A 56305-nucleotide genomic window follows, 5' to 3' on the forward strand; every position below is an offset into this window, starting at 1 on the left:
CACGAGCGTCGCGACGGCAGCGTTCAGCGCGACGCCGCCGGCGCGGACCGGAACACCGAGCATGGGCCGACGATACGGGAGCCGCCGGCCGCCGTGACGAAATCGGGAGGCGCCGGGGCAGCGCATTCACCGAACATCGTATACCGTCGACAGTATGACAATGACGGCTGCGGTGGTCCTGGCCGGCGGTCGGTCCTCGCGGATGGGGACCCCGAAGGCGGGCCTGGAGTGGCACGGCTCGACCTTGCTCCGGCACGTTACCGGGGTTGCCGCCCGCGCGGTAGATGGTCCGGTGGTGGTCGTCCGGGCGCCGGGTCAGGAGCTGCCGGCGCTCGATCCGGCCGTGCTGGTTCTCGACGACCCCGAAGAGGGACGCGGGCCGCTGCAAGGTCTCGCGGTCGGCCTCGGCGCCCTGGCCGACCGTGCCGAGACCGCCTTCGTCTGCTCGACCGATCTGCCCTTCCTGCACGTGGCTTTCGTCCAGGCGGTACTGCGGCGGTTCGGCCTGGAGGGACCGGAGATCGTGCTGCCGTTCGTGCACGGCTATCGCCAGCCGATGACCGCCGGCTACCGCACCGACCTCGCGCCGCGAATCACCAAACTGCTCGACGCGGGCCAGCTGCGCCCGGCGCACTTGTTCAAGGAGTCCGACGTACGCCGCCTCGAAGAGGCCGAGCTGCTCGCCGACCCCCAGCTCGCACGAATCGATCCGCACCTGGAGTCCGTCGTCAACGTCAACGAGCCGTCCGAGTACCGCGAGGCGCGCGACCGGCCCGCTCCCGAGATCCTGGTCGAACGTTTCGGCGTACTCGCGAACCGGGGCGGCGGCGGGCGCGGCGCCCGGCGGGTCCGGGCCGCGAACCTCGGCGCCGCCGCCGAGCAGGTCGGACTCAGCTTCGACGGCCATGTCCTCGCGGCGATCAACGGCGACCAGATCCGCGGTGACGGCCTGGTGCCGTTGGTCGCCGGTGACACGGTTGCCTTCATCTCAGCGGATGCGGGCGGGTGATCCGAATGCCTCCAGGTGGCTACTTCGGCCAAGCGCTGGTCGTCGACGTGTCGGACGGCTCGACCACCGTCGTACCGCTGGCGGACGACGTACTGCGTCAGTACCTCGGCGGCGCGGGCCTCGGCGTCTGGCTGTTGAGCGAGCTCGGCGAAGCCGGTGTCGACCCGTTGGACCCGGCCGCGCCGCTGGCGTTCGTCTTCTCACCGCTGGTCGGTACGCCGCTGACCACCAGCGCCAAGTTCGCGGTGGTCGCCAAGTCGCCGCTGACCGGGCTGCTCACCGACGCGCTCGCGTCCAGCCACTTCGCGATCGCCGGCAAGTTCACCGGGTACGACGCGATCGTGCTGACCGGGCGATCGGCGTCGCCGTCGAACGTGTTCATCGACGAGTCGGGCGTCCAGCTGGTCGACGCGTCCGCGCAGTGGGGGATGTCGGCGGGAGACGCCGAGGAGTCCATCCGTGCGTCGTACGGGCGGACCTGGCGGGCGGCGAGCATCGGCCCGGCCGGTGAGGCGCTCGTGCGGTACGCGACGATCTCGCACGACGGGCGGCACGCCGGGCGTGGCGGGCTGGGTGCCGTGATGGGCTCGAAGAACGTCAAGGCGCTGGCGGTGAAGGGCCGCAAGCGGGTCTCGCTGCACGACAAGGACCGGGTGCTCGCGGCGGCCAAGGACCTGCGCGGCCGGTCGTTCGGTCCGGCCACCGAGAAGTACCGCGAGCTCGGCACGCTGGCGAACCTGCTGGCCTTCAACGCGATCAGCACGCTGCCGACCCGCAACTTCCAGGCGGCCACGTTCGAGGGCGCTTCGATGCTGTCGGCCGAGGACCTCGCCTCGAAGCGGTCGGTGGCCAAGACCAGTTGCGCGTCCTGCACGATCGGCTGCGAGCACATCTACGCGACCAAGGGCGGCGGCAAGGTCCGGGTCGAGTACGAGAACATGTTCGCGCTCGGGCCGATGTGCGGGGTGTCCGACCCGGATCTGGTGCTGGCGGCAAGCTCTCGCTGCGACGAGCTCGGGCTGGACACGATCTCGGCCGGCGGCACGATCGCCTGGGCGATGGAATGCGTCGACCGCGGCCTGCTCGACGTGCCCTGGCTGCGCTTCGGTGACGGCAACGCGTTGCTGCGGGCCCTCGACGAGATCAGTGCGCGCACCGGAGTCGGCGACCTGCTGTCGGAGGGCACCCGCCGGGCAGCCGCCGTCGTGGGCCAGGGATCGCTGGCGTTCGCCGCGCAGGTCAAAGGGCTGGAGATGCCCGGCTACGAGCCGCGCACGATGCAGGCGATGGCGCTCGGGCTGGCGGTCAACGCCCGCGGCGCCGACCACAACCGGTCCGGCGCCTACGAGGCCGATCTCAAGGGCGGCCTCGATCGCGTGCACGGCACCGACGAGCACGTTCGCGCGGCGATCGAGACCGAGGACCGGGCCGCGATCATGGACTCGCTGATCCTGTGCAAGTTCCTCCGCGGCGTCTTCGCCGAGCCCTTCGGCGAGTGGGCCGCGCTGCTGGCCGGCGTCACCGGCTGGGACGTGGACGGCGCCGAACTGCGCGAGACCGCGCGCCGGATCGTGCACGCCAAACGGGCCTACAACCTGCGCGAGGGCTGGACCCCGGCCGACGACTGGCTGCCGGACCGGTTCCTGGACACCTCGCTCGAACTGGCCTCCGGCCGGACCGCGACGCTGCCGGCCGAACGGTTGCGATCGATGATCGCCCACTACTACGCCGAGCGTGGCCTGGACGCCGAAGGCCGCCCCACTGTTGTCACCATCGCTACCGGAACGGAGCCGACACCATGACCATCACGCGCCCTGCAGCGCCGGAGGTCGAGCAGCGCACGGTCTCGCTCACCATCGACGGGCAGCCGCTGACCGTCGCCGAAGGCACCACCATCTGGACCGCGGCGAAGGACGCCGGTATCGACATCCCGGTGCTGTGCCACGACGAACGCTACGACCCCGTCGGCGTCTGCCGGATGTGCGTCGTCGACACCGGTGGCCGGGCCTACGCCGCGGCCTGTATCCGGCCGTGCGAACCGGGCATGGAGGTGGCGACCTCGACGCCCGAGGTGCAGCGCAGCCGCGAGGTGCTGGCCGAGCTGCTGCTGGTGGACCAGCCGCCGCGGGAGGAGGACCCGAAGCAGACCACCACCGCGGACAACGAACTGCTCGCGGTCGCGGACGACTTCTTCATCACCGACATCCAGGACCTGTGGCCCGGTCCCTCTCGCGGGGTGGACGTGTCCAACCCGGTGATCGAGGTCAACCACGACTCCTGCATCCTGTGCGACCGCTGCGTGCGCGCCTGCGACGACATCCAGGGCAACGACGTGATCGGCCGCAGCGGCAAGGGCTACTCGACCCGGATCGCGTTCGACCTGGACGACCCGATGGGCCAGTCGTCCTGCGTCACCTGCGGCGAGTGCGTCTCGGCCTGCCCGACCGGCGCGCTGACCAACAAGGCGATCAACAACATCCCGATCCAGCCGCGCGAGACGCTCGAGGCCGTCGACACGGTCTGCCCGTACTGCGGAGTCGGCTGCGCGCTGACGTACTACGTCGATCGTGAGCGCGGCGGGATCTCGTTCGCCGAGGGCCGCGACCAGCCGGGCAACCAGGGCCGGTTGTGCGTCAAGGGCCGGTACGGCTGGGACTACGCGTCGTCGCCGCAGCGCCTGACCAAGCCGCTGATCCGGATCGACGCGTCGTACCCGAAGGGGCCGCTGTCGGCGGCGACGCAGGAGAACAGCACGCAGGACCTGGACGGACCGGGCCGCAAGCGCGGAGCCGGCAAGGGCCGCAAGCCCGGCGGTCTGGTCCCGTACGAGGAAGTGATGCCGCACTTCCGCGAGGCGAGCTGGGAGGAGGCACTCGACCTGGTCGCCCGCAAGCTCGGCGGGATCTACGCCGAGAGCGGCTCCGACGGGATCGCGGGCTTCGGGTCGGCGAAGTGCTCCAACGAGGAGGCCTACCTGTTCCAGAAGCTGATTCGGACGGCGTTCCACAGCAACAACGTGGACCACTGCACCCGGCTGTGCCACGCCTCCAGCGTCGCCGCCCTGTTCGAGGGTGTCGGCTCCGGCGCGGTCTCCACGACGTACGGCGACATCGAGAACGCCGACGTCGCGATCATCACCGGCAGCAACGCGACCGCGAACCACCCGGTCGCCTCGTCGTTCTTCAAGCAGGCCAGGCGCAACGGCACCAAGATCGTCTACATCGACCCGCGGGCCGGCACGGTCGCGGACCACGCCGATCTGTTCCTGCAGCTGAAGCCCGGCACGGACGTTGCCCTCTACAACGGGATCATGCACGAGGTGATCCGGCTCGGGCTGATCGACCGCGAGTTCCTGACCAGCCGAACGTCGAACTACGACGAGCTGGCCCGGACCGTGGCGGAGTACCCGCCGGAGCTCGCGGCCCGGATCACCGGCGTCGACGTCGAGCTGATCCGCGAGGTCGCCCGGGTCTGGGGCGAGGCGAAGGCCGGCGTCATCTACTGGGGGATGGGAATCTCCCAGCACACCACCGGCACCGACAACGCCCGCTGCCTGATCGCGATGTGCTGCATCACCGGCAACGTCGGCCGGCCCGGTACCGGGCTGCACCCGCTGCGCGGGCAGAACAACGTGCAGGGCGCGTCCGACGCCGGACTGATCCCGATGTTCTACCCGAACTACCAGCGGGCCAACGAAGCCAAGACGCGGGTGCTGTTCGAGAACGCCTGGGGCACCGACCTGAACCCCGAGAACGGCCTGACCGTGACCGAGGTGATCAAGTCGATCCTCGACGGCGGCGTCCGCGGCATGTACATGCTCGGCGAGAACCCGTTCCTGTCCGACCCGAACATCAACAAGGTGCGCAAGGCGCTGTCCCAGCTGGACTTCCTGGTCGTGCAGGACATCTTCCTGACCGAGACGGCCGAGTTCGCCGACGTGGTGCTGCCGGCCACGTCGTACCTGGAGAAGGACGGGACGTACACCAACACCGACCGGCGCGTGCAGCTCGGCCGTAAGGTGTTCGACCCGCCGGGTGAGGCGCGGGCCGACTGGGAGATCGTGCAGGACATCGCCCAGCGGCTCGGACTGGACTGGAACTACTCGTCACCGCGCGAGGTGTTCGAGGAGATGGTCCCGTTGATGCCCGACTACGCGAACCTGACCTACGACAACCTGGGTTCGTCCGGGAAGCTCTACCCGGTCGCGGATCCCGAGCACAGCGACGGCACGGTGGTGTTGTTCGACGAGCGCTTCAACACCGCCGACGAGCTGGCCCACCTGGTCCCGGCGGAGTGGTTGCCGGCCAAGGAGCTGCCGAACGAGGAGTACCCGTTCGTGCTCAACACCGGGCGGCTGCTGCAGCACTGGCACACCGGCTCGATGACCCGGCGGTCGTTCGCGCTGGACACGATCGCGCCCCGGGCCGAGGTGTCGATCCACCCGGCCGACGCCGCCGAGCTCGGCCTGGTCGACGGCGAGTTCGCGCGGGTGTCGTCGCGGCGCGGCGAGATCGTGCTGAACGTGAAGATCTCGCACCGCGAGGCGCGCGGCAACGTGTTCATCCCGTTCCACTTCCGGGAGGCGGCGGCGAACCTGCTGACGATCGACGAGATCGACCCCACCGGCAAGATCCCGGAGTTCAAGTTCTGCGCCGTCGCGATCGCCCCGGCCGGCGACCGCGGCAGCGTCCGAGTCGGAGGTGCACCCCAGTGACGGTCACGGCGAACAAGGTCCCCGGTGTCGAGGCCCGGGCCGGCAAGTTCCGCGGTCCGAGCCTGATCCCGCTGCTGAACGCGATCCAGGCCCGCCGCGGCTGGCTGCCACGCGAGGAGCTGGAGGCGTTGTCGCGGCAGCAGAAGCGGCCGCTGTACGAGATCGAGGGCCTGGTCTCGTTCTACCCGCACTTCCTCACCGCGCCGCCGAAGGACGTCACGGTCCGCGTCTGCCGCGACCTGGCCTGCTGGCTCAAGGGCGCCGAAGGCCCGGCCGCCGACCTCAAGGCCCGGTACGCCGGCGCCGACGACGTCGACGTTCTCGAGATCTCCTGTCCCGGTCGTTGCGACATGGCGCCGGCGGCCACGGTCAACGAGAAGCCGGTCCGGCTCGAGGACGTCCCGGCCACGATCGAGTTGGCCTCGGGCGGAGACCACGATCTCGGCGCGACCGTCGCCTACGTCCCCGAGGGCGGCTGGCCCAACGACCCGTACGCGTCGGGCGAGCACCACTACCGGTCACTGCGGGCGCTGCTGAGCGGGCAGATCTCCCCGGAGCAGGTGATCACCGCGCTGCAGGACGCCGGCCTGCGCGGGATGGGCGGCGCGGGCTTCCCGACCGGCAAGAAGTGGGAGCTGGTCCGGGCCGCCGAGGGCCAGGTCAAGTACGCGATCTGCAACGCCGACGAGTCCGAGCCGGGCACCTTCAAGGACCGTCAGCTGCTCGCCGAGCAGCCGCATCTGGTGCTGGAAGGCCTGCTGATGGGCATGGTCGTCACCGGCGCGGATGAAGGCTGGGTCTTCATCCGGCACGAGTACGGTCCGGAGGAGGCCGTGCTGCACACCGAGATCGGGCGGCTGCGCGAGCAGGGCCTGATCGGTTCCGACGTGCTCGGCACCGGGCGCCGGCTGATGCTCGACATCTTCACCTCGCCGGGCGGCTACATCCTCGGCGAGGAGACCGCGCTGATCGAGTGCATGGAGGGCCACCGGGGCGAACCCCGCAACAAGCCGCCCTTCCCCGGCAACTACGGCCTGTGGGGCAAGCCGACGCTGATGAACTCGGTCGAGACCTTCGCCGACGTCCCCGCGATTGTTGCCAAGGGCGCCGACTGGTGGAACGCCCAGGGCGTCAACGGCGCCACCGGGCTGAAGTTCTTCGCAGTCTCCGGCCACGTCGAACGGCCGGGCGTGTACTGCGTGCCGATGGGGACGACGATTCGCGAGCTGATCGACGTCGCCGGGGGTGTCGCCGGGGGTGCGGAGCTGGAAGCCGTCCAGCCCGGTGGCGCGTCGTCGAACTTCCTGGGACCAGAGCATCTCGACGTACCGCTGGACTTCGGCACGCTGGCCGAGGCCGGGTCGATGCTGGGATCGGGCGCGATGGTGGTGATGGCCGCCGGGACCGACGCCCTGGCCGCCGCGACCAACGTGCTGCGGTTCTTCCGCAACGAGTCCTGCGGCAAGTGTGTGCCGTGCCGAGTCGGCTCGACCAAGGCCCACGACCTGTTGACCGACACCCTGAAGTCCGGCGGCGAGCTGGACGAGGCGCGCAAGGCCCGGCTGCTGGAACTCGAGCTGGTGCTGCGGAAGTCGTCGATCTGTGGCCTCGGGCAAGTAGCGCTCGGACCGGTCGTCAGCGTGCTCGGTCGCCAGCGCGGCGGTACGACGGCCCGGCCGCAGCCGCGGGACTGAGGAGGCACCGTGCCCGGGAAGGAGTTCTTCCAGACCCAGTCGGTCGCGCAGGCCCTGGCGGGATTCCGCCCCCGGCGCCGGACCGGCACGGAGACCGTACGCCGTGAGGACGCGCTCGGCCGGGTTCCGGCCCGGCCGGTCCTGTCCGGGGCGGAGCTGCCCGGCTTCGCCCGCTCGACGGTGGACGGCTACGCGGTGCGTGCCGCCGACACGTACGGCGCCGGCGACGGGCTCCCGGCGTACCTGGACGTGGTCGGGGCGTTGCGGATGGGCCGGGCCGCGGATGTCGAGGTGCGGTCGGGCGGTGCCGTGCAGATCCCGACCGGGGCGGCCGTCCCGGCCAGCGCCGACGCGGTCGTGATGGTGGAGCACACGCAGGTCACCATGCCGGGCGTGATCGAGGTGACGCGGCCGGTGGCAGTCGGCGACGGTGTGGTGCGGGCTGACGAAGACGTTGCCATTGGCAAGCAGCTTGCCCCCGCCGGGCGGCCGTTGCGGGCCCAGGATCTCGGCTTGCTGGCGGCCGCCGGCGTGACGCAGCTGGAGGTGTGCCGACGGCCGCGGGTGGCGATCATCTCGACTGGTGACGAGGTGGTTCCGCCGGACACCGCTGAATTGAGTCCTGGGCAGGTACGCGATGCGACTGCCTCGGCGCTGGCCGCGCTGGTGACGCAAGCGGGCGGCGAGCCAGCGTCGTACGGGATCGTGGCCGACGACGTGGACCTGCTGACCAAGACGCTGGCCTCGGCGGTCGCCGAGTGCGACCTGGTCGTCGTGTCGGCCGGTTCGTCGGTCGGTGCGCGCGACGAGACCACGGCCGCGGTCGAGTCCCTCGGCGCGCCCGGGGTGTACTGCCACGGGCTCGCGATCAAGCCGGGCAAACCGACGTTGCTGGCCGAGTGCTCGGACGTACCGGTGATCGGCCTGCCGGGCAATCCGCTGTCGGCGCTCGTGGTGTTCCGTATGGTCGGTCTACCGGTCCTGCGACTGGTCGGCGGCATCACCTCCGCGCCGCCGGAGCCGTCCACTCGCGCGACGATGGCCCGGCCGGTGGCCTCGGCGGCGGGGCGTCTCGACGTCGTTCAGGTGTCCGTGTGCGACGGTGTCGCCACGCCGCTGTTCGGGCACTCGGCTCTGCTGTCGTTGCTGACCAGCGCGGACGGTTACGTGGTGATCCCCGAGCCGGCGACCGGGCTGGACGCCGGAGCTCAGGTCACCGTGACGATGTACGGATAGGTGAGGACTCGTGCACAGCAGCCCCTTCATCAGTGACGTGCCCGTGGCGGACGCCCTGCAGGCCTGGTACGACGCCTGCGCCGCCGCGGGGTGTCCCGACCGCGTGGCCGCCGACCTCGTCCCGGTGTCCGACGCCGCGGGACGCGTGACGGCCGAGCCGGTCTGGGCGACCCGGTCGTCGCCGGTCAGCGACGTGGCCGCGATGGACGGCATCGCCGTACTGGCTCAGGACACCCATGGCGCGGGGCCGACCAGCCCGCTGCTGCTCGGCCCCGCGTCGTACGTCGTGGTGGACACGGGTGATCCGATGCCGGACGGGTGCGACGCGGTCGTCATGCGGGAGCAGGTGCACTACGTCGAGGGCGAGGCCGAGATCAGGTCCGCCGTCCCGCCGTACCAGCACGTGCGGTCGATCGGTGAGGACATCAGCGCGGGCGAACTGCTGCTGCCCGAGGGCCATCGGCTGCGGCCGGTCGACCTGGCCGCCGCCGCGGCCGCCGGAGCCACCCGTCTGCTGGTACGCCGCCGCCCGCGGGTGGCCGTGATTCCGACCGGCGACGAGATCGTGCCGGTCGGCTCACCGGTCCGCCGCGGGGAGATCCTCGACACCAACTCGCTGATGCTGGTCGCGCAGGCGCAAGAGGCCGGATGCGAGGCGTGGGCGACCGAGATCCAGCCGGACGACGTCGACCGGATCGGTACGGCGCTGCGCGCGGCGGCGGAGTCGGCGGACCTGGTGATCGTGATCGCGGGCTCGAGCGCCGGCCGAGACGACTACACCGCCCGGATCGTGCGGGAGCTGGGAACACTGGCCGTGCACGGCGTCGCCGTCCGGCCCGGCCATCCCGTCGTACTCGGCGCTGTGGACGCGACCCCGGTGGTCGGCGTACCGGGGTATCCGGTGTCGGCGGCGCTGACCTTCGACATCTTCGTTGCGCCTCTGCTGGCGGCGCTGGAAGGAGCGGCCGCTGCGCAGCGGCCGGAGGTGACCGCGAAGCTGGCGCGCAAGCTGCCGTCCGTGGTCGGGATGGACGACTGGGTGCGGGTCCGGCTCGGTTCCGTCGGTGGGCAGGTCGTGGCGTCACCGCTGCCGCGCGGCGCCGGGGTGCTCACGTCGCTGGTCCGGGCGGATGGGCTGCTGCTGGTGCCGGCCGGTGTCGAAGGGCATCACGCGGGTGAAGAGGTCGGCGTTCGGCTGTTGCGCCGGTTGCCGGAGATCGAGCGCACGATCGTCGCGATCGGTTCGCACGACCTGGTCGTCGACGTCGCGGCGACGATGCTGCGCGGCGCCGACCCGACGCTCACGCTCGCGTCGTCGAACGTCGGATCGCTCGGCGGTCTGGTCGCGCTGCGGGACGGGTTGTGCCATCTGGCCGGTTCGCATTTGTTGCATCCGGCAACGGGTGAGTACACGCTGCCCTACCTGGACGAACTGATGCCCGGTCGCGAGCTCGCCGTCATTCGCCTGGTGCACCGCGACCAGGGCCTGATCGTTGCGCCTGGCAACCCGCTGGGCATCACCGGTCTGGCGGACCTGCCCGAGCACTCGTACGTCAACCGCCAGCGCGGCGCGGGGACCCGGATGCTGCTCGACCAGGAACTGCGCCGGCTGGAGATCGACCCGGCGGCGGTACGGGGTTACGCCCGCGAGGAACCGACGCACCTGGCCGTCGCGGCCGCCGTCGCCGCGGGCCGGGCCGACTGCGGTCTCGGCATCCTCGCCGCGGCGCGGGCGTTCGGGCTGGACTTCGTGCCGGTGGCCGAGGAGCCGTACGACCTGGTCGTGGAAGCGTCGAGTCTCGACGACCCGCTGCTCGCGCCGTTGTGGGAGTTGCTGCAGTCGGCGGACTTCCACGGCGCGATCGCGAAGCTGGGCGGCTACAACACCACCGAGACAGGCAGGCGGTTGCGATGACGTTCAAGACCTTGGCGGCGGTGCTGGCCGTCGTACTGGTTGCCGGATGCTCCAACAGTACGGCGGCCACGAGCGACTCCGGGCCCTCGGGCACGATGGTGCTGGCGACAACGACCAGCACGCAGGACTCCGGCCTGCTCGACGTACTGCTGCCGGCCTTCGACGAGGGCAGCGACTGCTCGGTCAAGACGGTGGCGGTGGGCTCCGGGCAGGCGATGAAGATGGGTGAGAAGGGCGACGCCGACGTCCTGCTGGTGCACTCGCCCGCTGCCGAGGAGAAGTTCATGGCGGCCGGTCACGGCAGCAGCCGCGAACCGGTGATGCACAACGACTTCGTGGTCGTCGGACCGCCTGCGGACCCGGTCGGCCTGGCCGGCGCGGCCACCGCCTCGGCGGCTCTGAAGCGGATCGCCGATCGGCAGGCGCCGTTCGCGTCCCGCGCCGACGACTCCGGCACCAACGCCAAGGAGCTGGCGCTGTGGAAGGCGGCCGGCGTACGCCCGACCGGCCGGTGGTACGTCGCGACCGGCCAGGGGATGGGCGCCACTCTGACGATCGCCAGCCAGAAGCAGGCCTACACCCTGGCGGATCGCGGTACCTTCCTGGCCACCAAGGGGCTGCAGTTGAAGGTGCTGTTCGAGGACTCCGCCGACCTGCGCAACGACTACCACGTGATCGTGGTCGACCACGAAGGCGTGAACACCGCCTGCGCGACGGCGTTCGCCGACTGGGTCCGGGACCGGCCCGCGCAGGAACTGATCGCGAAGTACGGCATCGAGAAGTACGGCGAGGCGTTGTTCTTCGCCGACGCGAAGCGATGACCGCCGAACCGGTCTACGAGGTCCTGGCGCGCTCGGCGACGGTGTCGCTGACGGCCACCGTCATCGCCTCGCTGCTCGGGATCTCGCTCGGCACCGCCCTCGCCCTGGCGGGGCTGCCCGGCCGACGGCTGCTCACCGCGGTCGTGAACACCGGGATGGCCGTGCCCACCGTCGTCGTCGGCCTGATCGTCGCGTTGCTGCTGTGGCGCAGCGGACCACTCGGCGACCTGAACCTGATCTACACCGTGCGCGGCATGATCATCGCGCAGGTCGCGATCGCGACCCCACTCATCACCGGCATCACGATGGCCGCCCTGCAACTGCTGCCGCCCGAACTGCCCGAGCAGCTGCGATCGCTCGGAGCGAACCGCCGGCAACTGGTGCTGCGGCTGTGGATCGAGGCGCGGCTGCCGCTGCTCGCCGCGGCGATGGCCGGCTTCGGTCACGCGATCTCCGAAGTCGGCTCCGCGACGCTGGTCGGCGGCAACATCCACGGCCAGACCCAGGTGATGACGACCGCGATCGTCGAGAACGTCAGCCGCGGCGAGTTCGGCACCGCGATCGTGTACGGCGTGATCCTGCTGGTGCTCGCGTTCGTGGTGAACAGCCTGCTCGCCTCGATCCAGCAGCGGGGAGCCGTGTGGGCGCGGAACTGAGCCTGCGCGCGGTCCGGCACCGCCGCGGCGGGCGGGACGTGCTGTCGATCGACCGGCTCGACGTCACCGCGGGCGAACGCCTGGCGGTTCTCGGCCCGAACGGCGCGGGCAAGACGACCTTGCTGCGCCTGCTCGCCGCGGTCGAACCGCCGACGGCCGGGCGCATCACGGTCGACGCCCTGGACACGGCGAGCGGGGGAGTGGACCTGCTCAGGCGGACGGCGTACGTCACGCAGCGGGCGGGTCTGCTCAGTACGAGCGCCTTGCGCAATGTCGAGCTTCCGTTGCAGTGGCGCAAGGTACCCCGCCGGCAGCGGCGGCAACTGGCGATGGACGCGCTCGACCGGCTGCGCGTCGCGCATCTCGCCGATCGTCCGGCCCGGGCGCTGTCCGGGGGCGAACAGCAGCGGGTCAGCCTGGCCCGCGCACTCGCGCTGGATCCCGAGGTCCTCCTGCTGGACGAACCCGCGGCCGGCCTCGATGCCCAGTCCCGGACGGTCTTCTTCGCCGATCTCGACCGGGCGCTCGGCGATCGAGCGATCACCGTGGTCCAGGTGTCGCACCGAGCCGACGAGGCGCTGCACTTCGCGGACCGCGTGATCGTGCTGCTCGACGGCCGGATCCACCAGCTCGGAACACCGGACGAGCTGAACCGCCGGCCCGTCGACACCGACGTGGCGGCACTGGTCGGCTACGAGAACCTCATCGACGCCGAAGTCGGGCCCGACGGAACAGTTCTGGTGGGCGAGGCGCCGACCGGCCTGACCACCGATCACCCGCCGGGCCCGGTCACCGTCGCCGCCTTCGCGAGTGGCGTCCGGCTGCTGCCCGCGGACTGGCCCGGGCTTCCCGTCCAGGTCACTCGGGTCAGTCCTGGGCCGGGGCACCGCACGGTCGCGGTCGCCGGAGTCGTGTCCTTGCTGGCCCACGTCCCGCTCGGTGCGGGCACGTTGCGCGCCGGCCTCGCCGTCCGCGCGACCTTCGATCCGGCGCTGAGCACCATCCTGCCGCGCCCCTGAATCCAGCAAGGGCTTTCCGAAATCGCTGGTAGGCAAGGCCTATCGAGTGATCGGAAATGTGACGTTGGTCATGCCTTGACCGCCTACAGGAGCCAGCCTACTGTATGCCGTATACCGAGCCCCTCCGAAAGGCGGGACCATGTTGACTGCTGTGCCCACGTTCGCCGTGAACTGCTCGCTGTTGTTCACCGAACTGCCCCTGCTGCAAAGACCTGCGGCCGCCCGCTCGGCCGGCTTCGACGCGGTCGAGTTCTGGTGGCCCTTCGACTCGGCGCTTCCCGGTGATGCCGAGGTGACCGCGTTCGAGCAGGCGATCCTGGACGCCGGCGTCCAGCTGACCGGACTGAACTTCGCCGCCGGCGACATGCCCGGCGGCGACCGCGGACTGGTGTCGTGGCCGCAACGCTCACTGGAGTTCCGCGACAACATCGCGGTCACGCTGGGCATCGGCGAACGCCTCGGCTGCCGTGCGTTCAACGCGCTGTACGGCAACCGGGTCGAAGGATCCACCCCGGCTGCGCAGGACGAACTGGCCGCGGAGAACCTCGCTCTGGCCGCCACCGCCGCCGGTTCGTTCGGTGCGACCGTGCTGGTCGAACCCGTCAGCGGCGCCGAGCGCTACCCGCTGCTGACCGCGGCCGACGCCGTCGCGGTGATCGACCGGGTGGTCCGCGAGTCCGGTGTCACGAGCATCGGGCTGCTGGCCGACCTGTACCACCTGACCGTCAACGGGGACGACGTGAGCAAGGCGATCACGACGTACGCCGACCGGATCGCGCACGTGCAGATCGCGGACGCGCCTGGGCGCCACGAGCCCGGCACCGGAACGATCCCGATCGCCCAGCACCTCGGCGAGCTCGCCGACGCCGGCTACGACGGCTGGATCGGGCTGGAGTACAAACCCTCCGGACCGACCACCGACAGCTTCGGCTGGCTGACCGACCTGGCCGCGCCGGACCGTTCCGGTTCTGACCGATAAGGAGCAGGTATGCCACGAATGACTGCCGCCCGTGCGGCGGTGGAGATCCTTCGCCGCGAAGGTGTCTCCCACCTGTTCGGACTTCCCGGCGCCGCGATCAACCCGTTCTACGCCGCGGTGCGCGCACAGGGCGAGCTGAAGCACGTGCTCGCCCGGCACGTCGAGGGCGCCTCGCACATGGCCGAGGGCTACACCCGCGCCGCCGCCGGAAACATCGGTGTCTGCGTGGGGACGTCCGGTCCGGCCGGGACCGACATGATCACCGGCCTGTACGCGGCCTCGGCCGACTCGATCCCGATCCTGTGCATCACCGGTCAGGCGCCGGTGGCCAAGCTGCACAAGGAGGACTTCCAGGCGATCGACGTCCCGGCGATCGCCGGACCGGTGACCAAGATGGCGGTCACCGTGATGGAGGCCGCGCAGGTCCCGGGCACCTTCCAGAAGGCGTTCCAGGTGATGCGCAGCGGGCGTCCCGGCCCGGTGCTGATCGACCTGCCGCTGGACGTTCAGCTGACCGAGATCGACTTCGATCCCGAGCTGTACGTGCCGTTGCCGATCGCGACGCCGCGGGCCAGCGTCGCGCAGGCGGAGAAGGTGCTCGACCTGCTGGCGGCGGCCGAGCATCCGCTGATCGTCGCCGGTGGCGGCGTCGTGAACGCCGACGCGGCGGACCTCCTGGTCGAGTTCGCCGAGCTGAACGGCGTCCCGGTGGTGCCGACCCTGATGGGCTGGGGCACGATCCCGGACGACCACCGGCTGATGGCCGGCATGGTCGGCCTGCAGACCTCGCACCGGTACGGCAACCAGACGTTGCTCGCCTCCGACCTGGTGATCGGGATCGGCAACCGCTGGGCCAACCGGCACACCGGCGGGCTGGACGTCTACCGCGGCGAACGCAAGTTCGTGCACATCGACGTCGAGCCGACCCAGATCGGCCGGGTCTTCGCGCCCGATCTCGGCATCGTGTCGGACGCGAGGGCGGCGCTGGAGACCCTGATCCACGTCACCCGCACCCGGATGGCCGAAGGGCCGTTGCCGGACCGGTCCGAGTGGGCCGCGTTGTGCCGCGAACGCAAGCGCACGCTGCAACGGCGTACCGACTTCGACGCGGTGCCGGTCAAGCCGCAGCGGGTCTACCAGGAGATGAACAATGCCTTCGGACCCGACGTCCGCTACGTCTCCACGATCGGGCTGTCGCAGATCCAGGCCGCCCAGATGCTGCACGTCTACCGGCCACGGCACTGGATCAACGCCGGCCAGGCGGGACCGCTCGGCTGGACCGGTCCGGCCGCGCTCGGCGTCGCGGTCGCCGATCCGGACGCGACGGTCGTGGCGCTGTCGGGCGACTACGACTTCCAGTTCCTGATCGAGGAGCTCGCGGTCGGCGCCCAGTTCAAGATCCCCTACATCCACGTGGTGGTGAACAACGCCTACCTCGGGCTGATCCGGCAGGCCCAGCGCGGGCTGGACATGGACTTCTGCGTCCAGCTGTCGTTCGACAACATCAACACCCCCGAGCTCGGCGGGTACGGCGTCGACCACGTCAAGGTGGCCGAAGGCCTGGGCTGCAAGGCGTTGCGGGTGTTCGAGCCCGACGGCATCCTGCCCGCCCTCGAAGAGGCCAAGAAGCTGATGGTCGAGCACGAGGTGCCGATCGTGGTCGAGGTGATCCTGGAACGCGTCACGAACGTTGCCATGGGCACCGAGATCGACAACGTGGTCGAGTTCGACGAGCTGGACGGCGTCGTGAACCCGATCCCCACCGCCTCCGGGCTACGGGACTGAGGAGGTCTGATGAGAGTCGCAGTTCTCGGCGCCGGAGCGATCGGTGCGTACGTCGGTGCCGCCCTGCACCGGGGCGGCACGGAGGTCCACCTGGTGGCGCGCGGCGCCCACCTCGACGCGATCCGCACCCACGGGGTCCAGGTCTACAGCCCGCGCGGCGACTGGCTGGCCAGGACGCCGGCCACCGACGACCCGCACGAGATCGGCCCGGTCGACTTCGTCTTCCTCGGGCTGAAGGCGAACTCGTACGCGACCTGCGGCCCGCTGCTGGAGCCGTTGCTGCACGAGAACACCGCGGTGATCGCGGCGCAGAACGGCATCCCGTGGTGGTACTTCCACGGGCTGCCGGGACCGTACGAGGGACACCGGATCGAGTCGGTGGACCCCGACGGCGCGGTGACCCGGGTCATTCCGCTCGAACGGGCGATCGGCTGCGTCGTGTACTGCTCGACCGAGCTGGAGGGGCCGGGCGTCGTACGGCATCTGGAGGGGACGCGGTTCTCGATCGGGGAGCCGGTCGGCGGGCAGAGCGAGCGCTGCCGGCAGTTCAGCGAGGCGATGATCGCCGGCGGGCTGAAGTGCCCGGTCGAGGACGACGTTCGCAACGACATCTGGATCAAGCTGCTCGGCAACGCGGCGTTCAACCCGATCAGCGCGCTGGCCCGGGCCACGATGGTCGAGATCGCCACCCATCAGGGCACCCGCGCGATGGTCCGGCTGATGATGGAGGAGACGCTGGAGATCGCTCGCGCGGTCGGCTCCGAGCCCGACATCTCGGTCGACAAGCGGATCGACGGCGCCGAACGCGTCGGCGAGCACAAGACGTCCATGCTGCAGGACCTGGAGAAGGACAAGCCGCTCGAGCTCGACGTGATCCTCGCGGCGGTGGTCGAGCTGGCCGACCTGACCGGCACCAAGGCGCCGACGCTGCGCGCCGTGCACGCGGTCGCGGACCTGCTGTCCAGCAAGGTCGGTACGTCGACCGAGAAGGTCGCCCACGCGCCGACGTCGGCCCGTGCCCCCGGCTCGATGGCACCGGCCGCCGTAGCCCCACCGGCGGCAGCCGCCACCCCCTGACCAGGAGGGTCCGGAGCCGAGCCCTGCCGACAGCCCGCTGCGTTCACTCCGGATCCCCCTGTTCCACCCGCTGCGCCCCGAACGACACCGCGAGGTCGTTCGGGGCGCAGTGCTGTTCAATTCGGTTGCCCGGCGCCACGGCTGGTGCTTACGGTGCCGGTAAGTCCTGCGAGGAGATGAGACATGCCCGGTCGTTCCCGCACGCGCTGACTCACCCGTCACCGCGTGCTGCCCGGTTCGGTGGCACAGCGATCCTTCGCGTCTCGAGGACTTCTCCGTGCCCTGGAACGACCGTGAATTCGTCAAGCTCTGGATCGGCCAGACCGTCTCCCAGCTTGGTGCCCAGACCACCCAACTCACTCTGCCGCTGGTTGCGCTCACCGCCCTGGGCGGTGGCGCGGGGCAACTCGGCGTACTGCGAGCTGCGCAACAGGTGCCCGTCCTGCTGTGTTCCCTCGCCGTAGGCGTGCTCGTCGACCGCCTCCGAACCCGCAACCTGATGATGTACGCCGACCTCGGGCGGGCCGTCGTGCTCGGCGTGGTGCCGGTCGCCTGGCTGCTCGGTGCGCTCGGGCTGCCGCTGCTCTACTGCGTCGCCTTCCCGCTGGGCGTGCTCACCGTCTTCTTCGACGTCGCCTACCAGGCCTGTCTACCGCGCCTGGTCCGGCGCGACCAACTTGCTCAAGGCAACAGTGTGCTGGAGAGCAGCCGGTCCGTCACCCAGATCTCCGGGCCCGCCCTCGGTGGTGGCCTGGTGTCGTTGCTCTCGGCTCCGGTGGCGGTGGTCGCCCCCATCGGCTTCTACCTGTTGTCGTTCCTCTCGATCCAGCGGATCCGCCGGCCCGAGCGTCAGGAGCCGGCCAGCGGCCGCAACGCAGGGGGACTGCGGCTGGTCTTCACCGACACCTCGCTGCGGGCGATCGCGATCGCCTCTGCGTCCCACCACTTCTTCTTCGCCGGGCTGATGACCGCCTACCTGGTCCATCTCGGCACCAGCTTCCCGGCCGGCGTCGTCGGGCTGGTCCTGGCGGCGCTCGGGCCGGGCGCGCTGATCGGTGCGATCTTCTCCGCGGCACTCTGCCGGCGCTTCGGCTACGGGCGGGTGATGGTGCTGGCCGCACTCGGTGCGGACCTCGCCTTGCTCGCCGTCCCCGCCCTCACTCCGGGCGCTGTTGCCTTGATCGCCGTCAACGTGGCGTTCGGAGCGCTCAGCCAGGTCATCGACGTCGCCACTACCTCCATCCGCCAGGCGATCACCCCGCTCCACTCCCAGGGGCGGGTGGTCGCGGCGATGAACTTCCTCGGCCTCGGGCTGGCGCCTGTCGGCTCGCTGCTCGCAGGGGCTGCCGCGTCCGCGTTCGGCGTCCGGGAAGCGCTGTTCGCCTGCGTGCTCGGAATGCTGCTCTCTCCGCTCGCACTGGCGCTGTCACCGCTCCGGCGTCTATCATCGCTGGATGGCGATGAAAGAGCTGGTCATCGATGAGTCGGCCGGGCTGGCCGTGGCGGCGTGTCTGTTCCACGGCTTCAGTGACGCCTCGCGGCTGGCGATCGTGCGGCACCTGGCGCTGGGACCGCATCGGGTCGTCGACCTGACCGAGCATCTGGGGCTGGCGCAGTCGACGGTGTCCAAGCATCTCGCCTGCCTGCGCGACTGTGGACTTGTCGACTCACGGCCGCAGGGGCGGGCCTCGATGTTCACCCTGTCGCACCCGGAGGCGACGCTCGACCTGCTGTCGGCGGCCGAGCGCCTGCTGGGACTCACCGGCGACGCCGTCGCGCTCTGCCCCGTGTACGGCGTGGAGGCCAACTCGTGAGCGAGCCCCTGCAGCTCAGCCCGTTGAGCACCTGGACCGCCGACCCGGAGCAGCGTCGCCGGCTCGGACGCCGCGCGCAGCTGCTGGCCGCGGCCTCGGTCACCTACAACGTCGTCGAAGCGATCATCGCGATCGGTGCGGGCATCGTCGCGGGATCGGTCGCGCTGGTCGGTTTCGGTCTGGACTCGGTCGTCGAGGTCTCCAGCGGGCTGATCATTCTGTGGCAGTTCCGCCATCGCCTGCCCGAGACCCGCGAGCGTCAGGCGCTTCGGATGCTCGCGTTCTCGTTCTTCGCCCTCGCCGCGTACGTCGGCTTCGAGTCCGTCCGGGCGCTGCTCACCGGCGCGAACCCCGACGCCTCACCGGTCGGCATCGGCCTGGCGATCGCGTCACTGATCGTGATGCCGTTCCTGTCCTGGGCGCAGCGTCGTACCGGGAAGGCGCTCGGCTCCAACGCGGTCGTTGCCGACAGCACCCAAACGCTGCTGTGCACGTACCTGTCCGCCGTACTGCTGGTCGGCCTGGTGCTCAACGCGACGCTCGGCTGGAGCTGGGCCGACCCGATCGCCGGGCTGGTCATCGCCGGCGTCGCGGTTCGCGAAGGTCTGGAAGCCTGGCAGGGCAAGGGCTGCTGCGCGCCGATCGCCGGAACAGCGGACACCGCCGGCTGCACCTGCGCGGAAGGCAAGTGCACCGACGGCTGCTGCTAGGACGACCGCCGGCGGGGGAGCTGGCCACCCCCACCGGCGGCCGATGTCAGGTGTTCCGTCCTGACAGTTCCTCGACCACCTTCAGCAAAGCCGAGTGGTCGAGAGATCCGTGACCCATGGCGCGGGCCGCGGAGACCAGTTGGGCGACCAGTCCGGTCACCGGGAGGGCGACACCGGCCGCACGGGCGGCGGACAGCGCGATGCCCATGTCCTTGTGGTGCAGGTCGATCCGGAACCCGGGCTCGAACTCCCGACCGAGCATGGTCGCCGCCTTGAGGTCCAGGATGCGGTTGCCCGCCAGGCCTCCGGCGAGCACCTCCAGCCCGCGCTCGCCGTCGACGCCGGACGCCTCCAGCAGCACGATCGCCTCGCTGACCAGCGAGATGATGCCGGCCACCATCAGCTGGTTGGCGGCCTTCACGGTCTGACCGGCGCCGTGGCCGCCGACGTGCACGATCGTCCGGCCGAGGTCCTCGAACAGCGGCTTCGCCTCGGTGAACACCTCCTCGTCCCCGCCGACCATGATCGACAGCGACGCCTTGATCGCACCCTGCTCGCCGCCGCTCACCGGCGCGTCCAGCACCCGTACGCCGAGCTCCGCGCCGGCCTTCGCGACCTCCAGCGAGGTCTCCGGCGCGATCGACGACATGTCGATCAGCAGCAACCCGGCCCGCGCCGACTCCAGTACGCCGCCCGGACCGAGCACCACCTCCGCGACCTGCGGGGAGTCCGGCAGCATGGTGATCACCACCTCCGCACCGGTGACCGCCTCGGCGATCGTCGGCGCGGGCTTGCCGCCGGCCTGGAGCAGCTTGTCGACCGACGCCGGCACCACGTCGTACCCGGTGACGTCGTGCCCGGCCCGGACCAGGTTGGCCGCCATGTGCGAGCCCATGATGCCCAGGCCGATGAATCCGATCTTCCGTGTCATCGCAAGTCCCTTCTCAGACCGGGTCGAGGATCTGCTCGAGCGCGGCGCGCATCAGCTGCGCGGTCTCGGACGGCGTCTTGCCGACCTTCACGCCGACGGCTTCCAGCGCCTCCTGCTTGGCAGCCGCCGTACCGGACGAGCCGGACACGATCGCGCCCGCATGGCCCATCGTCTTGCCCTCCGGGGCGGTGAATCCGGCCACGTAACCGACCACCGGCTTGGTGACGTACTCGGCGATGAACGCCGCGGCCCGCTCCTCGGCGTCGCCGCCGATCTCGCCGATCATCACGATCGCCTCGGTGTCCGGGTCGTCCTGGAAGGCGCGCAGCGCGTCGATGTGGGTGGTGCCGATGATCGGGTCGCCACCGATGCCGATCGCGGTGGTGAAGCCGTACTCGCGCAGCTCGTACATCATCTGGTAGGTCAGCGTGCCGGACTTCGACACCAGGCCGATCCGGCCGGGCCCGGCGATGTCGGCCGGGATGATGCCGGCGTTGGCGCGGCCGGGGCTGATCAGGCCGGGGGAGTTCGGCCCGATGATCCGGGTGCCGGCGGCCTCGGCGTGCGCGAAGAACGCGGCGGTGTCGTGCACCGGTACACCCTCGGTGATCACCACGACCAGCCCCAGGCCGGCGTCGATCGCCTCGATCACCGCGCCCTTGACGAAGCGCGGCGGCACGAACACCACCGACACGTCCGCGCCGGTCGCCTTCACCGCCTCGGCGCAGGACCCGTGCACCGGGATCGACCGCTTGGCGAAGTCGACCGACTGGCCGCCCTTGCCCGGCGTCACGCCGCCGACGATGTTGGTGCCGGCAGCAAGCATCCGGGAGGTGTGCTTCTGTCCCTCGGCGCCGGTCATGCCCTGCACGATGACCTTGCTGTTCTCGGTCAGGAAGATCGCCATCTGTCCAGCTCCTCTCAGGCCTGCGCGGCCAGTTCGGCGGCGCGGTCGGCGGCGCCGTCCATGGTGTCGACCACCGTGACCAGCGGGTGGTTCGCCTGGGCGAGGATCTTGCGGCCCTCGACCACGTTGTTGCCGTCCAGGCGGACCACCAGCGGCTTGTTCGCCTGGTCGCCGAGCAGTTCGAGCGCCTGCACGATGCCGTTGGAGACCGCGTCGCAGGCGGTGATGCCGCCGAACACGTTCACGAACACGCTCTTCACCTGCGCGTCGCCGAGAATGATCCCGAGCCCGTTGGCCATCACCTCCGCCGAGGCGCCACCGCCGATGTCGAGGAAGTTGGCCGGCTTCACGCCACCGTGCGCCTCACCGGCGTACGCGACGACGTCGAGGGTCGACATCACCAGGCCGGCGCCGTTGCCGATGATGCCGACCTCGCCGTCGAGCTTGACGTAGTTCAGGCCCTTGGCCTGCGCGGCCGCCTCGAGCGGATCGGCCGCGGCCTTGTCCTCGAACGCCGCGTGGTCCGGGTGCCGGTACGCCGCGTTCTCGTCCAGCGTGACCTTGCCGTCCAGCGCCTCCAGCCGCCCGTCGCCGAGCTTGACCAGCGGGTTGACCTCGACCAGCGAGGCGTCCTCGGCGATGAACACCGTCCACAGGCTCTTCACCACCTCGGCGGCCTCGGGCGGGAAACCGGCCGCGGCGACGATCTCGGCGGCCTTCGCGTCGTCGACGCCGACCGCGGGATCGATCGAGATCTTGGCGATCGCGTCGGGATTGGTGTGCGCGACCTCCTCGATCTCGACGCCGCCCTCGGTGCTCGCGATGCACAGGTAGTCGCGGTTGGCCCGGTCGATGAGGAACGAGAAGTAGTACTCCTCAGCGATGTCGGCCGCCGGGGCGAGCAGGACCCGCCGCACGGTGTGGCCCTTGATGTCCATCCCGAGGATGTCCCGGGCCCGCTCGGTGGCCTCGGCCGGATCGGCGGCCAGCTTGACGCCACCGGCCTTGCCGCGGCCGCCCGCCTTCACCTGGGCCTTGACCACCACTCGGCCGCCGAGGGTCTCGGCCGCCTCGGCCGCGTCCGCGGCGTCCTCGATCACCCGGCCGAGGGTGACCGGCACGGCGTGCCGGGCGAAGAGTTCTTTGGCTTGGTACTCCATCAGGTCCACGGGGGCAGTCCTCTCCTCACGCACGCAGCTGACTCGTGTGCCGACTGTATGCTGTATGCAGATTGCTGCACAAGGGCTCCGAGGTCTGGACAACGGGTAGCGGACGGGAGTACCACAGTTCCATACGGTATGCAGTAGTCAGGAGGCGATCATGAACGACGCGACCACAAGTACGCCTCCCCGGGACGTTCGGGACGTGTACGGCCGCCGGTACCGCATCGGCGAGGACCCCAGGGAACTGACCGGGCACTCCCGCCGGTGGCAGTTGTGGGCCGCCTGGGCCTGCATGGCGGCGATCAGCCCACTGCAGTACTCCTTCGGTTCCGCCGCGCTCGGTCTCGAGTCGGGCCGGGCCTGGGGCACCGTCCAGACGATGTGGCTGCTCGCGGTCTTCGTCGCCTTCCAGGCGCTCGCCGCCGTACCGGCCGCCTGGCTGCAGCGGGTCCGGCGGGTGACACCGACCCAGCTCGTCGTGCTCGGCGGGTTCCTCGCCGCCGTCGGCCTGGTCACGCTGGCCCACGCCGGCAGCTATGCCGGAGCGATGCTCGGGTACGCCGTCGTCGGCGGCGCCGGGGCCGGGCTGGTCTACTCCGCGTGCATCACCACGGCCGCCCGTTGGTTCCCCGATCGGCGGACCTCGACGATCGGCTTCGTCACCGGCGGCTTCGCCGTCGGCGCGGTGCCGAGCATCGCGTTGCTGACCATCTTCGACACCACCGGCGGCCAGCGGTACGTCTTCGACCTGACCGCGGTGGTCGCGTTGCTGATCGTGATGACCGCGGGCGGCCTGCTCAAGGACCCGCCGCGGCACTGGTGGCCGGCCGAGATCGACGCCCAGGCCTGGGCGGTCGACCGCCGGCTGAACCGGAGCATCCCGAACAACCTGCCCGCCGTGCGCTACTACCGCCCGGCCGAGGCGATGAAGACCGGCGCGCTCCCGCTGATGTGGCTGACGCTGGCCATCAGTACGGCGCTGTCGCTGTTCGGCATCGCGTTCGTCGTCAGCTACGCCACCGAGGCGCGACTCGGTGTCGCCGTCGCCGGACTGGCCGCCGGAATGCTTGCCGCCGTCAACGGTCTCGGCCGGTCCTTCGCCGGTACGCTGTCGGACCGCTTCGGCCGCCGCCGGGTGCTCGCCGCCGTACTGATGGTCGAGGGCTTCACCCATGTCGGTCTGGTGCTGGCCGGTGAGGCCGGGGCGGGCGCGGTGTTCGTCCTGTGCGCGATGTTCGCCGGACTCGGTGGCGGCGCGTTCTACGCGATCATGGCGAACCTGGTGCTGGAGTTCTTCGGCGAGAACAGCCTGTTGCAGAACCAGTCGATCCTCTACAGCGCGAAGGCCGTCGGTGGCCTGGTCGGTGTCGGTGGCGCCGCGAGCCTGGTGGCCGCGGTCGGCTATCGCCCGGTGTTCCTCGCGGCCGGCCTGCTCGGGCTGCTCACCGCGCTGATCGTCCGTTTCCTGAAGCAACCGGGCCGCCCGGCGCTTTCGGTCACCTCCCAGTTGGGCACCCCGGTAGCCGGCGCGACCCGGCCGGGCGAGTGAGCCGGACGGAAGCCGGTCCACGGATCGGCGCGGAGTACGCCTGGGTACGGCGGCCCGAGCCGTGCGTACTGGAACTCGTCTCCAAGCTCGCCAGGGAACCCTGGACGGACCGGCCGACTTGCGTGCATCCGGTCCTGGCGGCGGTCGCCCGCGTGGTCCACGACCACTGCAGCGCGGGCGGCCGCCGCAGTTTGTTGCCGTTGGCACCTTTGTTCCTCGACACCGCGCGGCCGGGCTTCGACCTGTCCGCGCGGCTGGTGGCGCTCTGTGTCTCGACCGCCTTGGCGGGTCCGGGGGAGCTGACGAAGGATGAACGATCCCGGCTGCGCAACGGTCAGGACACCGCGGCCTATCTGCTGGCCGGCCGGCCGGGAGCTCCGCCGGGAGGGCCGATTCGCTGGTGGTTTCCCGCGCTGGACCGGCTGAACCTCAGTGAGCCGTTCTACCGCACCGTCGTCGCGACCGAACATGCCGCGGAAGCAGTCGTGGTCGCCGCCCGGGGCGGCGACCACGACGTATGGCTCAAGCGCTTGTTACGCCAGTGCCTGGCCCTGGCGTCCTGACTCCCTCACGGGGCGCGGCGGCCCGGCGCGCCGAGACCTTCGTGGTCGACGTCGCCGGCGCCCCACAGGCCGTGGTCGCGGTCGTCGTCGGGAATCACCACCAGCTCCTGGCGGCGCGGTGCGCGGACCTGCTCCTCGAGCCGGCGCAGGTCGGCCGTGCAGCGGGCGACGTCGTCCATCAGGCGCAGGACGTCCAGATGCGGCCCGAGCCGGCCGCGCAGTCCGGCCACGGCCTGGTCGAGCGCGTGCAGCGCCTGCCGGGTCCGGTCGAGTTCGTCGTGAATGCTCATCGCAGCTCCCCTGATCGCGGTCGTGCCCCAAGCGGTAGTGACAAGCATACGGGATACTGCATACAGTCGCTACAAGTTTCTGCTGGGCTGCGAACCCTGGACAACCGGTTCGGCGGTGCGATATGACTACGACTACACCATACGGTATGCAATCTACCGACCTATAGCTCGAAGCACAGGCAGTGCGGCCCGATCCCAGCCGGGCAGAGACCGGACCCTTCCACGAGGAGATGACTGCACAGATGGCCCAAACAGTGTCCGAATCGAACGCGGTCGCGAACCCGACCGAGCCGGAGCCGAAGACCGCCACGATCTCGGGCGGGCATCTGGTGGCCAAGGCCCTCAAGGCCGAGGGAATCGACGTGATCTTCACCCTCTGCGGCGGTCACATCATCGACATCTACGACGGCTGCGTGGACGAGGGCATCGCCGTCGTCGACGTCCGGCACGAGCAGGTCGCCGCGCACGCCGCCGACGGCTACGCCCGGATGACCGGCAAGCCCGGTTGCGCCGTGGTGACCGCCGGCCCCGGTACGACGGATGCCGTCACCGGTGTCGCGAACGCCTTCCGCGCGGAGAGCCCGATGCTGCTGATCGGCGGCCAGGGCGCGCTGAACCAGCACAAGATGGGGTCCCTGCAGGACTTGCCGCACGTCGACATGATGACCCCGATCACCAAGTTCGCGGCCACCGTGCCGCACACCGCACGGGTCGCCGACATGGTGTCGATGGCCTTCCGGGAGTGCTTCAACGGCGCGCCCGGCCCGTCGTTCCTGGAGATCCCGCGCGACATCCTGGACAACTCCGTACCGGTCGAGTCCGCGATCGTGCCGGAGGCCGGCCGGTACCGGGCCTCCACCAAGTCGATCGGCGACCCGGCCTCGATCGAGGCGCTGGCCGACCTGCTGGCCCGGGCCGAGAAGCCGGTCGTGCTGCTCGGCACCCAGGTCTGGACCTCGCGCGGCAGCGACGCGGCGATCGAGTTCGTCCGCAAGAACAACGTGCCGGCCTTCATGAACGGCTCGGCCCGTGGCACCCTGCCACCCGGCGACCCGCACCACTTCCACCTGTCGCGGCGCTACGGCTTCAACAACGCCGACCTGATCCTGATCGTCGGTACGCCGTTCGACTTCCGGATGGGCTACGGCCGCCGGCTGCCCAAGGGCGCCACCGTGGTCCAGATCGACATGGACTACCGCACGGTCGGCAAGAACCGCGACATCGACCTCGGTCTGGTCGGCGACCCGGGCGCGATCCTGGCCGCCGTCACCCAGGCCGCCTCGGGCCGGGTCCAGAAGGCCGGCGACCGCAAGGCCTGGTTCGCCGAGTTGCGCGCCGAGGAGGACGCGGCGTACCAGAAGCGGCTGCCCAAGCAGCTGTCGGACGCCAACCCGATCCACCCGCTGCGGCTGGCCCACGAGATCAACGAGTTCCTCACCGAGGACTCGATCTACATCGGCGACGGCGGCGACATCGTCACCTTCTCCGGTGGTGTCGTCCAGCCCAAGTCGCCCGGCCACTGGATGGACCCGGGCCCGCTCGGCACGATCGGCGTCGGCATCCCGTTCGTGATGGCGGCCAAGTACGCCCGGCCGGACAAGGAGGTCGTCGCGCTGTTCGGTGACGGCGCCTTCTCGCTGACCGGCTGGGACTTCGAGACGCTGGTCCGGTTCAAGCTGCCGTTCGTCGGGGTGGTCGGCAACAACTCCTCGATGAACCAGATCCGCTACGGCCAGGAGGCCAAGTACGGCCACGACCGGGGCCGGATCGGCAACACGCTCGGTGACGTCAAGTACGACCAGTTCGCCAAGATGCTCGGCGGGTACGGCGAGGAGGTCCGCGACCCCAAGGACATCGGGCCGGCCATGCAGCGCGCCCGGGAGTCCGGACTGCCCTCGCTGATCAACGTGTGGGTCGACCCGGACGCCTACGCGCCCGGAACCATGAACCAGACCATGTACAAGTAGCGATCCCCGGCGGCGGTCCGTCCCCCCGGGCGGGCCGCCACCCAGTACTGGAGGACCACTATGGGTAAGGCCCTTGAAGGTGTCCGCGTACTCGACATGACCCACGTGCAGTCGGGACCGTCCTGCACCCAGATCCTGGCCTGGCTCGGCGCCGACGTGATCAAGCTGGAGGCGCCCACGGGTGACATCACCCGCCAGCAGCTGCGCGACCTGCCCGACGTCGACAGCCTGTACTTCACGATGCTGAACTGCAACAAGCGCAGCATCACGCTGAACATGAAGTCCGAGCGCGGCAAGGAGATCTTCACCGACCTGGTGAAGAACTCCGACGTGCTGGTGGAGAACTTCGCCCCCGGCGCGATCGACCGGATGGGCTTCACCTGGGACCGGCTGCAGCTGATCAACCCCGAACTGATCTACGCCTCGATCAAGGGCTTCGGCCCGGGCCGCTACGAGGACTTCAAGGCCTACGAGGTGGTCGCGCAGGCGATGGGCGGCGCGATGAGCACGACCGGGTTCGAGGACGGCCCGCCGACCGCCACCGGAGCGCAGATCGGTGACTCCGGGACCGGCATCCACCTGGTCGCCGGCATCCTGGCCGCGCTCTACCAGCGCACGAACACCGGCAAGGGCCAGCGGGTCAGCGTGGCGATGCAGGAAGCCGTGCTGAACCTGACCCGGGTCAAGCTGCGCGACCAGCAGCGCCTGGCGCACGGCCCGCTGAAGGAGTACCCGAACGACGAGTTCGGCGACGCGGTGCCGCGCTCGGGCAACGCCTCCGGCGGCGGCCAGCCCGGCTGGGCGGTCAAGACGGCGCCCGGTGGCCCGAACGACTACATCTACGTGATCGTCCAGCCGCCCGGCTGGGCCCCGATCGCGAACCTGATCGGCAGGCCCGAGCTCGCCGACGACCCGGACTGGGCCACGCCGGCGGCCCGGCTCGACAAGCTCGACAAGATGTTCGCGCTGATCGAGCAGTGGACCGAGCAGCACACCAAGTTCGAGGTGATGGAGAAGCTGAACGCGCTGAACGTGCCGTGCGGCCCGATCCTGTCCACCAAGGAACTGATCGAGGACGAGACGCTGGCCGAGCTCGGCGCCGTCGTCGAGGTCAAGCACCCGGCCCGCGGCACCTTCAAGACCGTCGGCTGCCCGATCAAACTGTCCGACTCGCCGGTCCAGGTGGAGACCTCACCCGGCCTCGGTGAACACAACTCGGTGATCTACGGCGGTCTCGGCATCGACACCGCCGAGCTCGAAGAGCTCAAGGCCGCCGGCGTCGTCTGAGCGCCCACCCATCCCGCTTCCAAGGAGCTTCAGGCATGACCTATGACAAGGCAGTGGTCCAGTCCATCCTCGACCAGGCGCTGGCCGAGGGCCGCAGTTCGCTGAGCGCCCCCGAGGCCAAACAGGTCGCGGACGCCTACGGCATCCCCACCCCGGGGGAGGGGCTGGCCACCACCGCCGACCAGGCGGCCACGCTGGCCGCCGAGATCGGTTTCCCGGTCGTGCTGAAGATCGTCTCGCCCGACATCCTGCACAAGACCGAGGCGGGCGGCGTGGTGGTCGGCGTCGACAGCGCGGAGGCGGCGCGGACGGCGTACGACAAGATCGTCGCCAACGCCAAGGCGTACCAGGCCGACGCCGACATCACCGGCGTCCAGGTGCAGAAGATGCTGGTCACCGGCGGTGACGTGCAGGAGGTCATCGTCGGTGCGGTGACCGACCAGACGTTCGGCAAGATCGTCGCCTTCGGCCTGGGCGGGGTGCTGGTCGAGGTGCTGAAGGACGTCACCTTCCGGCTGGCGCCGACCTCGGCCGACGAGGCCCGTTCGATGATCGAGGGCATCGGTGCGCACGAGATGCTGAACGGCGTCCGCGGCGCCAAGCCGGTCGACAAGGAGGCGATCGCCCAGATCATCACCCGGCTGTCGGACCTGGTCGAGGACTTCCCGCAGTTCGCCGAGGTGGACCTGAACCCGGTGCTGGCCGGGCCGGACGGCGCCACCGCGGTCGACTTCCGGATCATCGTCGACGCCGAGGCCGGCAAGCCGGTGGACCGCTACAGCCAGGAACAGATCCAGACCGCGATGACCCGGATCATGAAGCCCCGGGCGGTCGCCGTGATCGGCGCCTCCAACGAGGACGGCAAGATCGGCAACTCGGTGATGAAGAACCTGGTCAACGGCGGCTACACCGGCGACATCTACCCGATCAATCCCAAGGGTGGCGAGGTGCTCGGGCTGAAGGCCTTCCCGAGCATTACCGACGTGCCCGGTGACGTCGACGTCGCGGTGTTCGCCGTCCCGGCCAAGTTCGTCGGCGGCGCGCTCGAGCAGTGCGGTGCCAAGGGCGTGGCCGGGGCGATCCTGATCCCGTCGGGCTTCGCCGAGACCGGTGAGCAGGCGCTGCAGGACGAGGTCGTCGCGATCGCGAAGAAGCACAACGTGCGCATCCTCGGCCCGAACATCTACGGCTACTACTACCTGCCGGAGAACCTCTGCGCGACCTTCTGTACGCCGTACGACGTGAAGGGCAGTGTCGCGCTGTCGTCGCAGAGCGGCGGGATCGGGATGGCGATCCTCGGCTTCAGCCGGTCCAGCCGGATGGGCGTCTCCGCGATCGTTGGAGTAGGCAACAAGGCCGACATCGACGAGGATGACCTCCTGACGTTCTTCGAAACCGACGACAACACCAACCTGATCGCCATGCATCTGGAAGATCTCAAGGACGGCCGGGCCTTCGCCGAGACCGCGGCGCGGGTGTCGAAGAAGAAGCCGGTGATCGTGCTGAAGGCCGGCCGCACCGACATGGGCGCCCGGGCGGCGAGCTCGCACACCGGCGCGCTGGCCGGCAACGACAAGGTCTACGACGACATCCTGCGCCAAAGCGGCGTGGTCCGCGCTCCCGGCCTGAACGAGATGCTCCAGTACGCCCGGGGCATCCCGCTGCTGCCGACGCCCAAGGGCGAGAACGTCGTGATCATCACCGGTGCCGGCGGCTCGGGCGTGCTGCTGTCGGATGCCTGCGTCGACAACGGTCTGCAGCTGATGACGATGCCCGAGGACCTGGACGCGGCGTTCAAGAAGTTCATCCCGCCGTTCGGTGCGTCCGGCAACCCGGTCGACATCACCGGCGGCGAGCCGCCGTCGACGTACCGCAACACGGTCGCGCTGGGCCTGCAGGACGAGCGGATCCACGCGCTGATCCTGGGCTACTGGCACACCATCGTCACCCCGCCGATGGTGTTCGCCAAGCTGGTCGCCGAGGTGGTCGAGGAGTACCGGGCCAAGGGCATCGACAAGCCCGTGGTCGCCTCGCTGTCCGGCGACGTCGAGGTCGAGGAGGCCAGCCAGTACCTGTTCGAGCACGGCGTGGTCGCCTACCCCTACACCACCGAGACGCCCGTCCAGGTGCTCGGCGCCAAGTACAAGTGGGCCCGCAACGCGGGACCGCTCGGGGCCTGATTCCACCCACTTCGACTGCGGAAAGCCGGTGATGCGTTTGGTCCGGGGGGAGTGCACGGGGGAGCTGTAAGTCTCGTCAAGCTGGCGTCGATATAAGGAGTCCGCCTTGGACGTCACAAGCAAGACCTCAGGAGTACCCGAAGAGCCGGCGGCCGCCGCGACGACCGAGCGGGTATGGCGCGCCGGCCGGCTCGAACCGATGCCGATCCGGCCGTTGCCGCCGGCACCGCCTTCCCTGCACATCCTCGGTCCGACCGTGTTCCTGGTCGCGCTGGGCGTCGGCATGGGTGAGTCCTACATGTGGCCCCGGCTCGTCCTGGTGTTCGGTCCGGACATCCGGTGGCTGTTCCTGGTCGGTGTCACCCTGCAGGCGTTCGTGCTGCTGGAGATGGCCCGGTACGCGATGGCGACCGGGGAGAGCATCTTCTTCGGTGCCGCCCGCATCTTCAAACCGATGATGTGGTTCTTCTACGTCGCGGCGATCCTGATCTACATGTGGCCGGGCCACCTGTCGGCCGGCGCCTCGGCGTTCGAGGAGGTCAGCGGCATACCCTGGCAGGCGACAGCCTGCGTGGCCCTGGTCTTCGTGGGTGTGCTGTTCAGCCTGCTGTCGGTGATCTACAACTTCCTCGAGAAGCTGCTGGGGTTCCTGATCGGCCTGCTGGTCGTCGGCACCTCGGTGATCGCGGCCATCGTCGGCAGCTGGGGCGACCTGGCCAACACGATCCAGGGCATGTTCGCGTTCGGGTACTTCCCGGACAAGGCACTGTCGTCGACCTGGTTCCCGATCGTGGTCGGCTCGATCGCGTTCGCCGGCCCGTCCGGTATGCAGCAGATGTGGTACACCCTGCAGCTGCGCGACAGCGGTGCCGCGATGGGCTCCCACATCCCGAAGATCCGCGGCCTGCGATCGGCAGGTGAGGCCGAGGCGATGCCGTCGCGGGGTTACATGTTCGACACCGAGGACCCCGAGGAGATGAAGAAGTGGAAGGGGTGGCGCAAGTGGGTCACCTTCGACGCTCTGCTGCTCTTCTGGGGCATCACGATGCTGGTCACGATCTCGTTCACCGTGCTCGCGCTCTCGGCGGCCCGGGAGAACCCGAACGTGGCGAGCCTGATCGAGGGCGGTGATCGCGAGGCCGCGCTGAGCGCCATGTCGGACGCGTTCGCCTCGGCCGGCAGCCCGTTCCTGGGCTCGCTGTTCTTCGGCTTCATCGCGCTGATCGGCCTGAACGCGACCCTGGGTCTGTTCGACTCGTTCAGCCGGGGCCAGGCGGACATGACGTACTACTTCGTGCCCGGCGCCAAGCGGTTCTCGATGTCGAGGATCTACGCCGGGTTCCTGTGGGGCGTGATCGTGTTCGGCATCCTGATCCTGCTGTTCGGCCCGGCCGACGGACCGGCGGCGATCCTCGACGTGCTCGCCTTCTTGTCCACGTTCGCGATGGGCGCCTACTGCATCGTGTTGCTCCTGGTGAACAACAAGTTGCTGCCCAAACCGATCCGGCCCGGACCGCTGCGCAACGTGATCATCGGGTTCGGTGCGGTCTTCTACCTCGGCATGCTGTTCTACAGCCTGATCCGCTTCGGCGTGGTCCTGGACTGACATGAACACCGAGACGAAGATCCACCAGCTCGCGGAGTTCACGCTGCCGGCCTCCGTGGTCGGGATCGCGGCCGGCATCATCGCCGGGCTGCTGGGCGGCTTCGCCGGCCAGCCGCTCGGCTGGGCCGTGGTCACCGGGCTCGGCCTCGCGGTACCGCTCGTCGTGTTCGGCATCGGGTACTCCGCGCTGGTCGGGCTCGGCAAGGCGCCGGCCGGGGTGTTCGCCCCGGCCGCCGCCTACTGGGCGATCGGGTTCCCGCTCGCCCTGATGGGGCACGCGATCACCACCGAGTGGGTGGTCACCGGTACGCCGGGGCTGCCCGAGGCGCCCCTGCAGTTCCTGGCCTTCCGGGCGTTGCTCAGCATGGGGTTCGCGATCGGGTTCCTCTGGATGCACGAGCAGGTCGGCCGGCACTGGTGGCCGCGCATCATGGAGCACAACCCGTACGCCCGGCACACGGTGGAGCAGTACGTCCACCTGGCCGAGTCGATGGAGGCCCGCAAGCAGGCCGCCGCCCGGGCCCGCAAGAAGAGGAAGGCCCGCACCGCCTAGGGCAGGTCGCCCCTCGCACGCCTGCCGGGTGCGAGGCGCGACCCGCTCCGAGGGTGTCCCACCCTGTTCCCGCATCACCTGCCGCCCGCGACTGCGCTGTCAGCCGCGGGCGGCGGGCGTACCCGGCCCTGCCCGCCGGGCTCGAGCACCGTGGAGGAAGCTCATGACCGTTTCGCTGTCGACGTGGATCATCACCATCGCCGTACTGCTGGCCCTGCTGGTGCTGGACTTCCTGATCGTAGCCAGGAAGCCGCACGAACCGTCCCTGCGCGAGGCGACCCTGTGGGTGTCGTTCTACGTCGGCATCGCGCTGCTGTTCGGTGTCGGGCTGACGATCGCCGCCGGCGGACAGTCGGGCGGCGAGTTCTTCGCCGGCTGGCTGACCGAGTACTCGTTGTCGGTGGACAACCTGTTCGTGTTCATCATCATCATGGGCAAGTTCGCGGTGCCCCGGCAGTACCAGCAGAAGGTGCTGCTGGTCGGGGTCGCGCTGGCGCTGGTGATGCGCGGGATCTTCATCGCCGTCGGCGCGGAGGCGATCTCGCACTTCAACTGGGTGTTCTACATCTTCGGTGCGTTCCTGCTCTACACCGCGTGGAAGCTGGCCACCTCGCACGACGAGGAGGACGAGTTCAAGGAGAACGTCGTACTGGCCAAGGTCCGCAAGGTGATGCCGACCACCGAGACCTACCACGAGGCGAAGCTGACCACCCGGATCGACGGCAGGCGCTTCGCGACCCCGATGCTGATCGTGATGATCGCGATCGGCACCACGGACCTGCTGTTCGCGCTCGACTCGATCCCGGCGATCTTCGGGCTGACCCAGGAGCCCTACCTGGTCTTCACCGCGAACGCCTTCGCGCTGATGGGCCTGCGGCAACTGTTCTTCCTGATCGGCGGCCTGCTCGACCGTCTGGTCTACCTGTCCTACGGGCTGTCGGTCGTGCTGGGCTTCATCGGCGTGAAGCTGATCCTCGAGGCGCTGCACCACAGTGGGGTGAAGTGGGCCCCGGAGATTCCGATCCTGGTGTCGCTGTCGATCATTCTCGGGACGCTGGTGGTCACCGCGGTGCTGAGCCTGGTGAAGTCGTCCCGCGACGAGAAGGCGAAGGCGCGGGAGGAAGAGGTCGCGGGGGTGGAGTGAGGACGACAGACAACGCGCCCCGGTGGACCAGTGGTCCACCGGGGCGCGGCGTGAGGAATGGCAGAGTGGCTCGGAGGCGGCTGCGCTCAGTCCGTCGTACGGCGGCGGCGGGTGGCCGGCTTCTTCTCCGGGGCCGGTGCGGGCGCCTGGCCCGACTGCAGGTCGTGGTACGCCGTCCGGGTGTGCTCGGTGTGTTCGCGCATGATCTGCGCGGCCTTGTCCTCGTCGGCTTCGCTGATCGCCTTGACCAGGCGGGCGTGCTCGCGCCAGGAGGCGGCGCCGCGGACGGGGGCGACGGGGGTGTAGTACCACCGGACGCGGCGGTCGACCTGGCCGGCGAAGTCGACCAGGAAGCGGTTGCCGGACATCTGCGTGATCATCGAGTGCAGCTCGCCGTTGGTCCGGACCGCGCCGTCGATGTCGCCGGCCTCCTGGAACGCGGTGCCCACCTTGCAGAGCTCCTTGAGCTGCGCCACGGCCTCCTTGGTGGCGTGCCGCGCCGCGAGCCGGGCCGACTCCGACTCCAGGGCGGCGCGGGCCGCGAGCAACTGGTCGACCTCGTCCTCGGCGGGCACGTGCACCATCGCACCGAAGCCGGGCCGCAGATCCACCCAGCCTTCGTTGTTGAGCCGCTGCAGGGCTTCCCGGACAGGCTGGCGGGAGACGCCGAGCATGCCGGCCAGCTCGACCTCGACCAGGTGCCGGCCGCGCTCCAGCGTGCCGTCGATGATCATCTCGGTCAGAGCCTCGTAGACCGACTCGCGCAGCGGTGTGGGCCGCTTGACGTGCCGTACGCCGGGGGAGTCGGCCGAGGAGTCCGGGCCCGCGCTGAGTGTGGTCATGAGGTCCTTCCCGAAAAACGTAATGGCACGTGGTAGACAGTCTACCAAGTGCCAGGTCTGTTGCCGATGCTCATCGTCGAGCCGGCCTGTTCGGGGGTGGAGCCGGCCTGTTCCGCCTTGCTCCCGGTGCTCCGGATCCATGGATCGCGTTCCGCGGGGAGTCCGCCGCCGCGGTCCGGATCCAGGTGCCGGCCAGTGCCGGTCGCCGTGTCCGGAGCACCGATTCGGGAGGTGGGTCAGGCTGCTGTCGTCTCGCGCACAGAGTGCTGACGCTCGTCGTCGCGCCGGGTCTCGTCGGTCCGGTCGAGGTCGACGTCGAGGTTCAGTTCCTGCTGCAGTTCCGGGGAATCCGGGAACTGCCGGCGGGCCGCCAGAGCGCCGAACCTACGGGTGAAAATCATTTCTTCCTCTCCACTCTTGGGTCCTAATACTGCCTACTGCATACATTCAACCAGGCGTACGCCCCGGTTATGCCCACGTCTCACGTGATCCCGGTTACAAGCCCGGTACCCACGCGGGAGCACGCGGATTCCGTCCGGGTGACCTCGATCACGAGCACCGCCGAAAATCCGGAAGTGCCTTCCAGAAGGGGCTTTCTTCCCCATCAGAATGCCCGGGCCGGGCGGTCCAGGTCCAAGACTTGTTCGCTATCTCGGGATAGGAGGCAACTATCCCGCCAGCTCCGGCGCATAGCCCGAACCCATCAGATGCACGTCCAGCAGTTCGTCCAGCGCGGTGTGGACGCCGGCCTGCCGGGCGACGTCGAGCAACGCCCGGGCGAGCACCGGCTCAGGGTTGCGGGCGGCGATCACCAGTCCCACCCGCGGCCCGTGGGCCGGGCTTTTCAGCGGTACGACGCGCATTCCGTCCGGTACGCCGAACATGTGCAGCCAGGCGTGCGAGATGACCGTCGACCAGTGGTTGCCGTGCAGGTGGCTGTAGAGCCCAGAGACGGTGTCGCTCTCGATCGCGGGCCGGGCGGTCACGCCGTCGTCGGTGAAGTAGCCGTTCATGATCCGGCGGTTGCGCATCTGCGGCGACAACAGGCACAGCGGCTGGTCGGCGACCTGCGCCCAGGTGGCAACCGGCAGATCGGCCAGCTCGTTGTCCTGCGGGGTGAGCAGCAGGTAGCGCTCCTCGTAGAGCGGGGTCTTGCGCACGCTGCCGAGCGTGTCGTCGTCGAGATAGGTCATCGCGACGTCGAGCTCGAACTCGGCCAGCTTCTGGGTGATGTCGCGCGACGACAGCGACTCCAGCGTCACCCGGGCCTGCTCGTGCCGCGCGCAGAACGGCGTGGTGAGCAGCGAGACGACCGGCATTGCGGTCGGGATCGCACCGAGCCGGAGCGTTCCGGTCAGGCCGCCGCGCATCACCGACAGCTCGTGCCGCAGGGCGTCGCGTTCGGCCAGGATGCGCTGCGCCCACAGCAGCACCCGTTCGCCCTCGGGGGTCAGGCCCTCGAACCGCCGGCCGCGGCGCACGATCGGGACGTCGAGCTCCTGCTCGAGCTTGCGGATCGCGGCGGACAGCGACGGCTGGGAGACGTAGCAAGCGTCGGCGGCGCGGGCGAAGTGCCGCTCCCGGGCGAGGGCGACGAGGTACTCGAGCTGGCGCAGCAACATGGGGTCAGCCTCGTTCCGGCCGGACGGCATACCGATTGCTTGTATACATAATCCAGTATTGCACGCAAGGGGAGACGGCTGGAAGGCCTCGGCTCCGCGCTCGACGTCCGGATCTCAGTGCGTGTGATGTGACCTGGATCACACTCTACAGGTGTCTGTCCTCCTGACGGTCGATCGACGGACTGGCAGAGGAAAGTCAGGCGAAAGGGAGTTCCATGGACAAGGTCATCTCCGTCGACGGCACCGAGATCGCGTACGACACCTTCGGCTCCGGGCCGGGACTGGTGCTGGTCGCGGGAGCGCTCACCGCGCGCTCGTACTACGGCCCGCGCGCGGAGGTGCTCGCCGAGTCGTTCACCGTGATCACCTATGACCGGCGCGGGCGCGGCGACTCCGGCGACCAGCCGTCGTACGCCGTGGAGCGCGAACTCGAGGATCTCGAGGCGGTGCGGGCCGCCACCGCCGCGTCGTACGGGTACGCCGACTCGTCGGGGGCGATGGTGCTGCTCCGGGCGGTCGCGGCGGGATCCGCGTTCGACAAGCTCGCGATCATGGAGCCGCCGTTCCGGGTCGAAGGCGCGCCGCCGGCGCCCGACCGATACCTGGAACGGCTGCAGGAGTTCGTTGCGGCGGGCAACCCGGGCGGGGCGCTGGAGCTGTTCATGGTCGAGGCCGTCGGGCAGCCGAAGGACCAGGTCGACGGGATGAAGGCGTCGCCGTACTGGCCGGAGCTGGAGTCGATCGCGCACACGCTCGTGTACGACGCTCTGCAGCTGGGGGACAGCGAGGTTCCGGTCGGGTTGCTCGCCTCGATCGAGCAGCCGACGCTCGCGCTGCACAGCACGGCCAGTCCCGAGTGGCTTCAGCGGGCCGTGCGCGCGGCGGCCGAGGCGATGCCGGACAGCTCGGTGGTCGCGCTGGAGGGCAGCTTCCACGAGGTGCCGCCGGAAGTGCTCACCCCCGTGCTGCGGCAGCACTTTCTCGGCTGAGACGAGGGCTGAGCAGGCGTTTGAGGCGGGGAACCAGCGGCTTCTCGACGTACCGGTGCAGGACGGTGGCGGCAGCGATCATCGCGGCCACCGTCCCGAGCATCAGCAGGGTCGCGTTCACGTGCGGGCCGAGGCGTTCGAAGACGACGAAACCGATATGGGCGTGGATCAGGTAGAGCGGATAGGTGAGCGCGCCGAGCGTGGCGAACCAGGGGCGCGCCCAGGACGCGGTCACTCGCAGGGCGATCAGCAGCATGATCGCGAAGCCCGCCACGATGACGGCGACCACGACCGGGCGGTGCAGCTCGGCGCCGTACCGGCTGCCGACGCGGTCGGCGAAACCGATGCCCCGCGGGATCGCGTTGGCCAGCGCCAGCGCGAGGATCACGAACGGCTGCGGACTCGGCCCGAAGCGGTGGATCAGGCAGAGCGCCATGCCGGCGATGAAGTAGTGCGAGAACTGGGTGTTCAGGACGAGGTCGGCGACGCCGGGCAGGAGGCCGGCTTCGAAGACGAATGTCGCGGCCAGCCAGGGCCCAGAGGAAGACGGTGACGCGGCGGCGGGTGATGCCGACGAACGTGAGTACCAGGACCAGCGCGTAGAAGCGCAGCTCGGCCCACAGCGTCCAGTAGACGACGTCGACGTTCTTGATGTCGGGCAGTGAGTTGAACATCGTCAGGTTGGCCAGGTACTGCGGCAGTGAGATCGGGAAGCGGCCTTGGCTGAACAGAACCGAGACCAGCGCTGTCAGCGTCACCGCGACCCAGTACGCCGGGTAGAGGCGGACCGCGCGCGACACCAGGAACGAACGCGGCGTGCGGTCCCACGCGCTCAGCAGGACGACGAAGCCGCTGATCAGGAAGAACAGATCGACGCCGAGGTAGCCGTAGCGGGCCACGACGCTCGCATGCGGGAAGTGCAGCGGGGACAGGCTGCCGGCGTACGCGGAGAACAGGTAGTGGTAGGTCAGCACGGCGAGCGCGGCCAGAATCCGGAGCAGATCGACCTCGTACAGCCGCCCGCTCGGACGGTGCGCGACGGGCATCGCCTGGGGTTCCACGTCGTGCCGTCCTCTCGACCGGGAATTGCGTGCCGAGCGCAACTACATCGCACTTCGCCGCGGGGATCGTCGGCCTGTGGCAGGATCCGGGACTACGACCGGGGGATGACGGTCAGCGGTCGTCGTAGGCGTCGCGGGCGGCGAGCACCTCGGGGATGTGCTGCTCGGCCCAGCGGACCAGCACGGCCAGCGGCTCGATCAGCGTGCGGCCGAGCGGGGTCAGCTCGTACTCGACCCGCGGCGGGATCTCGGCGTACGCCGTCCGGATCAGCATGCCGTCACGTTCGAGGTCGCGCAGCGTCTCGGTGAGGACCTTGCCGCTGATCCCGTCCAGCGCTGTCCGCAGGTCGCCGAAGCGCTGCGGGCCGTCGGCCAGCACGGTGATCACCATCGCGGTCCACTTGTTCGCGATCCGGGCCAGGGAGGTGCGCGACGGGCAGGTCCGCGACAGCACGCTCCAGTCCTGGCCGGGCGGTGGGGAGAAAGTTTTGGGCATCGTCCCGTTGGTTACGTTGAGGTAATTGGTCACTAATCGTAAGTATTGGAGTCAGCCAAGGGAAACGACCCCAGGAGGAACAAGCGATGAGTGACGCCGTGAAGGTTGTCCAGGACTACTTCGACGCGCTGGCGGCCAAGGACTTCGCCAAGGTCGGCGGATATCTCGCCGACGGGATCGTCTGGCACCAGCCGGGCGCGAACCAGCTGTCCGGCGTGCACGAGGGCGCCGGCGCGGTGAACGCGATGATCGGCCGGATGATGGAGATCAGCCAGGGCAGCTTCGAGCTGGCGCTGACCGCGCCGCCGATGGGCAACGGCGACCTGGTGGCCGCGAGCATCCACTTCAGCGCTCGGCGTGACGGTGCGGCGCTGGACCAGGACGGCGTCGATCTGCTGAAGGTGGCCGACGGGAAGATCGTCGAGGCCTGGCTGTTCTCCGCCGACCAGCCGGGCGAGGACGCGTTCTGGGGGTGAGCCTGCCGGTCGTCGTACTGGTTCCGGGGTGGCCGTAAAGATCCCGTAAACGGGTTTGGCCATGCTTGCTCCATCACCCCGAACCACTCGAAAGGCGACTGCGATGCGCAAGCTCAAGATCCAGGTCCAGATCACCGTCGACGGCTACATGGGCGGACCGAACGGCGAGATGGACTGGATGCGGTTCCCCTGGACCGACGACCTCAGCACCTACATCGACGCGCTGACCAAGCCGGTCGACACGATCGTGCTCGGCCGCAAGCTGGCCGAGGGCTTCATCCCGGCCTGGCAGTCGCGCCCCGAGCACGAGGACGAGGCGTCGATCGACTGGATGAACAACACCCCCAAGGTCGTGGTGTCCCGCAACCTGACCGAGTCGCCGTGGGAGAACGCGGTCGTCGCCGGCGACCTGGTCAAGACCGTCACTGAGCTCAAGGCCCAGTCCGGTGGCGACCTGATCGCGTACGGCGGCAGCACGCTGGTCTCCGCGCTGATCGCGGAGGGGCTGGCCGACGACATCTACCTGTTCGTCAACCCGACGGCGATCGGGACCGGGCTGCCGGTCTTCCCGACCCGCACGGTGCCGCTCGACCTGGCCGAGGCGGTCGGGTTCGAGTGCGGGATCACCGCACTGCACTACGTCCCCAAGACGGCCTGACCGGTGCGCTCCCGCACGGCGGGGGCGAAGGGACTCCAGAGGAACCAGGTCGGGAGAGCGCGGAGCAGACGCGGCGGGCCGGTCATCGTGACCTGGCCCGCGGCGGTGGCCTGCGGGAGGGTGACGATGCCGGCGAACACCCGCATCAGGGCGACCGGCTCGGTGGTCACCATGACGTCGGAGGCGAAGCCAGGGTGCTCGGTGCACACCGAGGCCTCCTGCCGGTCGAGGACCAGCCAGATCCGGGTCGGGTCGTCGCCGCGGTAGTCGAACTCGATGTTCACCCGCTGACCGGGCAGCTTGTCCTGATCGATCCGCCGGGACATCCACCAGGTCAGCGTGATCGGGTCGACCTCGCGCGGCTCCGGCTCGGTGAACATCCACCGCACCGCCCACTCGCCGATCGCCATGATCACGCCCTCGAGATCCCGGCCTGCGGGGGTGAGCTGGTACTCGTGACCCCGGGTGACCGGCACCCGGTCCAGCACGCCCTTGCGCTCCAGGTGCTCGAGTCGCTGCTTGAGCAGCGTGCGCGAGATCCCGGGCAGGCCGCGATCGATGTCGTTGAACCGCCGGCTGCCCAGCACGAGCTCCCGCACGATCAGCGGCATCCACCGGTCGGCGAGCACAGCGCTGGCCAGTGCCACCGGGCAGTACTGGGAGTACTCGCGCATGCCTCATTGTGCGCCCGGGTCCAGGATTCGTACCACCGAAGTCCAGAACCTGTACTAGTTGTGACCGGTCTGGTGCTGATGCGCTGGAACCCTCATCGAGGAGGGGACACCATGACCATCAGTTTCGACCCGATCGTGTTCAAGCGGACCACCCGGGCCCAGTGGGAGGAGGCCGCCGAGGCCTGGCACCGGTGGGGTCCGACCATCGAGGACTGGCTCGGCGAGGCCACCGCCGTGATGCTGCAGGCGGCCGGTGTGGGCGCTCGAGTGCTCGACGTCGCCGCCGGTGCGGGCGGCCAGACCGTGGCCGCGGCGCGGCTCGCCGGTCCCACCGGCCGGGTCCTGGCGACCGACATCTCGCCGGCCATCCTCTCGTACGCCGCCCGTGTCGCCGCCGAGGCGGGAGTGGCGGTCGAGACGCTGGAAGCCGACGGTGAGGACCTGTCGGCGCTCGACGAAGGAGCGTTCGACGCGGCGATCTCCCGGGTCGGGCTGATCTACTTCCCGGACCAGCAGGCCGCGTTGCGCGGGATCCACCGTGCGCTGCGTCCTGGTGGGCGGTTCGCCGCGGTCGTGTACTCCACGCCGGACCGCAACCAGTTCTTCTCGATCCCGGTCGGCATCATCCGCCGCCGGGCCGAGCTACCGCCTCCGCTGCCCGGACAGCCCGGGCCGTTCAGTCTGGGCGGACCTGGCGTGGCCGAGAAGGCGTTCGCCGAGGCCGGGTTCGGTGACATCACGGTCACCACGGTCCCGTCGCCGGTCCGGATGCCGAGCGCCGCCGACTGCGTCCGGTTCGAACGCGAGTCCTTCGGCGCCCTGCACCAGATGCTCTCCCGCCTCGACGAGCCCGCCCGAGCGGCCGCCTGGCAGGAGATCACCGAGGAACTCAGCCGGTTCGAGACCCCGGACGGGTTCACCGGTCCCTGCGAGATGCTGGTCGTCGCAGGGACGCGCTGACCACGAAGGGTCAGAGAGTGTGCAGTTTGTCGAACGGGGCGAGGACCCGCAGCAGCTTGCCGCCACCGAGATCGACGACGACGGCGTGCGTGCCCTCGACCGCGCTGATCCGGCCCATCCCCTCTTTGTCGTGGGACACCCGGTCACCGACCTCGAACGTCTTGATCGGCTTGGGTTCGCGGGGCTTGAACGGACTCGTGGACAGGTGACGACGCGTCGTCGCGCGAGAAGACTCCATCAGACCTCAAGTATGCGCTACTCCGCCAATACGCGCGACGGGCACGGGGCAGGAAATGCGCGGGAGCCGGGTTACGCGGTCCGGCGACCTGCGTGCTCGACCCCGGCGTACGGCGTACTGGATCGAGTTCGGCCGACTCTGCCGTAGTGGGTGACGTAGCGCTCGGTGACGTGAGGTGGTGCTTATCCGATCGGCGCCCTGGGCACCGGTCTGGCGGGTCGGCACGCTGCGTGATCCGGTGTGCCGGCCGGTCGCCGACGAGGAGGTTGGGGATGACCAACACGGTCACCGGAACAGGGAGTACAGGGAGTACGGCGCACATGCCGTCGGACGTGTCGCCCGGAATCGGGCTGTTCGACCGGTTCGCCGGGGCGGCGTCGAGGTTCGCGTCGCGGGCGTGGTTCTTCGCCTTCTGCGTGCTGCTGGTGCTGGTGTGGGCGCCGTCGTACTTCCTGATCGGCACCGTCGACACCTGGCAGCTGATCATCAACACGGTGACCACGATCGTCACCTTCCTGATGGTGGCGCTGCTGCAGAACTCCCAGACCCGCGCCGACGAGGCGGTCCAGGACAAGCTGAACGCGCTTGCGGGCCTGATGGAGGTTCACGCCGACGAGTCGCCTGAACTGCGCAAGGCCACCGAGGAACTCCGGCGGGCCGTCGGGCTGGAGGACCGGGAAAGCTCCTGACCGCGGGCTCATTGGGTGAAGTGTTCGTTGAGCACGTCCCTCATCAACGGCAGCCATCGCTCGCAGGTCTGCGCCGCGATCTCCACCGCGGCAGGCAGGAACACATCGAGGTCGGCGGTGCGCCGCACGGCCTTCGTGATCGCTTCGAGGACCCATTCCACCGCCTGGCCGCCGGCCTCGTTCTGGAGGAAGCCACACACGTTCTGTTGCACGGCGTCCGGTGCGACGGGCAGGCCGGCCGGTCGCACCGGAGCCTGCTTCAGGTACGAGAACATGCCGCGGCGGTACTGGTCCCGCTCCGCGACAGTCGGTCCCCGGGTGCAGATCTGCGCCGTACTCGCCAGGTCCAGCAGTCGATGCGCCGGACGCAGCATCAGCAGGTTCTTCTGCGGCACTCTGAGGCCGATCCAATTCATCGTTACGAAGGGTAAGAAGCTGTTCCTGCACAGGCTGTGGGCCTGCGCTTCGACGTCCGCCGCGGTGATGGAGGCGCCCGGGTACAGGCGCTGCACGTCGGCGGCAATCGATTCGGGCGTCGGCGGCAGGTTGCTCAGCAGCTTCTGCGCTGCGGGGCCGAGTGCGGGCAGGGAAGTTCTGTCGCCGGGTGTGCTGGGAGGCGGCGGCCGCGGCGTGATGCTTTTGGTTGCCCCAGTCGTCTGGTTGCCGCCGGCATCGCCGCCGACCGCATCAGTGCCACAACCGACGAGCGCGCAGACGACAAGGCCCGCCACGCCGGCGCCTGCCACTCGTCGCCAAGCCATCTCGGCCCCCCACCTCGCCGACAGGCCCGCAAGCGGCTGTCGACGAACCCCGTTGTCACCGTCGACGCTACGCCGCCGAAGGGCGGCCCAACAGTGCGTGACCCGCAGACTTCCCGACGCAATCGTGGCGGCGCTCGACCGGTGTAACGCCTTCACCGGATCCAGCGAGCGAAGTCCGCCGGCGTCACGTTGCTCCCGCACAGCACGGTCGCGACGGTTCTGCCGGCGTACCGGGCGCGATCCTCCAGGATCGAGGCGACTCCCAGCGCGGCGGCCGGCTCGACCACCAGACCCGCGTGCTGGTGCAACAGTCGCATCGCCTCGACGATGCTCGCTTCGCTGACCAGGACCGCGTCGTCCACAACCGCATTCAGGTCGTCGAGCACTTCCGGTATGACGTACCGCCCCGCGACGCCGTCGGCGATCGTCGTGGGCGCGCCGACCTGCACCGGACGCCCCGCGCGCAACGCGAGCGTCATCGCCGGCGCGTTCTCGGGCTGGACGCAGAGCATCTCGGTGGTCTTCCGCAGGTTCTTCAGCGCGAAGCCGACCCCCGAGGCCATCGCGCCCGCACCCAAGGAGATCAGGACCGCGTCCAGCTCGCCCGGCAGCTTCGAGAGCTCGACGCCGATCGTCGCCGCGCCTTCGCACGTACCGATGTCCTTGCTGTCCTCGACCAGGAACGCGCCGGTCTCCTCGGCATGGCGCCCGGCGGTCTCGAGCGCCTGCTCGATCTCGCCGTCGACCAGGATCACCTCGGCGCCGAGCGATCTCATCCGCTCGATCTTCAGCGGGTTGGCCGCCGCCGACGCGACGACCGTGACACCGACGCCGCGCCGCCGTCCCCCGAACGCGAGCGCCTGGCCGAGATTCCCCGCGCTCGCGCAGACGACGGCGTTCGCATCGCGAAGCCGGGCCAGCACGGTCTCGGTGCCGCGCCCCTTGAAGGAGCGAACGGGATTGAGGGTCTCCACCTTGAGCACGACCCGGCATCCGAGCGCCGTACCCAGGGGCTCGCATTCGTACTGCGGAGTGTCCAGGAACACCGGATCGATCCAGTCCCGCGCGATCAGAATTCTCGAGAGGTCCAGCCGCACCGCACCCTCCGTCCGCTAGGTTCTGCGAGGTGTCGCACCTGGTGATCATTCGGGGAAACTCGGCCGCGGGGAAATCCACCCTCGCCCTGGACCTCCAACGCGCCCTCGGCCCCGGTACGGCGAACGTCGGCCAGGACCATCTCCGCCGCGTGATCCTGCGCGAGCACGACGTTCCGAACGGCGACAACATCGACTTCGTCGACCAGACCGTCCGGTACTGCGCGGGCATCGGCTACCACGTGATCCTCGAAGGCATCCTGTACTCGCCGCACTACGGCTCGATGCTGCGCCGGCTGATCGCGGAGCATCGCGGGCCCACCCATGTCTTCTACCTCGACGTTCCACTCGAGGAAACCCTGCGCCGCCACGAAGGCCGCCCGATGACCGTCACCGCCGAGAAGCTGCGTGAGTGGTACAACCCGCTCGACCTTCTCGGCGTGCCCGGCGAGATCACCGTCGACGGGCGGTACGGCGTACGGGAGACTCTGGCGTTCGTACTCGACCGAATCGGCCCGGTGAGCCCGGCTCGGCCGGACTCGGCGCGGTTCCTGGACCGGACACCGCACGACTGATTCCGCCGTCGACTCACGCGCGCAGGAGCGTGATGCTGTAGACGACGATCCAGGTCGCCCAGCCGAGCCAGCCGATGAGGCCGATGGCGCCGGTCCGGCCGGAACCTTGCGCGTTGTAGGGAGTGGCGGACGACGAGACGAAGAGCAAGGCGGCGCTGACGTAGCCGAGGATCGCGTGCCAGGCAGGGACCAGTTCGCTGGTGGTGCCGGCGATGCTGAAGCCGAGCAGGGCGATGGCCAGGAAGACCTGGTTGAAGCCGAAGAGAACGTTGCTAAAGGCCCATAATCCCGGCACTGAGCCGCGGTCGTGGGACGCGGCCGACGCGAGGCCGAAGCGCAGCGCTTCGACGCCGGTGAAGGTCGCGTTCTGCAGCAGCACTCCGGCGAAGCCGACCAAGGCCCATCCCGGCTGGTCACTCCATGTCTCCGACAGCACTCCGGCTGCGAACAACGTCAGAAAGACCCAGGTCGCCGGCGCGATCACCGAGGGCCGCTTGAGTGCGTCGCCGACCGTGGCGAACGCCTGCGTGACCTCCTCGAGGGTCTGCCCCGAGGTCGGCATCGGCAACCGCCCGCGCACGTAGACCACGTTGATGGCGACCGCCGCCAGCACGAACCCCAGCCCGCCGAGCCCCGCCACCGCGCTGAACTCCACCGCGCCTCCCCAGATATTCGCTTTCCGCCAGTTATATTGAATGTAGCAGGAGGTAATCCATGGATCGGCGGAACGACGGGACCGGCGCCTCGACCGACGGGCAGCGGCGGCGCTACGACTCCTTGCGACGGCAGGCGCTGGCCCGCCAGACCCGGGTCGAGATCGCGGAGGCGGCACGACGCCTGTTCGTGGCCCGAGGATGGGCGGCGACGACGGTGCGGGACGTGGCCCGGGAGGCCGAGGTCTCGGTCCCGACCGTGTACGCGGCGTACAAGAACAAGGCGGGGTTGGCCTGGGCCTTGGCGGACGTGGCGGATCTGGCCGCCGACCTGCCGCGGATGATCGACGAGCTCGAAACCGCGGGCAGCCCGCAGCGGCAGTTGGCGGCGATGGCCGGGTACGACCGGCGGCTGTTCGAGCGGGCGGGTGATCTGATCTCGGTGATCCGCGAGGCCGGACGGACGGAGGCCGAGCTGGCGACCGCGTACCGGCAGGCGCGGCGCAAGGCCGACGAGACGCGCATCCAGGTGTTCTCCGCCTGGCCGGCCAAGACCTTGCGCAAGAGCCTCGACGTTGCGACCGCGGTGGACGTCTACGCCGCCCTGTGCAACATCGATGTCTACACGACCCTGACCACCGAACGTGGATGGTCGCCCGATCGGACCGAGCGGTGGTGGACCGAGGCCCTCGCTCGGGAGTTGCTCGGTCAGGTGTAGCGGGATCAGCTGACGGTAGTTGTCCGCGCGTGCTCGTGCTTAGCATGGCTCGAAGTGGTCCGCGGCGACCTGTAAGCGACAACCTGCGGTGCTGCCCTGGCGCAGGAGATGCAGAGAGGATCGTCATGGCACGGCAGATCATCACGACCGCGAACGCGCCGAGTTCGCCGCTCTACAGCCAGGGGGTGAAGGCCGGCCCCCACGTGCTCGTCTCGGGCATCGTCGGCATCGATCCGAGCACCGGCAGCTTCGCCGGAGACACCATCCAAGCTCAGACCAAACAGGCGCTGACGAATTGTGAGGCCATCCTCCAGGCCGGCGTCGCGAGCCTGGACGACGTCCTCGAAGTAGGCGTACTGCTCACCGACCCCGCCGACTTCGCCGGCCTGAACGAGGAATACGCGCGGTGGTTCCCGTCCGAGCCGCCGACTCGGTACGTCGCCAAGCTCGGCGTCGACCTGCCCGGATTGCGCGTCTCGATCCGGATGACCGCCTTCGTCGGGTAACGCTGCGCCCAGCCGGAGCAGGCTGGGGACGTCACCAGGGCCAGGTCGATCAGCAACCGCCGAAGAACTCGATCGAGCAGACCAGTGGGCTCCACCGCGTGGTGCGGGTACTGGGTATCGGCCAAGGAGATCGCGACGGGGCTTGCGTCAGGCGAGCGAGCGTGACTCGTACCGGGCGAGTGCGTCACGCAGCACGTCGGCGATCGTGACTCGCTCCAGTTCCGCGCACAGGGCCTGTTGCGCATTGCGATAGGTGCCTGCGAGCACGTCGTGGATGCCGTAACCGACGTAGCACTCGGCGTCGGGCGGGGCTGCCGGGAGCGCGAAAACCTCCCCTTCACCAACTGCGCGATAGACATCCAGGAGGGTGATGCGGGCTGCGTCGCGCGTGAGCTCCCAGCCGGTCAACCTACCGCGGCTCCCGTCGACCAAACCGGCAGCTTTCAGCTGACCGAGTGCGCGGCGGATCACCACGGGATTGGTGTTGACGCTGGTCGCGATCCGTTCAGAGGTCGCGATCTCCTTGTCGGTGCCGCGCCGGTCGTAGGCGATCCAGGCGAGAACGTGAACGGCGACGCTCATCCTGCTGTTCGTACTCATGAACCGCTTCCATCCCTCGACTTGACGTAACTGCAGCAGTTACATAGATTAACATGTAACCGAAGCAGTTACATAGTTGCGGTATCGTAGGGAGCACGTCGTGCATCAGGCACTCGAAGGGAAGCAGGCGCTGGTCGCCGGAGGCGGGCGGGGAATTGGCGCCGCCATCGTCGAACGGCTGGCAAGTGAGGGCGCCAAGGTGACCTTCACCTACGCGTCCTCGCAGAACGCTGCCGAACAGCTGGTGAAGCAAGTCGCGGCGGCTGGCGGGCGCGCCCACGCAGTGCCCGTCGACAGCGCCGATCGGCAGCAGTTGCGCGAGCTTGTCCAAGACGTCGCTTCCTCGGGGGGCTTGGACATCGTGGTGGCGAACGCCGGAGGTGGGGTCATCAAGCCGCTGAGCGAACTCGACGACGCCGCGATCGACCGCATGATCGATGTGAACATCCGCGGCACGGTGGATCTCGTCCGGTTCGCTATCCCGCAGATGCGAAGTGGTGGCCGAGTCGTCACCATCGGCAGTGTCAGCGCGCACTACATGCCCGATGACGGCACGTCGGTCTACGGCATGACCAAAGCCGCAGTGGCCAGCCTGGTTCAAGGTCTAGCGCGTGAGCTCGGGCCGCGGGGAATCACGGTGAACAACGTTCAGCCAGGTCCAGTGGATACGGACGCCAACCCAGCAGATGGCCCGGCCGCCGATTGGTTGCGTTCGCTGATCCCAGTGGGGCGGTTCGGCACAACCGACGAAGTCGCCTCCCTCGTGGCATACCTCGCCAGCGACGCCGCGAGCCTGATCAACGGGACATCGATCGACATCGACGGCGGATACAGCTCCTGACTCGGCGCACGAACCAACAGTCGAAAAGGAAGACATGAACGAACCGATACTCATCTACGGTGCGACGGGGTACACAGGGCGTCTCATCGCCACGCACGCCCGAGAGCGAGGACTCGACCTCGTCGTCGCGGGGCGAAGCCGGGAACGCGTTGGTGCGCTGGCGACAGCGCTCGGAGTCCCTGGTCGCGTCTTCGGCCTCCAGCATCCGGAGGAAGTGCTCGACGGTCTGGGTGGTGTCGCTGGGGTTCTCAACGTCGCGGGCCCTTTCCGCGACACTGCCGAAGTGCTCATGCGCGCGAGCATTCGATCCGGCGTCCACTACCTCGACACGACCGCGGAGCTTTCGATCTACGCCATGGCCGAGTCGCTCGGGGCCGATGCCGAGCGCGCAGGCGTCATGGTCATGTCCGGGGTCGGATGGGACGTCGTGCCGACGGACTCGCTCGCCGTCCATACCGCCGACCGGGTCGCGAACCCGGAACGCATCGCGATCGCCTTGCGGATCACCGGAGGATTCTCACGCGGCTCGCTGGCGAGCGCCGCGGGCATCGGCGACTTGGGAGCGTTGGTTCGGGACGCAGGGCAGCTCGTACGGCTGCCGGCGCCCGAGACACGCCGCTTCGATCTGGGCCACGGTGAGGAGGAGTACGCGCTGGCGCCGATGGGCGACCTGATCACTGCGCAGCGCTCCACCGGAATCGCGAACATCCGCGTCTATCTGCACACCGACGCAGGCTTTCCCGCCGACGACAGCGACATGGACGGGCCAACGCCTGAGGAGCGTGCGCAGGGGCGCTATCAGGCCTTGGCCGAGGTGACGGGGCGAGACGGGGAGATAGCCCGGTCGATGATCAGTACACCGACCGGCTACACCTTCACACAACGAAGCTCCGTCGAGATCGCCCGCCGTGTCGCGGCCGGCGACTACGTCGCTGGTTTCCAGAGCCCTGCATCGGCCTATGGGTCGCTCGCGGCGTCCATCGCGGGCTCGCGCATCACCGATCTCTGAGGCGGCGAACACGGAATCGGCGCGTCGACGCCACGCAGCAGTTGCTGGTGGCAAGCGTCTTCGAGAACCGAAGGTGGCAAGGACCCCAGCTTGTTGCACACATCACCGGGACAACGACTAGCTCCACACCGGCGGAACCTGCGGCTTCGAGCCTGGATCGGCACCTACCGAAGGAGGTCCGCCCGCACGTGCTGGATCTTGCGATCGGCTGTCATCGTGATGTCGAAGGTGCCGCCGATCCGGCCCTCCGCGAAGTCGCCGGTGAATTCGACTTCGACGTGGAGGTGGGCGGCGCGTGGCTCGATGCTGAGCAGTCGTGTCCGGGTGTTGTAGTTGACGAAGTAGGACTGGAAGTAGTCGTTGATCCTCGCGCGTCCGTCGAAGACCTCTCCGACGGAGGGATCGTCGAGGACAGCGTCCTCGGTGAAGAACGCCAGGTACGTGGCGGCGTCGTGGGTGTTGGTCGCGGCGATCCAGTCGCCGATCGTCGAGCCCTGCTCAGTGCCCGTCATTTGTGCTCCTTCGTTTTCTGCTGCGTCATCGCTGGAAGGCCCTCGAGGTAAGGCCGTTGATTGTGGTGGGCCCGTACTGGAAGGGCAGGGCGATGCTGTCCATCACCGTCATCGGATAGTCGAGTTCCGGTGCGGTCATCGAGGACAGGCGGGTCAGCTGTCCAGTGTCGAGCTCGATGTCGATGGAGGCGAGGTTGGCCTCCAGTTGCTCGACGGTGCGAGCGCCGATCAGTGTGGACGTGACAGCATCTTGTTGCCTCACCCAGGCCAGCGCGACGCCGGCGACCGTGCCCCCAACGTCACTGGCGATCTCTTCCATGACGTCGATGAGACCGAACAGGTCCTCGCCGACGTGCTGGGCGACGTACGCGCCGCGGCGAGTGTCTCCCGCGTTCGGCGTGGCCCGGGTGTACTTGCCCGAGAGTGCACCGCTGGCCAGGGGGCTCCACGGCACGACGCCGAGCTCTAGCTCCTTCGCGACGCCGAGCTGCTCACCCTCAGGGGTGCGTGCCAGCAGAGAGTACTCGTCCTGCAGCGCCGCGATCGGCGCGCGGTCGCGCCACTCGGCGAGTGTGACAGCTCGAGCGATCCACCAAGCCGGCGTGTTCGACACACCGATCGCGCGAACCTTCCCCGCCCGGACCAGGTCATCCAGCGTGGACAGGGTCTCCTCCATCGGCGTGTGACGATCCCACTGGTGCATCCAGTACAGATCGACGTAATCGGTCTGGAGGCGGCGCAGCGATGCGTCGATCTCCTCACGGATCGCCTTACGGCTGGCTCCGCCCGCGTTCGGGTCATCGGGGCGCATGGTCCCACCGAACTTGGTGGCGAGGACCACGCGCTGGCGGCGCTCGGGCCGCTCAGCGAAGTAGCGACCGAGGACGACCTCGGACTGACCGCCGTTGTACGCGTTGGCCGTGTCGACGAAGTTTCCACCGAGGTCGAAGTACCGGTCGAGGATCCGGAAGGCGTCGTCGGGCGCGGTGCCCCAACTGCCGTCGTCGAAGTTCATGGCACCGAGCGCGAGCGGGCTCACTCGGAGCCCGCTGCGCCCGAGCGTGCGGTAGTGGTCAAGAGGCATGGTTGTCCGCCTTCGTTGTCGTGGGAGGGCGCCGGTCCGGCTGCCCGGGCGCCAACACTGCTGCAGGTCCGACAGGGCGGGAAGGGTGCAAGAACCAGGGAGGACTGCACCCCCCTTCACTGGTCTGCTCGCCGTGACATGGGCCGCCGGCGTGTGGCACGATGGTTATGTACCGGGCGTTAAAAAATTGCCGCGACCGAGGAAGGGGGCGACTATGGCAGGACCAGGCAGGCCGCGGGCCTTCGACACCGAGAGCGCGCTGGATGCCGCCGTCGAGGTGTTCTGGCGTCGAGGCTTCGTGGGGGCGAGCCTGTCGGAGCTGGCTGCGGCGATGGGGGTCAACAAGCCGAGCGTGTATGCGGCCTTCGGTGACAAGGCCGAGCTGTTCCAGGCGGCACTGCGGAGATACGTCGAGCGCAACATGGGGTACGTCGCCGATGCCCTCGCTCAGCCGACCGCGCGGGAGTGCGCGGAAGCGTTCCTCGTCGGTAACGCCCGCGCCGTCACGATGCCCGGGCGACCGGCCGGCTGCCTGTCGGTTCAGGCCGTCGTCACTCCAGGGGACTCCAACGAGTTCGCCGCGCTCGCAGAGAACCGTTCGGTCATCCAGGGGTTGTTCGCGGACCGCTTTCGCCGTGCGATCACCGAGGGAGACCTCCCCGCAGGTGAGAACGCCGACGAGCTCGCGGGCTTCCTCATCACCCTCACCAGCGGCTTCGCGATCCGCGCCGCGGACGGGACCCCCCAGGAGTCACTGCTCGCCATGGCCCACCGGGCGATGGCCGCCTTTCCTGCAGTCCCTGCCGCCGATTCCTGATCCGATGACTCGAAGGAGAACAGCCATGCCTGAATCCGCACCATCACTTTCCGCCGCCCGGGAGCAGGCTCTTGCGGTCCGCTCCCGCTACGAGATTCTGGAGGAGCGGTACAACGGCAAGACCTGGTCATTGCACGAGCTGATGATCGGCTTTTCCAACGATGTCGGCTACATCGGACGCCTGCTGCTCGCCCACGACGGCACCTGGGACATCGACGGTGACCCGCGCGCGGAACTCGAGCACAAGCTCGCCGAATCGATGTGGTGGACCTTCGTCCTGGCCGACAAGCTGGGTATCGACATCGACAAGGCCTACTCGCAGTCCATGGAACGCATCCGCGCCGGCCTGGAATCCACCATCGAACGCACCGATCCCACGGGGTCCGAGCGCGGCTGACCACCCGCACAACACAACGCCAAGGAGCGACCATGCCCACCACGCGGACTACCGATCATCTGAACGCCGCCGACGATCCCGAATACGTTCGGACGCCGCCGGTGACCTACGTCGCCGTGCTCGGTGACGGGGCGCCCGGGACCGACGAGTTCTATCGCAAGAAGACCCTGGTTTCCGACATCGCCGAAGAGCTGAACGAGGCCGGTTCCGCACCGGTCGTGGAGATCCAGTACTGGTACCCGGAGGGTTCGTCCCCCGTCGAGATCGCCGACTTCTACAGCGTCAATCCGGTCCCGTCCCTGCTCTACCGGGTCCTGTCCCAGGTGCTTGACGGCACCAATCAGAAGGACGTCCAGGCCGCCCGAGTCCGCGCAGCCAGTACCGCGGACACGGCGTCCGACGAGGTCACTGTCTTTTCCGTCCCCGAGCAGGATGTCGTGCAGGTCATGCACCACGGCCCGTTCGCGGAAGAGTTCACCACGCTGGGACGTCTCGGCGAGTATGCCCGGCTGCGCGGCGCCCGCCGCAGCGGACCCCACCACGAAATCCACCTCGACGTCTTCACGCGCAGCACCCCACAGGACGCCTTGCGAACGATCCTGCGAGACCCCGTCAGATGACCAGGGGCACAAGCGGCAGCGCTCCAGGCGGCGAAACAGAGAAGTACGGCGTTCCTGAGGCGAAGCGAAGGACAGCGTGGTGACATGGCGACAACACCTGGTCCCCTCGGAGAGTTCCTCCGTCCGCAACGCGCCCGCCTCACCCCTGCCGACGTCGGTCTGCCCGATGTCGGCGGGCGACGGGTGAAAGGGCTACGCCGCGAAGAAGTCGCTGTCCTGGCCGGCGTCAGTGCCGACTACTACACCCGCCTGGAGCAGGGGCGCGAACGCACCCCATCGGCCCAGGTCGTCGACGCGCTCTGCACGGCGCTGCGCCTTGGCCCGGACGCCCGCGAGCACGCATTCCGTCTCGCCCGGCTCACGCCGGCATCCCAACCAGTCCCCGGACCGGTCAGCCCGGAACTGCTCCAACTGATGGACGCCTTCCCGCACGCCGCCGCCTACGTCACCGATCCTGGCTTCCAGATCCTTGCCGCCAACACCACAGCCAGGGCGCTCCTGGGGCCATCGCAGCTGACCCTTGGGGCATTCGACTTCCTGTTCCTCGACGCCGGCGCGCGCACCTACTTCGCAGACTGGAACCACGTGGCCCGCGCGGCGGTCAGCGCCATCCGTCTGGCCGCAGGTTTCGCTACCCCGCATCCGGCCGTCCTCCCGCTCATTGCCCGCATGCACGCTGGATCACCCGAGTTCGCCACCTTCTGGGAGGACCACACCGTGGCGGGCCTCAGCCTGACCGAGAAGGTCATCAACCACCCCGAGGTCGGCCAGATGACCCTGACCTATCAGACCCTCGACGTCCGCGAAGCACCCGGACAGCAACTCACTGTCGCGACGGCACCATCGGGGACGGCCAGCGCAGACGCCCTCGCCCTCCTGGGAAGCCTCGAGGCCACGCGAACCTCACACCCGTAAGCCCTCGAAGGACATCCACGCTGGGCGCGCCGCGGTCACCTGTCAGTGAATGAACACGGCGGCTGCGTGGAGGTGTCCAAGGGCTTGCTGTCGGCAACATCGTGGGCCCGCCCGGGCCACGGCGTAGGCGCTCGGCGCCGAACCTTGGCGACCCCAATTGCACGAATCCGGCTCTGTTCGATTCCCTCACAGTGCGCATAGGAGAAAAATGAACGCCGAGGCCAAGCTCGATGGAAGAAGAGCGCTCGTCACCGGTGGGTCACGCGGAATCGGCGAAGGAATCGCGCGCTCGCTTGCATCGCACGGCGCGCACGTCGCCATCACGTACTGGTCGTCACCAGGTCGGGCAGCCGCCGTGGTCGACGAAATCAAGGCTGCGGGAGGATGCGCAGTGGCCATCAAGGCCAACAACGCTGAGCCGGAGGGTGCTCGAGCCGGCGTTCGAATGGCCGTCGACGCGCTCGGCGGGCTGGACATCTTGGTCAACAACGCGGGCGGTGGATGGTTCGAGTCGTTCGCGGACACCTCCGACGACCACATCGAACAATCGATCAACCTGAACATACGCGGTACCGTCTACGCTACCCACGAAGCGATCAAACACCTGCCGGACGGCGGCCGTATCATCACCATTGGAAGCGTGAACGCGGAAAGTATCCCGTTCCCAGGTGGAGTGATCTACGGAATGACAAAGGGCGCCTCGGTTTCCTTCACCAAGGGGCTGGCGCGCGACTTGGGTCCACGGGGAATCACCGTCAACGTCGTCCAGCCTGGCCCGATCGATACGGAGTTGAACCCGGCGGACGGCGAGGCCGCCGCAGCCCTTCTCGGATTGACGGCGCTGAGTCGCTTCGGGACAGCGGCTGACGTTGGCAATCTGGTTGCTTGGCTCGCCTCGGAGGAGGCTGCGTACATGACCGGATCTGCTGTCACGATCGATGGCGGTTGGAACGCGTAGGCAAGGCATCTCGTCGCGACCCGGCCACGGAGGCGGGTTCTGGCACGGGCTCGTCGACCCGTTGGAGCCTGGTCAGCTCGAGCTTGCGGCACTCCCATGGCGCGGAGCCTGGGGCGACTTGTTCCCCAGATGCCAACGGCAGTATGCCTGAAGAGACATATTGCCTGCCCACAGTTGGCGCGCCCGGCAGGATTCGAACCTGCGACCAACGGATTAGAAGTCCGACGCTCTATCCAGCTGAGCTACGGGCGCATGTGCCGGTGGCACGGGGAAGAGTCTCTCAGATCCGGGGGCGATCGTGCTCGCGGGTTCCGGTTCGGTGGGGTAGCGGGGTGTGATGGAGCGTACGCCGTACGGGATCGAGCTGGAGAGCAGTGGAACTGTGGCGTTCCATCCCGGTAACGCTGAGTGGGCGGTTCTGCCGTGCTGCCGGGACTCCAACTAGGCTGCGGGCATGAGTTACCCCTCACCAGGCCCCGCCGGTCCGCCGCAACCGGCGGCGAGTGGTTCGGCCGGCGCGTCGTACCCGCAGCCGAACACGCTCGGGCCGCACCCGGTTCCGGGGCAGCGGCGCAACAAGGGGCTGCTGATCGGCATCGCGATCGTGGTGGTGTTCGCGATCGCGGGGCTGATGATCTTCGGGATCGTGGCCAAGTCGGTCGGTGCGAGTGGGTTCATGTGGGGGATCGGGCTGGCCTTCGTCCCGATCGTGCTGATCATCCCGCTGTACCTGTGGCTGGACCGCTACGAACCGGAGCCGCTCAAGTACATCGTGTTCGCACTCTGCTGGGGTGCGTTCATCGCGACGCTGGCCGCGATCTTCATCAACACCCGGGCCGCGGACCTGCTGCACGAGACCGCCGGCGGCGGCAACCGGGCCGCGGTTTTCGTCGCGCCACCGGTCGAGGAATTCGCCAAGGGCGCGGTGATCCTGCTGCTGGCGCTGGTCCGGCGCAAGGAGTTCGACGGGATCATCGACGCCCTGGTGTACGCCGGGATGGTCGGCGTCGGCTTCGCCTTCACCGAGAACATCCTCTACTTCGGCCGGATCTTCGACCAGCTGTCCGAAGAGGGCGGCAGCGCGGCCGGCGTCCGCGGGGTGCTCGGGCTGTTCATCTTGCGCGGGGTGTTCTCACCGTTCGCGCATCCACTCTTCACATCCTTCACCGCGATAGGTATCGGTATCGCGGTCCGGCACCGCAGTACGGCCGTCCGCTTCCTCGCGCCCGTCGTCGGCTACCTCGCCGCGGTGCTCATGCACGGACTCTGGAACGGCGGCGCAAGCTGGGCCGGCGGCGAGGGCTTCCTGACCGTCTACATCTTCCTGATGGCGCCGCTGTTCTTCGGGATGGTGGTCTTCGCGCTGGTGATGCGGTCGCGCGAGGGACAGATGATCGCGTCGCGGCTGTACGACTACGTCCGGTTCGGCTGGCTGAACGGCCAGGACGTCCCGCTGATCGCGACGCTGCGCGGCCGCAAGGCACTGCGCCAGAACGCGAAGCGCTACGGCCCGCAGGCCGAGGCCGCCGCCAAGGCGTTCCAGCACACCGCGACCGAGCTGGCCTACCTGCGCGACAAGATCGTCCGGCAGGTGATCGGCGCGGATGCGCTGGACACCGAGAAGAAGCTGCTCGACGAACTGCGCGAGCGACGACCGAGTGTTCCGTTCCCGCCGATGCCGGCGTTCGCGACCGCCGTACCGCAGTTCGCTCCCGCGGGTCCTGGGGTGCCGGTGCCGACCTCGTACGGCGGAGCGACGTACCAGGGGGGACCGGCGTATCCGGGGGCGCCGCAGCAGGGTGGACCTGGGTACGACGGGGGACCGCAGCAGCAGGGTGGGCCCGGGTATCCGGGCGGACCGGCGTACCCGGGTGGAGCGCAGCAGGCGCCGTACCAGGAGCCGGGCCGGTCGCAGGACGCCTCGCGGGGACCGGAGCAGTCCGGTGGGCCCGGTACTGCGGGGGTACCTGG

57 protein-coding genes, 1 tRNA gene and 1 pseudogene (2 of these 59 running past the window's edge) are annotated in these 56305 nt (G+C 69.1%); 39 read left to right on the forward strand and 20 right to left on the reverse strand.

All coding sequences use genetic code 11. From position 1 onward, the window contains the following. On the reverse strand, positions 1–63 hold the start of the coding sequence (locus tag BWI15_RS08660; protein WP_077013764.1) for a sensor histidine kinase. 1047 nt of this gene lie to the left of the window's left edge; the window shows 63 of its 1110 coding nt (coding positions 1–63); it begins with the start codon at positions 61–63; the stop codon falls past the left edge of the window. A 91-nt stretch (positions 64–154) separates the two neighbouring features. Between BWI15_RS08660 and BWI15_RS08665 the strand changes: the two genes are divergently transcribed. The 15 genes from BWI15_RS08665 (at position 155) to BWI15_RS08735 (ending at position 19429) form a co-directional block, all read left to right on the forward strand. Then, on the forward strand, positions 155–1009 hold the full coding sequence (locus BWI15_RS08665; protein ID WP_237771197.1) for an NTP transferase domain-containing protein: 855 nt from the start codon (positions 155–157) through the stop codon (positions 1007–1009). A 5-nt stretch (positions 1010–1014) separates the two neighbouring features. Then, entirely contained in the window at positions 1015–2811 is a 1797-nt protein-coding gene (locus tag BWI15_RS08670) for an aldehyde ferredoxin oxidoreductase family protein (RefSeq protein WP_077013766.1), read from the forward strand. Continuing rightward, positions 2808–5723 (forward strand): formate dehydrogenase subunit alpha, encoded by a 2916-nt coding sequence (gene fdhF / locus BWI15_RS08675; RefSeq protein ID WP_077013767.1) that lies wholly within the window; start codon positions 2808–2810, stop codon positions 5721–5723. Before BWI15_RS08670 ends, fdhF begins: the two co-directional genes overlap by 4 nt. Next, on the forward strand, positions 5720–7417 hold the full coding sequence (locus tag BWI15_RS08680) for an NAD(P)H-dependent oxidoreductase subunit E (protein ID WP_077013768.1): 1698 nt from the start codon (positions 5720–5722) through the stop codon (positions 7415–7417). Before fdhF ends, BWI15_RS08680 begins: the two co-directional genes overlap by 4 nt. 9 nt (positions 7418–7426) lie before the next feature. Beyond that, positions 7427–8653, forward strand: a complete 1227-nt coding sequence (locus BWI15_RS08685; protein WP_077013769.1) for a molybdopterin molybdotransferase MoeA — start codon at positions 7427–7429, stop codon at positions 8651–8653. Between the two features lie 10 nt (positions 8654–8663). Beyond that, complete coding sequence (locus BWI15_RS08690) at positions 8664–10568, forward strand: molybdopterin biosynthesis protein (protein ID WP_077013770.1); 1905 nt, start codon at positions 8664–8666, stop codon at positions 10566–10568. Continuing rightward, complete coding sequence (locus BWI15_RS08695; RefSeq protein ID WP_077013771.1) at positions 10565–11389, forward strand: substrate-binding domain-containing protein; 825 nt, start codon at positions 10565–10567, stop codon at positions 11387–11389. Before BWI15_RS08690 ends, BWI15_RS08695 begins: the two co-directional genes overlap by 4 nt. Continuing rightward, complete coding sequence (locus BWI15_RS08700) at positions 11386–12045, forward strand: ABC transporter permease (protein ID WP_077013772.1); 660 nt, start codon at positions 11386–11388, stop codon at positions 12043–12045. The genes BWI15_RS08695 and BWI15_RS08700 overlap by 4 nt, the downstream gene beginning before the upstream one ends. Then, positions 12030–13064, forward strand: a complete 1035-nt coding sequence (locus BWI15_RS08705; RefSeq protein ID WP_077013773.1) for an ABC transporter ATP-binding protein — start codon at positions 12030–12032, stop codon at positions 13062–13064. Before BWI15_RS08700 ends, BWI15_RS08705 begins: the two co-directional genes overlap by 16 nt. 139 nt (positions 13065–13203) lie before the next feature. Continuing rightward, a complete protein-coding gene (locus BWI15_RS08710; RefSeq protein WP_077013774.1) occupies positions 13204–14043 on the forward strand; it encodes a hydroxypyruvate isomerase family protein in 840 nt (279 codons plus the stop codon). 9 nt (positions 14044–14052) lie between these two features. Beyond that, entirely contained in the window at positions 14053–15828 is a 1776-nt protein-coding gene (gene gcl / locus BWI15_RS08715; RefSeq protein WP_077013775.1) for a glyoxylate carboligase, read from the forward strand. 9 nt (positions 15829–15837) lie between these two features. Next, positions 15838–16905 carry a 2-dehydropantoate 2-reductase gene (locus BWI15_RS08720; protein ID WP_077013776.1) on the forward strand — a complete coding sequence of 356 codons (1068 nt, stop codon included), beginning with the start codon at positions 15838–15840 and terminating at the stop codon, positions 16903–16905. Positions 16906–17182: 277 nt separating this feature from the next. Then, a complete protein-coding gene (locus tag BWI15_RS08725; protein WP_077013777.1) occupies positions 17183–18388 on the forward strand; it encodes an MFS transporter in 1206 nt (401 codons plus the stop codon). Then, entirely contained in the window at positions 18360–18719 is a 360-nt protein-coding gene (locus tag BWI15_RS08730; RefSeq protein ID WP_077013875.1) for an ArsR/SmtB family transcription factor, read from the forward strand. The genes BWI15_RS08725 and BWI15_RS08730 overlap by 29 nt, the downstream gene beginning before the upstream one ends. Next, positions 18716–19429, forward strand: coding sequence for a cation diffusion facilitator family transporter (locus tag BWI15_RS08735; protein WP_202817595.1), 714 nt, complete (start codon positions 18716–18718; stop codon positions 19427–19429). The genes BWI15_RS08730 and BWI15_RS08735 overlap by 4 nt, the downstream gene beginning before the upstream one ends. Before the next feature lie 46 nt (positions 19430–19475). Here BWI15_RS08735 and BWI15_RS08740 read toward each other — a convergent pair whose 3' ends face one another. From BWI15_RS08740 to sucC, 3 genes are read right to left on the reverse strand one after another with little or no spacing between them, the layout of a single operon-like run. Continuing rightward, positions 19476–20360: a 2-hydroxy-3-oxopropionate reductase gene (locus tag BWI15_RS08740; protein WP_077013778.1), complete on the reverse strand. Its 885-nt coding sequence runs from the start codon at positions 20358–20360 to the stop codon at positions 19476–19478. Positions 20361–20373: 13 nt separating this feature from the next. Beyond that, entirely contained in the window at positions 20374–21267 is an 894-nt protein-coding gene (sucD, locus tag BWI15_RS08745) for a succinate--CoA ligase subunit alpha (protein WP_077013779.1), read from the reverse strand. Between the two features lie 14 nt (positions 21268–21281). Further along, positions 21282–22436, reverse strand: a complete 1155-nt coding sequence (gene sucC / locus BWI15_RS08750) for an ADP-forming succinate--CoA ligase subunit beta (protein WP_077013780.1) — start codon at positions 22434–22436, stop codon at positions 21282–21284. Positions 22437–22587: 151 nt separating this feature from the next. Here sucC and BWI15_RS08755 point away from each other — a divergent pair, with 151 nt between their 5' ends. Beyond that, complete coding sequence (locus BWI15_RS08755; protein WP_077013781.1) at positions 22588–23979, forward strand: OFA family MFS transporter; 1392 nt, start codon at positions 22588–22590, stop codon at positions 23977–23979. Continuing rightward, complete coding sequence (locus BWI15_RS08760; RefSeq protein ID WP_077013782.1) at positions 23976–24542, forward strand: hypothetical protein; 567 nt, start codon at positions 23976–23978, stop codon at positions 24540–24542. The genes BWI15_RS08755 and BWI15_RS08760 overlap by 4 nt, the downstream gene beginning before the upstream one ends. A 5-nt stretch (positions 24543–24547) precedes the next feature. Here BWI15_RS08760 and BWI15_RS08765 read toward each other — a convergent pair whose 3' ends face one another. Then, complete coding sequence (locus BWI15_RS08765; RefSeq protein ID WP_077013783.1) at positions 24548–24832, reverse strand: hypothetical protein; 285 nt, start codon at positions 24830–24832, stop codon at positions 24548–24550. 242 nt (positions 24833–25074) lie between these two features. Between BWI15_RS08765 and BWI15_RS08770 the strand changes: the two genes are divergently transcribed. The 6 genes from BWI15_RS08770 (at position 25075) to BWI15_RS08795 (ending at position 33569) form a co-directional block, all read left to right on the forward strand. Further along, positions 25075–26799, forward strand: coding sequence for a thiamine pyrophosphate-binding protein (locus BWI15_RS08770; protein WP_202817596.1), 1725 nt, complete (start codon positions 25075–25077; stop codon positions 26797–26799). Positions 26800–26859: 60 nt separating this feature from the next. Further along, the gene (frc, locus tag BWI15_RS08775; RefSeq protein ID WP_077013784.1) at positions 26860–28086 is read left to right on the forward strand and encodes a formyl-CoA transferase; all 1227 of its coding nucleotides are present in this window, start codon (positions 26860–26862) and stop codon (positions 28084–28086) included. A gap of 35 nt (positions 28087–28121) precedes the next feature. After that, entirely contained in the window at positions 28122–30266 is a 2145-nt protein-coding gene (locus tag BWI15_RS08780) for an acetate--CoA ligase family protein (RefSeq protein ID WP_077013785.1), read from the forward strand. Positions 30267–30372: 106 nt separating this feature from the next. Next, positions 30373–31872, forward strand: coding sequence for an Nramp family divalent metal transporter (locus BWI15_RS08785; RefSeq protein WP_077013786.1), 1500 nt, complete (start codon positions 30373–30375; stop codon positions 31870–31872). A gap of 1 nt (position 31873) precedes the next feature. Next, a complete protein-coding gene (locus tag BWI15_RS08790; protein ID WP_077013787.1) occupies positions 31874–32425 on the forward strand; it encodes a hypothetical protein in 552 nt (183 codons plus the stop codon). Between the two features lie 163 nt (positions 32426–32588). Next, positions 32589–33569, forward strand: a complete 981-nt coding sequence (locus BWI15_RS08795; RefSeq protein WP_077013788.1) for a TerC family protein — start codon at positions 32589–32591, stop codon at positions 33567–33569. An 86-nt stretch (positions 33570–33655) separates the two neighbouring features. On the opposite strand, the gene BWI15_RS08800 is transcribed toward BWI15_RS08795, so the two are convergent. From BWI15_RS08800 to BWI15_RS08805, 3 genes are all read right to left on the reverse strand, one after another. After that, complete coding sequence (locus BWI15_RS08800; RefSeq protein ID WP_077013789.1) at positions 33656–34411, reverse strand: GntR family transcriptional regulator; 756 nt, start codon at positions 34409–34411, stop codon at positions 33656–33658. Positions 34412–34647: 236 nt separating this feature from the next. Continuing rightward, entirely contained in the window at positions 34648–34812 is a 165-nt protein-coding gene (locus BWI15_RS39265) for a hypothetical protein (protein WP_168197278.1), read from the reverse strand. 267 nt (positions 34813–35079) lie between these two features. Next, the gene (locus BWI15_RS08805) at positions 35080–36033 is read right to left on the reverse strand and encodes a LysR family transcriptional regulator (protein ID WP_077013878.1); all 954 of its coding nucleotides are present in this window, start codon (positions 36031–36033) and stop codon (positions 35080–35082) included. 215 nt (positions 36034–36248) lie between these two features. On the opposite strand from BWI15_RS08805, the gene BWI15_RS08810 reads away from it, so the two are divergent. Further along, on the forward strand, positions 36249–37022 hold the full coding sequence (locus tag BWI15_RS08810; RefSeq protein ID WP_077013790.1) for an alpha/beta fold hydrolase: 774 nt from the start codon (positions 36249–36251) through the stop codon (positions 37020–37022). On the opposite strand, the gene BWI15_RS39270 is transcribed toward BWI15_RS08810, so the two are convergent. The 3 genes and pseudogenes from BWI15_RS39270 to BWI15_RS08820 form a co-directional block, all read right to left on the reverse strand. After that, positions 36988–37458 (reverse strand): hypothetical protein, encoded by a 471-nt coding sequence (locus tag BWI15_RS39270; RefSeq protein ID WP_168197270.1) that lies wholly within the window; start codon positions 37456–37458, stop codon positions 36988–36990. The two genes, BWI15_RS08810 and BWI15_RS39270, sit on opposite strands and share 35 nt — an antisense overlap. A gap of 106 nt (positions 37459–37564) precedes the next feature. Further along, a pseudogene (locus BWI15_RS40705) lies at positions 37565–38068 on the reverse strand (acyltransferase family protein); the annotation flags it as partial. A 127-nt stretch (positions 38069–38195) separates the two neighbouring features. Next, on the reverse strand, positions 38196–38579 hold the full coding sequence (locus tag BWI15_RS08820) for a winged helix-turn-helix transcriptional regulator (protein ID WP_077013791.1): 384 nt from the start codon (positions 38577–38579) through the stop codon (positions 38196–38198). Positions 38580–38665: 86 nt separating this feature from the next. Here BWI15_RS08820 and BWI15_RS08825 point away from each other — a divergent pair, with 86 nt between their 5' ends. Beyond that, positions 38666–39055 carry a nuclear transport factor 2 family protein gene (locus BWI15_RS08825; RefSeq protein WP_077013792.1) on the forward strand — a complete coding sequence of 130 codons (390 nt, stop codon included), beginning with the start codon at positions 38666–38668 and terminating at the stop codon, positions 39053–39055. A 103-nt stretch (positions 39056–39158) separates the two neighbouring features. Next, a complete protein-coding gene (locus tag BWI15_RS08830; protein WP_077013793.1) occupies positions 39159–39713 on the forward strand; it encodes a dihydrofolate reductase family protein in 555 nt (184 codons plus the stop codon). On the opposite strand, the gene BWI15_RS08835 is transcribed toward BWI15_RS08830, so the two are convergent. Further along, positions 39692–40387 (reverse strand): winged helix-turn-helix transcriptional regulator, encoded by a 696-nt coding sequence (locus BWI15_RS08835; protein ID WP_077013794.1) that lies wholly within the window; start codon positions 40385–40387, stop codon positions 39692–39694. The genes BWI15_RS08830 and BWI15_RS08835 overlap by 22 nt on opposite strands. Positions 40388–40498: 111 nt before the next feature. Here BWI15_RS08835 and BWI15_RS08840 point away from each other — a divergent pair, with 111 nt between their 5' ends. Next, the gene (locus BWI15_RS08840) at positions 40499–41347 is read left to right on the forward strand and encodes a class I SAM-dependent methyltransferase (protein WP_077013795.1); all 849 of its coding nucleotides are present in this window, start codon (positions 40499–40501) and stop codon (positions 41345–41347) included. A 10-nt stretch (positions 41348–41357) separates the two neighbouring features. Here BWI15_RS08840 and BWI15_RS08845 read toward each other — a convergent pair whose 3' ends face one another. Further along, positions 41358–41585, reverse strand: coding sequence for a hypothetical protein (locus BWI15_RS08845; RefSeq protein WP_077013796.1), 228 nt, complete (start codon positions 41583–41585; stop codon positions 41358–41360). A 272-nt stretch (positions 41586–41857) separates the two neighbouring features. Between BWI15_RS08845 and BWI15_RS08850 the strand changes: the two genes are divergently transcribed. Beyond that, positions 41858–42274, forward strand: a complete 417-nt coding sequence (locus tag BWI15_RS08850) for a low affinity iron permease family protein (protein ID WP_237771198.1) — start codon at positions 41858–41860, stop codon at positions 42272–42274. Positions 42275–42282: 8 nt separating this feature from the next. On the opposite strand, the gene BWI15_RS38715 is transcribed toward BWI15_RS08850, so the two are convergent. Both BWI15_RS38715 and BWI15_RS08860 read right to left on the reverse strand, forming a co-directional pair. Next, positions 42283–43005, reverse strand: coding sequence for a hypothetical protein (locus tag BWI15_RS38715; protein ID WP_143465451.1), 723 nt, complete (start codon positions 43003–43005; stop codon positions 42283–42285). Between the two features lie 182 nt (positions 43006–43187). Then, positions 43188–44132 carry a threonine ammonia-lyase gene (locus BWI15_RS08860; RefSeq protein WP_077013799.1) on the reverse strand — a complete coding sequence of 315 codons (945 nt, stop codon included), beginning with the start codon at positions 44130–44132 and terminating at the stop codon, positions 43188–43190. Positions 44133–44173: 41 nt separating this feature from the next. Here BWI15_RS08860 and BWI15_RS08865 point away from each other — a divergent pair, with 41 nt between their 5' ends. Further along, positions 44174–44704, forward strand: a complete 531-nt coding sequence (locus BWI15_RS08865; protein WP_202817597.1) for an AAA family ATPase — start codon at positions 44174–44176, stop codon at positions 44702–44704. A 13-nt stretch (positions 44705–44717) separates the two neighbouring features. Here the strand turns inward: BWI15_RS08865 and BWI15_RS08870 are convergent, their stop codons facing one another. Further along, a complete protein-coding gene (locus BWI15_RS08870; RefSeq protein WP_083750626.1) occupies positions 44718–45359 on the reverse strand; it encodes a hypothetical protein in 642 nt (213 codons plus the stop codon). 59 nt (positions 45360–45418) lie between these two features. Between BWI15_RS08870 and BWI15_RS08875 the strand changes: the two genes are divergently transcribed. Further along, positions 45419–46075, forward strand: coding sequence for a TetR/AcrR family transcriptional regulator (locus BWI15_RS08875; RefSeq protein WP_077013801.1), 657 nt, complete (start codon positions 45419–45421; stop codon positions 46073–46075). 125 nt (positions 46076–46200) lie between these two features. Beyond that, positions 46201–46581, forward strand: a complete 381-nt coding sequence (locus BWI15_RS08880) for a RidA family protein (RefSeq protein ID WP_077013802.1) — start codon at positions 46201–46203, stop codon at positions 46579–46581. 147 nt (positions 46582–46728) lie between these two features. Here the strand turns inward: BWI15_RS08880 and BWI15_RS08885 are convergent, their stop codons facing one another. After that, positions 46729–47181 carry an Rrf2 family transcriptional regulator gene (locus BWI15_RS08885; RefSeq protein ID WP_077013803.1) on the reverse strand — a complete coding sequence of 151 codons (453 nt, stop codon included), beginning with the start codon at positions 47179–47181 and terminating at the stop codon, positions 46729–46731. Positions 47182–47281: 100 nt separating this feature from the next. Between BWI15_RS08885 and BWI15_RS08890 the strand changes: the two genes are divergently transcribed. After that, positions 47282–48022 carry an SDR family NAD(P)-dependent oxidoreductase gene (locus tag BWI15_RS08890; RefSeq protein ID WP_077013804.1) on the forward strand — a complete coding sequence of 247 codons (741 nt, stop codon included), beginning with the start codon at positions 47282–47284 and terminating at the stop codon, positions 48020–48022. 34 nt (positions 48023–48056) lie between these two features. After that, positions 48057–49031, forward strand: coding sequence for a saccharopine dehydrogenase family protein (locus BWI15_RS08895; RefSeq protein WP_077013805.1), 975 nt, complete (start codon positions 48057–48059; stop codon positions 49029–49031). A 164-nt stretch (positions 49032–49195) separates the two neighbouring features. Here the strand turns inward: BWI15_RS08895 and BWI15_RS08900 are convergent, their stop codons facing one another. Further along, positions 49196–49543: a YybH family protein gene (locus tag BWI15_RS08900; RefSeq protein WP_077013806.1), complete on the reverse strand. Its 348-nt coding sequence runs from the start codon at positions 49541–49543 to the stop codon at positions 49196–49198. A gap of 25 nt (positions 49544–49568) precedes the next feature. Further along, on the reverse strand, positions 49569–50627 hold the full coding sequence (locus BWI15_RS08905; RefSeq protein ID WP_077013807.1) for an aldo/keto reductase: 1059 nt from the start codon (positions 50625–50627) through the stop codon (positions 49569–49571). 214 nt (positions 50628–50841) lie between these two features. Between BWI15_RS08905 and BWI15_RS08910 the strand changes: the two genes are divergently transcribed. The 5 genes from BWI15_RS08910 (at position 50842) to BWI15_RS08930 (ending at position 54334) form a co-directional block, all read left to right on the forward strand. Continuing rightward, complete coding sequence (locus BWI15_RS08910) at positions 50842–51444, forward strand: TetR/AcrR family transcriptional regulator (protein WP_077013808.1); 603 nt, start codon at positions 50842–50844, stop codon at positions 51442–51444. Positions 51445–51469: 25 nt separating this feature from the next. After that, complete coding sequence (locus BWI15_RS08915; RefSeq protein WP_077013809.1) at positions 51470–51841, forward strand: hypothetical protein; 372 nt, start codon at positions 51470–51472, stop codon at positions 51839–51841. 32 nt (positions 51842–51873) lie between these two features. Further along, the gene (locus tag BWI15_RS08920) at positions 51874–52461 is read left to right on the forward strand and encodes a GyrI-like domain-containing protein (protein ID WP_077013810.1); all 588 of its coding nucleotides are present in this window, start codon (positions 51874–51876) and stop codon (positions 52459–52461) included. A gap of 84 nt (positions 52462–52545) precedes the next feature. Beyond that, the gene (locus BWI15_RS08925) at positions 52546–53376 is read left to right on the forward strand and encodes a helix-turn-helix transcriptional regulator (protein WP_077013811.1); all 831 of its coding nucleotides are present in this window, start codon (positions 52546–52548) and stop codon (positions 53374–53376) included. Positions 53377–53584: 208 nt separating this feature from the next. Continuing rightward, positions 53585–54334 (forward strand): SDR family NAD(P)-dependent oxidoreductase, encoded by a 750-nt coding sequence (locus tag BWI15_RS08930; protein WP_077013812.1) that lies wholly within the window; start codon positions 53585–53587, stop codon positions 54332–54334. A gap of 175 nt (positions 54335–54509) precedes the next feature. Here the strand turns inward: BWI15_RS08930 and BWI15_RS08935 are convergent. Continuing rightward, positions 54510–54586: transfer RNA gene (locus BWI15_RS08935), tRNA-Arg, on the reverse strand. Between the two features lie 202 nt (positions 54587–54788). Here BWI15_RS08935 and BWI15_RS08940 point away from each other — a divergent pair. After that, positions 54789–56305, forward strand: the 5' portion of a protein-coding gene (locus tag BWI15_RS08940; RefSeq protein WP_077013813.1) for a PrsW family intramembrane metalloprotease. 151 nt of this gene lie beyond the right edge of the window; only the first 1517 of its 1668 coding nucleotides appear in the window; the start codon lies at positions 54789–54791; the stop codon falls past the right edge of the window.

The organism is Kribbella sp. ALI-6-A (assembly GCF_001984195.1).
Classification (GTDB): Bacteria; Actinomycetota; Actinomycetes; order Propionibacteriales; family Kribbellaceae; genus Kribbella.

Bases quoted from the DNA above. Each gene is read 5' to 3' on its own strand.
- BWI15_RS08795 (WP_077013788.1), top strand. From the start codon at position 32,589: ATGACCGTTTCGCTGTCGACGTGGATCATCACCATCGCCGTACTGCTG.
- BWI15_RS08780 (WP_077013785.1), top strand. From the start codon at position 28,122: ATGACCTATGACAAGGCAGTGGTCCAGTCCATCCTCGACCAGGCGCTG.
- BWI15_RS08840 (WP_077013795.1), top strand. From the start codon at position 40,499: ATGACCATCAGTTTCGACCCGATCGTGTTCAAGCGGACCACCCGGGCC.
- BWI15_RS08700 (WP_077013772.1), top strand. From the start codon at position 11,386: ATGACCGCCGAACCGGTCTACGAGGTCCTGGCGCGCTCGGCGACGGTG.
- BWI15_RS08885 (WP_077013803.1), bottom strand. From the start codon at position 47,181: ATGAGTACGAACAGCAGGATGAGCGTCGCCGTTCACGTTCTCGCCTGG.
- fdhF (WP_077013767.1), top strand. From the start codon at position 2,808: ATGACCATCACGCGCCCTGCAGCGCCGGAGGTCGAGCAGCGCACGGTC.
- BWI15_RS08820 (WP_077013791.1), bottom strand. From the start codon at position 38,579: ATGCCCAAAACTTTCTCCCCACCGCCCGGCCAGGACTGGAGCGTGCTG.
- BWI15_RS08810 (WP_077013790.1), top strand. From the start codon at position 36,249: ATGGACAAGGTCATCTCCGTCGACGGCACCGAGATCGCGTACGACACC.
- BWI15_RS08800 (WP_077013789.1), bottom strand. From the start codon at position 34,411: ATGACCACACTCAGCGCGGGCCCGGACTCCTCGGCCGACTCCCCCGGC.
- BWI15_RS08740 (WP_077013778.1), bottom strand. From the start codon at position 20,360: ATGACACGGAAGATCGGATTCATCGGCCTGGGCATCATGGGCTCGCAC.
- BWI15_RS08790 (WP_077013787.1), top strand. From the start codon at position 31,874: ATGAACACCGAGACGAAGATCCACCAGCTCGCGGAGTTCACGCTGCCG.
- BWI15_RS08670 (WP_077013766.1), top strand. From the start codon at position 1,015: ATGCCTCCAGGTGGCTACTTCGGCCAAGCGCTGGTCGTCGACGTGTCG.
- BWI15_RS08930 (WP_077013812.1), top strand. From the start codon at position 53,585: ATGAACGCCGAGGCCAAGCTCGATGGAAGAAGAGCGCTCGTCACCGGT.
- BWI15_RS08875 (WP_077013801.1), top strand. From the start codon at position 45,419: ATGGATCGGCGGAACGACGGGACCGGCGCCTCGACCGACGGGCAGCGG.
- BWI15_RS08730 (WP_077013875.1), top strand. From the start codon at position 18,360: ATGGCGATGAAAGAGCTGGTCATCGATGAGTCGGCCGGGCTGGCCGTG.
- BWI15_RS08825 (WP_077013792.1), top strand. From the start codon at position 38,666: ATGAGTGACGCCGTGAAGGTTGTCCAGGACTACTTCGACGCGCTGGCG.
- BWI15_RS08845 (WP_077013796.1), bottom strand. From the start codon at position 41,585: ATGGAGTCTTCTCGCGCGACGACGCGTCGTCACCTGTCCACGAGTCCG.
- BWI15_RS08765 (WP_077013783.1), bottom strand. From the start codon at position 24,832: ATGAGCATTCACGACGAACTCGACCGGACCCGGCAGGCGCTGCACGCG.
- BWI15_RS39265 (WP_168197278.1), bottom strand. From the start codon at position 34,812: ATGATTTTCACCCGTAGGTTCGGCGCTCTGGCGGCCCGCCGGCAGTTC.
- BWI15_RS08830 (WP_077013793.1), top strand. From the start codon at position 39,159: ATGCGCAAGCTCAAGATCCAGGTCCAGATCACCGTCGACGGCTACATG.
- BWI15_RS08835 (WP_077013794.1), bottom strand. From the start codon at position 40,387: ATGCGCGAGTACTCCCAGTACTGCCCGGTGGCACTGGCCAGCGCTGTG.
- BWI15_RS08920 (WP_077013810.1), top strand. From the start codon at position 51,874: ATGCCCACCACGCGGACTACCGATCATCTGAACGCCGCCGACGATCCC.
- BWI15_RS08695 (WP_077013771.1), top strand. From the start codon at position 10,565: ATGACGTTCAAGACCTTGGCGGCGGTGCTGGCCGTCGTACTGGTTGCC.
- BWI15_RS08665 (WP_237771197.1), top strand. From the start codon at position 155: ATGACAATGACGGCTGCGGTGGTCCTGGCCGGCGGTCGGTCCTCGCGG.
- BWI15_RS08805 (WP_077013878.1), bottom strand. From the start codon at position 36,033: ATGTTGCTGCGCCAGCTCGAGTACCTCGTCGCCCTCGCCCGGGAGCGG.
- BWI15_RS08710 (WP_077013774.1), top strand. From the start codon at position 13,204: ATGTTGACTGCTGTGCCCACGTTCGCCGTGAACTGCTCGCTGTTGTTC.
- BWI15_RS08895 (WP_077013805.1), top strand. From the start codon at position 48,057: ATGAACGAACCGATACTCATCTACGGTGCGACGGGGTACACAGGGCGT.
- BWI15_RS08720 (WP_077013776.1), top strand. From the start codon at position 15,838: ATGAGAGTCGCAGTTCTCGGCGCCGGAGCGATCGGTGCGTACGTCGGT.
- BWI15_RS08905 (WP_077013807.1), bottom strand. From the start codon at position 50,627: ATGCCTCTTGACCACTACCGCACGCTCGGGCGCAGCGGGCTCCGAGTG.
- BWI15_RS08925 (WP_077013811.1), top strand. From the start codon at position 52,546: ATGGCGACAACACCTGGTCCCCTCGGAGAGTTCCTCCGTCCGCAACGC.
- sucD (WP_077013779.1), bottom strand. From the start codon at position 21,267: ATGGCGATCTTCCTGACCGAGAACAGCAAGGTCATCGTGCAGGGCATG.
- BWI15_RS08880 (WP_077013802.1), top strand. From the start codon at position 46,201: ATGGCACGGCAGATCATCACGACCGCGAACGCGCCGAGTTCGCCGCTC.
- BWI15_RS39270 (WP_168197270.1), bottom strand. From the start codon at position 37,458: ATGGCGCTCTGCCTGATCCACCGCTTCGGGCCGAGTCCGCAGCCGTTC.
- BWI15_RS08910 (WP_077013808.1), top strand. From the start codon at position 50,842: ATGGCAGGACCAGGCAGGCCGCGGGCCTTCGACACCGAGAGCGCGCTG.
- frc (WP_077013784.1), top strand. From the start codon at position 26,860: ATGGGTAAGGCCCTTGAAGGTGTCCGCGTACTCGACATGACCCACGTG.
- BWI15_RS08915 (WP_077013809.1), top strand. From the start codon at position 51,470: ATGCCTGAATCCGCACCATCACTTTCCGCCGCCCGGGAGCAGGCTCTT.
- BWI15_RS08770 (WP_202817596.1), top strand. From the start codon at position 25,075: ATGGCCCAAACAGTGTCCGAATCGAACGCGGTCGCGAACCCGACCGAG.
- BWI15_RS08850 (WP_237771198.1), top strand. From the start codon at position 41,858: ATGACCAACACGGTCACCGGAACAGGGAGTACAGGGAGTACGGCGCAC.
- BWI15_RS08900 (WP_077013806.1), bottom strand. From the start codon at position 49,543: ATGACGGGCACTGAGCAGGGCTCGACGATCGGCGACTGGATCGCCGCG.
- BWI15_RS08755 (WP_077013781.1), top strand. From the start codon at position 22,588: ATGAACGACGCGACCACAAGTACGCCTCCCCGGGACGTTCGGGACGTG.
- gcl (WP_077013775.1), top strand. From the start codon at position 14,053: ATGCCACGAATGACTGCCGCCCGTGCGGCGGTGGAGATCCTTCGCCGC.